Source organism: Nonomuraea insulae, assembly GCF_042656245.1.
Genome location: NZ_JBHSPA010000011.1, coordinates 48191 through 104216 on the forward strand (window position 1 = coordinate 48191; position 56026 = coordinate 104216).

Here is a 56026-nt window from a genome sequence, read left to right on the forward strand (position 1 = left end):
CGAGCGGCCCGTTCTCGTTTCATCATCTTTTACGGCAAAGCCACACAAGCGCCACCCGCCGCCCCGCCCCGACGACCTTCCAGGAAGACGCTCCTCCGCCTCACCGCCACCCCGCCGTGACGCGCGCACGCGTGACCCTCCGCGTGGTTCCACGGTGCCCCGTTCGCGAGTCCATACGGATCCAGATGTTGTCCGGCTCACAATGATTGAACTTTGACCGGATGTGGCCGTCGTGATTGACAAGCCCCCGGCATGCGCGGACATTGCGGGCATCCTTAGCGGCATTCGGGGGCTGATCGTCTCGGAGGCGGGATGAAGCGCACGTTATTCATGTTCGTCGGCATGCTCCTGTTACTTGGTTCTTTCACGATCCCGGCCGCCTCGGCGGCGCCGAAGCCCGAGGCCGGGCCCGACGGGGTCTTCGTCTATACCGGCGAGCTCACCGCCGGCCAGTTCGCCAAGCTGGTCGCCACGGGTGTGGACCGGGAGGAGATGCGGATCGTCAAGAGGGCCGGCGGCAAGGTCACCGTCGAGGTGATCCTGGCCTCCGCGCTGGCCGGCACCCTCGCCGCGCAGGGCGTCACCCTGCGGGCCCAGCGGACCAGCGCCCGCCTGGCGCAGCAGGCCGACGGGGTGTTCAAGCGGTACGCGGGCGCGGGAGGCATCCGCGAGGAGATCATCGCCGCGGCCAACGCCAAGCCCGGCCTCGCCAAGGTCGTCAACCTGGGCAACACCGTCAACGGCACGCCGATCACCGCGATCAAGGTGACCAAGGACGCCCGCAAGTTGTCCGACGGCAAGCGCCCGGCCATGATGTACATGGCCGCCCAGCACGCCCGCGAGTGGATCACGCCCGAGATGATCCGGCGGCTGCTGCACCACTTCCTCGACGGCTACGGGAGCAACGCGGAGCTGACCCAGCTCGTCAACACGACCGAGCTGTGGTTCCTGCCGGTCGCCAACCCCGACGGCTACGACTACACCTTCACCCCCGACAACCGCCTGTGGCGCAAGAACCTGCGCGACAACGACGGCGACGGGCAGATCACCAGCGCCGACGGCGTGGACCCCAACCGTAACTTCGCCTACAAGTGGGGCTACGACAACGAGGGCTCATCGAACATCCCGTCGAGCGAGCTCTACCGCGGCACGGGGCCGCAGTCCGAGCCCGAGACCGTGGCGGTGGACAACCTGGCCAAGCGGGTGCGGTTCACGTACCTGCTGAACTACCACTCCGCCGCCATGCTGCTCCTGTACGGGGTCGGCTGGCAGCAGGCCACGCCGACACCCGACGACCTGATCTTCGAGGCGCTGCTGGGCGACGACGCCCACCCCGCGGTGCAGGGCTACGACCCCGACATCGGCGCCGAGCTCTACACCACCAACGGCGACACCGACGGGCAGATGACGAACGCGCGCGGCGTCATGTCCATCACACCCGAGATGTCCACCTGCGAGGACGCCGTAGCGCGTGACGCGAACGACGAGTGGACGCTGGAGGACTGCGCAGGAGGGCTCGGCTTCACCTTCCCCGACAGCGAGGCGCTCATCCAGGACGAGTTCCAGCGCAACATCCCGCTGGCGCTGGCCGCCGCCAAGACCGTGCACACGCCGGACAGGCCGGTCTCTGTGGTCGGGCGCACGGTGCCCGACTTCCGGCCCGACTCCTTCAGCGTCTCCTACGGCGACCCGCAGCCGGTGGCCGTCACCGCCCGCAGGTCGCTCCTGGCCAAGGCGCTGCGCTTCCGCATCAACGGCGGCCCGGTGCAGACCAGGTCGCTGAGCGAGTGGCAGGGCGGCGAGCGGTACGGCGACGAGAACGACCTCTACTTCGCCGAATACCGGGCCACGGTGAGCGGCGCCAGACCCGGCGACAAGGTCGAAGTCTGGTTCCAGGGTGTGAAACCCGGTGCCGGCCTGGTCTCCAGTGAGCACTTCACCTACAAGCTGGCCAAGAACTCCAAGGCCACGGTGCTGGTGGTCGCCAACGAGGACTACACCGGCTTCAACCCGGACTACCCACCCTCGGTGACCGCGCCCAAGTACACGGCCACGTACCAGCAGGCGTTGAAGAGCGCCGGGTACGCCTCCGAGACGTGGGACGTGGACGCCCAGGGCGTGCCGCACCACCTCGGCGTGTTGTCGCACTTCAAGGGCATCGTGTGGGAGCTGGGCGACAACCGGCTGTCCATGGACCAGCAGGACGTGGTCACGGTGACCCCGCTCGGCGGCCTGCCCGACGCCGACGTCAAACGCTCGCAGCAGGACCTGACCCTCTCCGTACGCGACTACCTCAACGAAGGAGGCAAGCTCCTCTACACCGGCGAGACCGCCGCGTACTACGGCATTCTCGACACCATCGTCGGCGGCATCTACTACGGCCTCGACGGCAACCCGGACGGCGACTGCGTGGTCACCACCATCCAGGGGTTGTTCGACGAGTGCCTGCTGCTGGCCGACGACTTCACCCAGTACTACCTGGGCGTCGGCGGGCGCTTCCCGCTCGACAGCCCCGCCGGGTTCACCGGCACGGGTCCGCTGGCCGGGATCAGCGGCACGTTCGGCGGCCCGGCCACGGCGGACAACCCGCTGGACGAGGCCGGGGTCCTGTTCCCCATGGGCACGGACCTGCCGAGGTTCACCGGCACCCGGGCCGCCGACTACCCGATCGGCAACCGGGGACCGTTCGACCCCATCGAGGGCCAGTGGTTCGTCAAGGGCTCGCACGCCGACGACTCCTACATGCGGCTGACCAGGACGATCGACCTGGCCTCCGTGCCGGCGGCGCAACAACCGCGACTGGCGTTCCAGCTGTCCTTCGACACCGAGCCCGGCTACGACAACGTCATCGTCGAGGCCCACACGGCCGGCCAGGACAACTGGACCACGCTGCCGGACCTCAACGGCGGCACCGACACCGGTGTGCCGACCGAGTGCGAGGCCGGGTTCCTCCTGGACGAGCACCCGTGGCTGCTGCACTATCTGACCCCGGGCAACCCCTGCGCGCCGACCGGCACGACGGGCTCCTGGAACCGGTTCACCGAGAACTCGGGCGGCTGGCGGCAGGTGGCCTTCGACCTGTCCGCCTACGCGGGCCAGCAGGTCGAGGTGTCGATCAGTTACGTGACCGACCCGAGCACCGGCGGGGCCGGCGCGTTCGTGGACGACACCCGGGTCACCACGACCGGCGGCACACTGAACGCCGAGGGCTTCGAGACCGGCCTCGGACCGTGGGCGATCCCCGGTCCTCCGGCGGGCAGCCCGTCCGGCGGCGACTTCGTCCGCGCTCAGGCCGACCGCACGGCGGCCGTGTCCACCAAGGACACGGTGCTGCTGGGGTTCGGGCTGGAACAACTCGGTAGCGGCGCCGAACGCAACGCTTCGTTGCGCAAGATCCTCCGCTATCTGATCGGCTGACCCACCGACCGCGACGGCCACCCCCGCACGGGGTGGCCGTCCTTCTGGGCGGGGTACGGGGTCAGGACAGGTGTTCCCCGAACCAGGCCAGGACCCGTTCGTACGCCTGCCCCGCCACCTCGCCGTTGTACCGCTGCCCGGTGTCGTTGAAGAACGCGTGCCCCACTCCGGGGAACGTCACCAGTTCGTGCGTCAGCCCCGCCTTCTCCAGGGCGGCCTGGGCGGCGGCGCGGGTGGCGTTGACCCGGTCGTCCTGTTCCGCGTACACCCCGAGCACGGCCGCCTTGGTCCCGGCCATGTCGGCGTTGTCGGGCAGCGGCCCGTAGAAGGGTACGGCGGCCGACAGGCGGGGCTCGGCGGACGACAGCAGCAGCCAGGTCATCCCGCCGCCGAAGCAGAACCCCATCATGCCCAGCTTGGCCCCATCGGCACGCTTGCCCAGCTCGCCCACCGCCGCCTTCATGTCGGCCACGAACCGCTCGTCCGTGATCTCCCCGAGCTTGGCCGTGGCCGTCGCCGTGTCGGTGAAGGTCGCGGTGCCGCCCTCGCGGGAGAGCAGGTCGAGGGCCAGGGCGGAGTACCCGCTGGCGGCCAGGCGGCCGGCGACGGAGCGGATGTGGTCGGTGAGGCCGCGGTTCTCGTGGATCACCAGGACGGCGCCCTTGGGTTCCTGGGCGGCCGCCCAGGCGGCCTGCAGCGTCGCCCCCTCTGGCCCGGCGAACGTGATCGCCTCCGTGGGCAACGGCGAGGGCCCCGCCGGGCTGGCAGGGGGCGAGGTGGCGGACTCCGGCGAAGGCGAAGGCGAGGGTGCGGGCGAGGGCGAAGACGTAGGGGAGGCGCCGCAGGCCGTGAGGAGGGCGGTGGCGGCGGGGAGGCCCAGGCCGAGCAGGGCGAGCCGCCGCAGCGCCTCGCGACGGGGGATCAGGCCGTCCACGTGGTCGTGGGCGACCTCTTCTGCGAGATAGCGCTGGATGGGCGTCATGTCCGAGGTCTAATGCCACCCACCGAAAAATCGTGTAAAGGCGGCGGTTACGCGGGCTTTCGCGGTCACTTGATGACATACGGCTAAGCCAATACGAGGGACGAGGAATCCATGCGTACATCACGTTTCGCTCTTGTGTTGCTCGCCGCCGGCGCGCTGCTCATGACTGCGAGCGCCGCGTTCGCGGATCCGGAACCGACGGCTCTGGAGCTGCGGGTGGTCGTGGACGACTGCCACCACGGAAGCGTTCAGCCATGACGGACCCGGCACTGCTCGAAAGGGCGCTGTTCGAGGTCAAGCGGGTGATCGTCGGGCAGGACCACATGGTCGAGCGGCTGCTCGTGGCGGTGCTCGCGAAGGGGCACTGCCTGCTCGAAGGCGTGCCCGGCATCGCCAAGACGCTGGCCGCCGAGACGCTGGCCACGGTGGTCGGGGGGACGTTCGCCCGCATCCAGTTCACGCCCGACCTGGTGCCGTCCGACATCGTCGGCACCAGGATCTACCGGCCCTCCACCGAGACGTTCGACGTGGAACTCGGGCCCGTCATGGTCAACCTGCTGCTCGCCGACGAGATCAACAGAGCGCCCGCGAAGGTGCAGTCCGCCCTGCTGGAGATCATGGCCGAGCACCAGGTCAGCATCGGCGGCGTCACCCATCAGGTGCCGACGCCGTTCCTGGTGCTGGCCACCCAGAACCCGATCGAGTCGGAGGGCGTCTACCACCTGCCCGAGGCGCAGCGGGACCGCTTCCTCATGAAGATCGACGTGGACTATCCCAGCGAATCGGAGGAGCTGGCGATCGTCTACCGCATGAGCGTGGACCCGCCCGCCGCCCAGAGCATCCTCGACCCGGCGCGGGTGGTCGCCCTGCAGCGCCGGGTCGAGGAGGTCTTCGTGCACCACGCGGTCGCCGAGTACGCCGTCCGCCTCGTCTACGCCACCCGCGACCCCGACAGGTACGGGGTGCGGGACGTGCGCCGGCTGCTGGCGTTCGGGGCCAGCCCCAGGGCCACGCTCGGCCTGCTGGCGGCCGGGCGGGCGCTGGCGGTCATGCGGGGGCGCGACTACGTGCTGCCCGAGGACGTACGGGACCTGGCCCACGACGTCATGGCGCACCGGCTGGTGCTCTCCTTCGACGCGCTGGCCGACGGGATCATGCCCCGGGAGATCGTGAACCGGGTGCTGGAAGCGGTGCCGCTGCCGGTCATCGCCCCGCAGCAGGAAGCCGTGGCATGAGGCCGTACCTGATGGCAGAGCCCGCGCTGCGCAGGCTCGAGCTGACGATCACCAGGAGGCTGGATGGACTGCTCCAGGGCGAACACCTCGGCCTGGTACCGGGTCCCGGCAGCGAACCGGCGGAGTCCCGGCCGTACCAGCCGGGCGACGACGTACGGCGGATGGACTGGAACGTCACGGCCCGCACGAACGAGCCGCACGTCCGTGACCTGGTCGCGGACCGGGAGCTGGAGATCTGGGCGCTGCTCGACGCCACCGCCAGCATGGACTTCGGGACCGTGGCGATGGAGAAGCGGGAGCTGGCCCTGTCGGCCCTGGCCGCCGTCGGCTTCCTCACCCAGCGGACCGGCAACAGGATCGGCACCCACCTGCTGCACGGCGGCGGCGTCAGGACGTTGCCCGCCAGGACGGGCCGGCCGCACCTGATGGCGCTGCTGCAGGCCGCGTTCGCGCTGCCGCGCACCCCGCCGGGCGTGACCGAGCCGCTGATCGGCGTCGCGGCCGAGCAACTCGGCAGACTGGTACGGCGCCGCGGCCTGGTCGTCGTCGTGTCGGACTTCCTCGACGCGCCGGAGACCTGGGAGCAGCCGCTGCGCCATCTCACCGTCCGCCACCAGGTCCTGGCCGTGGAGGTGCTCGACCCGCGCGAGCTGTCGCTGCCCGACGTCGGGATTCTGACGCTGATCGACCCGGAGACGGGACGGCGGCGCGAGGTCGCCACGGGCAACGCGCGCCTGCGCCGCAGGTACGCCGAGGCGGCGGCCGGGCAACGCGACGCGATCGCGCAGGGGCTGCGCCGGGCGGGGGCGAGCCACCTGCGGCTGCGTACGGACCGGGACTGGGTGCGCGACCTGGTCCAACACGTCATGCGCCAGCGCCGCCTGGCCATGCTGGCCTGCCCGCCGGAAGGGGGAGGTGACGTGGCGTGACGCTCATCGCGCCCCTCTGGTTGCTGCTGCTCGTCCCCGTGGCGCTGCTCGCCGTGACGTACGTGATCATGGCGCTGCGCAACAGGACCGCGTACGCGGTGCGCTTCACCAACCTCGACCTGCTCGACAAGGTGGCGCCGCGGCGGCCGGGATGGCGCAGGCACGTGCCCGCGGCGGCGCTGCTGCTGATGTTCGCGCTGCTCGTGGTGGGCTTCGCCCGGCCGACGGCCGAGGTGCGGGTGCCGAGGGAACGCGCGACGATCATGGTGGCGTTCGACGTGTCGGCGTCCATGGGCGCCACCGACGTCACGCCGAACCGGTTCGAGGCGGCCAAGCAGGCGGCCAGGCAGTTCGTCCAGGGGCTGCCGGAGCGGTTCAACCTGGGCCTGGTGTCGTTCTCGGGGTCGGCCTCGGTCGCGGTGCCGCCCACCACCGACCGGCGGACGGTGCTGGAGGCGCTGGAGCGGCTCCGTACGGACTCGGGCACGGCCATCGGCGAGGCCGTCTACTCCTCGCTGGAGGCCATCGCGGCCCTCGACTCCGAGGAGGAGGCGCCGCCCGCGCACATCGTGCTGCTGTCGGACGGCTCCAGCACCACCGGCCGCACGGTGGGCGAGGCGGCGGCGGAGGCGTCCGGCAGGGGAGTGCCGGTCACCACCATCGCCTACGGCACCCCGGACGGCGTCATCAGCCTGTCGGGCCGGGACGTCCCGGTGCCGGTGGACGGGCCCGCCCTGCGCGGCCTGGCCGAGACGGCGGGCGGCGGCTTCTACGAGGCGGCCAGCGGCGGCGAGCTGCAGGCGGTCTACGAGGACATCGGCACGTCGGTCGGGTACCGCGTCGAGCGTCAGGAGGTCTGGCAGTGGTTCGTGGCGGCGGGGCTGGTGTTCGCGCTGATCGCGGCGGTGACGTCGATGTTGTGGTTCTCGAGGCTGCCATGAGGGGCATGGGGCGGCCTCGGGGGCCGGAGTTCCTCACGCTCCCGCTCAGCGCCCGCCAGGCGCCGCCCCCGCACACCGGCACGCCACCGCGACCCGCGGACACCCCCAAGGCGCCCCCAGACAAGCCCAAGGCTCCGCCGCCGCACGCGTATCCTCCGGGCAACCCCAAGCCGTCGCCGCACGCGTACCCCCCAGACCGCCCCAAGCCGCCCAGGACAGGGCGCGTCCTGGTGACCGCCGCGCTCGTCGCGGCGCTCACCGGCGCGGCGGCGGGTGTGGCGGGGGCCCGGCTGTCCGAAGGGTCCGAGCCGTCCCCCGCCGCGGCTCTGCCGAGGGTGGCCGCCGCGCCGTCCGCGGCCCTGACCGGCCTGAGCGCGACGGCGGACCGGGTGCTGCCCAGCGTGGTCTCCGTGGAGACGGGCAGCACGGGCGGCTCCGGTTTCGTGGTGGACGACCGCGGCCACATCCTCACCAACGCCCACGTGGTCAGCGGCAGCGGCACGGTGACCGTCGTGCTGCACAACGGCAGCAGGCTGTCGGCCCGAGTGGCCGGCGCGGACGACGACGAGGACCTGGCCGTGCTGGAGGTGGACTACCCGGGCGAGCTCGCCCCGGCCACGCTCGGCAGGTCCTCGGACCTGTCCGTGGGCGACCAGGTGCTCGCCATCGGCTCGCCGCTGGGCCTGTCGGGCACGGTCACCGCGGGCATCGTCAGCGCGCTGGACAGGGAGGTACGGCTGGGCGGCTCGCGCCGTACGGCCGTGCAGACCGACGCCTCCATCAACCCCGGCAATTCAGGCGGCCCGCTGGTGAACGCCCGCGGCGAGGTGGTGGGCGTGAACACCGCGATCGCGGCGAGCCGGGGCGGCGGGAACATCGGCATCGGTTTCGCCATCCCGATCGACAGGGCGGCGCCCATCGCGGAACGAATCATCCGAAATTAGGGTTCGAGGCATGCGGTTGCTGGTGGTCGAGGACGAGGAGGACCTGGTGGACGCGCTGCGCGTCGGCCTCGTCCGGGCCGGGTACGCGGTGGACGTCTCCTACGACGCGCCGTCCGCGCACGAGAAGCTGCTGGTCAACACCTACGACCTGGTCCTGCTCGACCTGAACCTGCCGGGCGGCGACGGCTTCCAGCTCTGCCGTACGGTACGCGCGGCCGGCCAGGGCGTGCGGATCATCATGGTCACCGCCCGCGACCGGCTGGACGATCGTGTCCGCGGCCTCGACGAGGGCGCCGACGACTACCTGGTCAAGCCGTTCGCCTTCCCCGAACTGCTGGCCAGGGTGCGGGCGCTGCTGCGCAGGGACGCCGGAGGCGGCACCTCCGTCCTGGAGGTGGGCGGTCTGCGCATCGACACGGCCAGGCTGGAGGTGTCGCTGGACGGCCGGTCGCTGGCGCTGACCCCCAAGGAGTACGGGGTGCTGCACTACCTCATGACCAGGCCGGGCCACGTGGTGTCCACGGAGGAGCTGCTCGAACACGTCTGGGACGAGCACGCGGACCCGTTCACCAGCACCGTCCGCGTCACCGTCGGCAACCTGCGCCGCAAGCTGCAGGAGGACGGCCTGATCGAGACCGTGATCAGCCGGGGCTACCGGCTCAAGGAGCCGTCATGATCCACACCATCCGCTTCCGGATCACCGTGCTCTACTCGGGCCTGCTGTTCGTGCTGGCCACGCTCGTGCTCGGCGGCATCTACTTCGCCGTGTCCAAGACCACCGAGGAGCGGCCGGTCTCGACCGAGTTCGCGAAGACCTACAGCGGCGACCAGTACCTGGGCAAGCGCGAGGTGGTCTTCGTGGAGGAGGTGGAGAACGCGGTCAACGTCGAGACGATGGCCACACTGCGCAACTACTCGCTGCTCACCCTGGCCGGCCTGTACATCGCCAGCCTGGGCATCGGCTGGGTGTTGTCCGGCCGGGTGTTGCGGCCGGTCAGGTCGATCACCCGTACGACGGAGGAGATCCAGGTCACCGACCTGAAGCGGCGCATCAACCTGGACGGCCCGCGCGACGAGCTGAAGGACCTGGCCGACACCATCGACACCATGCTCGGCCGCCTGGATGAGGCGTTCAGCGCGCAGCGTCAGCTCATCGACGACGCCTCGCACGAGCTGCGCAGCCCGCTGACCATCATCAGGGCCAACGTGGACGCCGTGCTGGCCGCCCCCGACGCCAGCGAGGAGGAGCGGACCAGGGCCGTGGCCATCGTGGACCGCGCGACCACCCGCATGACCAGGCTGGTCGAGGACCTGCTGGCCACCGCCAGACGGCAGGGCACCGCGTTCGCCGACGCCGACCTCGACCTGGCCAGGGTCGCGGGGGAGGCGTGCGAGGAGTACGCCACCCCGGCCGCCGAGCGCCACGTGACGATCACCCGTGACCTGGGCGCCGGGCTGGAGACGACCGGCGACGCCGACGCGCTGCGCCGCTCGGTGGCCAACCTGCTGTCCAACGCCGTCCGCCTCTCGCCGCAGGGCGGCACGGTCAGGGTCGCGGCGGGCAGGACGGACGGCTGGCTCTGGGCGGCGGTCCGCGACGACGGCCCCGGCCTGCGGGAGGACGACCAGCCGCGGGTGTTCGACCGCTTCTGGCGCGGCGACTCCAGCCGCAGGGACCGCCACACGGGCCTGGGCCTGGCGATCGTCCGGCAGATCGTGGAGTCGCACGGGGGCCGCGTGGCGGTGTATTCGCGGCTGGGCGAGGGAGCCACGTTCGTGCTCTGGCTGCCACCGCGCGACGGCGTGCCCGGCATCCCGCCGGAGGACAACCCCCTACGCTGACCGCCTCCGGCAGATGGCGCGGGTCAGGAGGAAGGCCACCACCGGCAACACGAACACCGCGACCCGCAGCCCGACCACGACCATCTCGTACGTGCCGGAAGGCACCGTCAGCAGCGCGGGCGGAGCGGGAGGAGGCGGCGGCAACCCGGGCGAGGAGTGCATCACGGGCGGGACCTCCGAGACCCACATCCCGGCCCACAACACCGTGAAGAACGTGATCACCGCGACGCCCAGCGCCGTGCGCACCGGAACCCGCGCCGGCCGGTCCAGCAGGTGGTGGACGTCGCCGTCGCCGGTGTGGCGGCGCTCGATGAACGGATACAGGAACAACACGCAGAAGAAGGCCAGCAGGATCAGCGGCGGTATCCAGAGCCCGATCTGCAACACGTAGCCGCCGACCGGGATCTCCCATGACGGTATGAGCCGCTGCGCGCCGTCGAGCACCCCCGCGTACCAGAACGGCTGCGCCGACACCGGATGCGCGTCCATCCGGTACGCGCCGTGCTCCCACACCGGGTTGACCCGCACGAACGTGGCCAGCAGCGCGATGAACCCGATCGTGAACAGCGCCGTGGCCCCGTTCTTGACCGCGAAGTAGGGGAAGAACGGCCCGCCGGTGACCCGGTGCTCGTCGGCCGCCGTGGCGCGGCGCTCGGTGTGCTTCTGCCGCCACGTGAGGATGAGCGCGTGGATCGGCACCACCGCCAGCAGGATGCCGGGCACCAGCAGCACGTGCGTGACGAACAGGCGCGGGATGACCTGCCCGGGGAACCCGCCGTCGAACACGAACGCCGACAGGTACGTCCCCACCAGCGGGATCGACAGCAGCAACCCCTGCGCCTGCCGCAGCCCCGTCATCGCGAGCTGGTCGGCGGGCAGCGAGACCCCCAGGAACGACTCGAACAACGCCAGCCCGAACAGCAGGACTCCCAGCATCCACGTCAGCTCGCGCGGCCTCCTGAAGGCCCCGGTGAAGAAGACGCGGCACATGTGGGCCACGATCGCCAGCACGAACACCGTCGCCGACCAGTGGTGGAGCTGGCGCATCAGCAGCCCGCCGCGCACCCGCAGGCTGATCTCCACGACCGACGCGTAGGCCACGTCGGGATTCGGCTTGTAGAACAACGTCAGGAACGTCCCCGTGAGTATCAGCAGCACGAAGGAGTAGAGCGCCAGCTCACCCAGCAGGAAGGACCAGTGGCTGGGGAACAGCTTGCGGAGCTGTGGCCGCAACCAGCGCCCGAACGGCAGCCGGTCGTCGAGGTAGATCGCCGAATCGACGGCGGCCTTGGCCGAACCGGCGACGAATCGAGGGCGCCGCTTGGGCTTGGTAGGAGTGGCCATGGGGGCCTCCTGGTGGGGGTGTGATCCAATTCTGCACCTGTCGCCCGTCTTTCTCAAGAATTGGTTTATACCAATTGGTCTAATCCAATTTCTCGGCAAACGGTCGTATAATTGGATTAGACCTGTTGTATGCCGTTTACCAGCACAAACGATGACTTAGCCGAGGAGTGCAGTTTCATCATCAATTTCGCCGGTAGAGTCCGGAACAGAGGCGCGTTGGATTGGAGCAGTGGTGGCCAAGTACGTTTACGACTTCACCGAGGGCAACAAGAATCTCAAGGATCTTCTCGGCGGTAAGGGAGCCAACCTCGCCGAAATGACCAACCTCGGGCTGCCCGTTCCCCCCGGATTCACGATCAGTGCCGAGGCGTGCCGCCATTACCTGGCGGAGGGCTCCGTGCCGGAGGGGCTGGACCGGGAGGTCGCCGGGCATCTGGAGGCGCTGGAGTCCCAGATGGGCAGGAAGCTCGGCCAGGCCGACGACCCGCTGTTGGTGAGCGTACGTTCAGGGGCGAAGTTCTCCATGCCGGGCATGATGGAGACCGTCCTCAACATCGGGCTCAACGACGAGTCGGTCCACGGCCTCGCCAAACAGGCCGGCGGCAACGACCGCTTCGCCTGGGACTCCTACCGCAGGCTCATCCAGATGTTCGGCAAGACCGTCCTCGACATCGACGGCGACCTGTTCGAGCACGCGCTCGACGGGCTGAAGGGCAGGCGCCAGGACACCGACCTGGACGCGGGCGAGCTGCAGCAGCTCGTGGAGACGTACAAGGCGATCGTCCGCGAGCAGACCGGCCACGACTTCCCCGCCGACCCGCGCGAGCAGATGCGCCTGGCCGTCATGGCCGTCTTCGGCTCATGGAACGCCCCGCGCGCCATCCTCTACCGCCGCCAGGAGCGCATCCCCGCCGACCTCGGCACCGCCGTGAACATCATGGCCATGGTCTTCGGCAACTACGGCGACGACTCCGGCACCGGCGTCGCCTTCACCCGCGACCCCGGCTCCGGCCGGCAGGGCATCTACGGCGACTACCTGCAGAACGCCCAGGGCGAGGACGTAGTGGCCGGAATCCGGAACACGATCCCCCTGGAAGACCTCGAACACCTCGACCGGCGCTCCTACGACGAGCTCACCGGCATCATGGAGACCCTGGAGAACCACTACAGGGACCTGTGCGACATCGAGTTCACGATCGAGCGCGGCAAGTTGTGGATGTTGCAGACGCGGGTCGGCAAGCGTACGGCGGCGGCGGCGTTCCGCATCGCCACCCAGCTCGTGGACCAGGGCCTGATCACCATGGACGAGGCCGTCACGCGCATCACCGGCGACCAGCTCGCCCAGCTCATGTTCCCCCGCTTCGACGGCGGCGCCGAGAAGAAGAAGATCGCCAAGGGCATGAACGCCTCACCGGGCGCCGCCGTCGGCAAGGTCGTCTTCTCCTCCGAGCGCGCCGTGAAGCTGTCGGAGCAGGGCCAGGACGTCATTCTCGTCCGCCGCGAGACCAACCCCGACGACCTGGCCGGAATGATCGCCGCCAAGGGCATCCTGACCAGCCGCGGCGGCAAGACCTCCCACGCCGCCGTGGTCGCCCGCGGGATGGGCAAGACCTGCGTGTGCGGCGCCGAGGAACTCGAGGTCCTGACGACCGAGCACCGCTTCATCGCCCCCGGCGACCTGGTGGTGTCCGAAGGAGACGTCATCTCCATCGACGGTACGACGGGCGAGATCTTCCTCGGGGAGGTCCCGGTCGTGGACTCGGCCGTGGTCGAGTACTTCGAGGGCGTGTCGGAGCCTTCGGACGACCTGGTGCGCGCGGTGGACCGGATCATGCGGCACGCGGACGGGGCACGCCGGCTCGGCGTACGGGCCAACGCCGACACCCCGGAGGACGCGGCCCGAGCCCGCCGCTTCGGCGCGCAGGGCATCGGGCTGTGCCGTACGGAGCACATGTTCCTGGGTGAACGCCGCCAGCTGGTGGAGGACCTGGTGCTGGCATCGACGGACGAGGCCCGCCAAGCAGCCCTGGACGCCCTGGAACCCCTCCAGAAAGCCGACTTCCTCGGGATATTTCAGGAAATGGACGGCGATCCCGTCACCATCCGCCTGATCGACCCGCCCCTGCACGAGTTCCTCCCCGACATCATCGAGCTGTCGATCAAGGCCGCCAAGGACGAGGCCACGAAGAAGGACCGCAAGCTCCTGACCGCGGTCAAGCGCCTGCACGAGCAGAACCCGATGCTCGGCCTGCGCGGCGTCCGCCTCGGCCTGGTCATCCCCGGCCTGTTCGCCATGCAGGTGAGGGCGATCGCCCAGGCCGCCAAGGAAGTGCCGGGCGCGCGCCCGGAGATCATGATCCCGCTGGTGGCGGCCGTACAGGAACTGGAGTCGGTACGCGAGGAGTCCCTGAAGATCCTCGCCGAGGTAGGCGTGGAGGCCATGATCGGCACCATGATCGAGGTGCCCAGAGCAGCCCTCACGGCGGCCCAGATCGCGGAGGCGGCCGAGTTCTTCTCCTTCGGCACCAACGACCTGACCCAGATGGCGTGGGGCTTCTCCAGGGACGACGTGGAGTCGGCCTTCTTCTCCCGCTACCTGGACCTGGGCATCTTCGGCGTCTCCCCGTTCGAGACCCTGGACAGGGAGGGCGTAGGCCGCCTGATGGAGATCGCGGTGGCAGAAGGCAGATCAGCCAGACCAGACCTCCACCTCGGCATCTGCGGGGAGCACGGAGGCGACCCGGACTCGGTGCACTTCTGCCACGAGGTGGGCCTGGACTACGTCTCCTGCTCACCCTTCCGCATCCCGGTAGCCCGCCTGGAAGCAGGCCGAGCCGCCTTGGCGGAGTCAGACTCCGACACCCGCTAGCCACCACCAGGGCTCGGGGCCGCACTGCAAGGACCTCACATAGGGGGCGCTTTCGCGCCATGCGATAACTCGGACCCTGCCTCCCAGGGGCTGCGCCCCTTCGACCCCCTAAGGGGCATGGTCCTCGCATCCCTCGGACGCGCTTTTAGGGGATCGGGGCGTCGCCTCGATCCCCGGAGTTTCGTTCGTTGCCCGATTACCAGGTGGGCCGGCGGGAACCCGTCGCGAATGGGCCACGCTAACCTCGTTGCCGCCGCTGCGACGTCCAACCAGATCTCAGGCCCTCTCAGCAAGAGCATCCGGGCTGGTAGAGCGGTTGTCGTAGGTGTCGCGGGCGGCGACGACCTGTTCGATATGCGTCTCGGACCAGTTCTTGATGGCCTGCATCACGGGCAGCAGGCTGACGCCCAGCGGGGTGAGGGCGTAATCAACTCGTACCGGGACAGACGGCGTGACGGAGCGCGAGACCAGGCCATCGCGTTCCAGGGTGCGCAGGGTCTGGGTGAGCATCTTCTGACTGACGCCGGCGACGGTACGGGACAGACCGCTGTAGCGCTGCGGGCCGTCGGCGAGCGCGGTGAGCAGGAGACTCACCCATTTGTCGCTGATCCGGTCGAGAAGTTGACGTGCCGGGCAGGTTGCGAGGTAGGCGTCGTAGGCGATGCGCTCCTGCTCACGCTGCTGAGCGGTGGTGCGGGTGGTCATCACTCTCCTGTTCGTACGATAGGCACTTTGAGGTGCGTACTTCCCGCTAGAGAGTAGCTCTCCATAAGGTTGTTCTCAAGTCCTGAAACCTTGTGGAACGACGAGGAGATCTCATGCGCGCAGTTGTCGTTCGTGCGTTCGGCGGGCCTGAAGTTCTGCAGATCGCGGACGTGCCGATCCCGGTTGTGGCAGAAGGGCAGGTCCGGATTCGGGTCGAGGCCGCGACGGTCAACCCGGTCGATCTGGCCACTCGCTCCGGTGCGCTCACCGGCGCGGGCCTGCTGCCGGTGCGGGATGTGATCGGCATCGGGTGGGATGTCGCAGGAACCGTCGAGCAGACGGGCCCAGGGGTCACCGGGATCGTGCCCGGAGATCAGGTGATCGGCCTGTCCGACCGGCTGGACGTGCCGCTCGGCACACAGGCAGAACATGTCGTGCTCGACGCGGACGCGGTCACAGCCGCCCCTGCGGGCGTCTCGCCCACGCAAGCCGCCACGCTGCCCCTCAACGGTCTCACCGCCGCGCAAGCGCTCGACGGCCTCGACCTGAACCACGGGCAGACGTTGCTGGTGACCGGGGCGGCCGGTGCCGTCGGCGGCTTCGCCGTCCAACTGGCCGTCGCACGCGGGCTCCGGGTGGTCGCGGTCGCCGGAGCCGATGACGAACCGCTCGTCCGGGGGCTCGGAGCCGAACTGTTCGTGCCACGCACGGCACGACTCGGTGAGGCGGTCCGTTCCCTCGTTCCCGGCGGTGTGCACGCGGCCCTGGACGCCGCCGTGACCGGAGCGGCCGCCCTCGACGCGGTCCGGTCGGGGGGAGCCTTCGCCGCGCTGGTGGCGGGAGGAGCGCAGGTTCCGCTGCGTGGCATCCGGGTCTTCAACCACTGGATCCGTGCTGACGGCACCCTCCTGTCGAGGCTCGCCGCCCTGGTCGAAGCAGGCTCCCTCGCTCTCCGCGTAGCCGGGACCATGCCCATCGACCAAGTCGCCGCCGCTCACCGGCGCCTCGCCGAAGGCGGCCTCCGCGGTCGCCTCGTCCTCACCATCTAAGATCATTCTGCTTTGGGTGAGGCAGATGATCGAGCACACTTGACGACCATGAGTCACTCGGAAACCGAACGCCTCATCCTGCGCCCTCTCACGGGAGACGACTTCGACGACTACGCCGCCATGTTGTCCGACCCGGAGGTGGCCGGAGCGCTGGCGGAGTCAGTGGGCACCTCGCCCGCGGACGCCTGGCGGAGCCTGGCCATGTTCATCGGCCACCGGGAGATCCGCGGCTACTCACACTGGGCGCTGGTGGAGAAGGCAACGGGTGAGTTCGTGGGCCGGGCAGGACCTTGGCGGCCGCACGGTTTCCCTGGGCTGGGCGTCGGCTGGTGCCTGGCCAGAAAGCACTGGGGCAAGGGCTACGCCACGGAGGCCGGCCGGGCCGCACTTCGGTACTGCTTCGACGAACTCGGAGCCGGCGAGGTGGTCTCCGTCATTCTGCCCGGGAACCAGCCTTCCATCGCGGTCGCCGAACGCATCGGTCACCGGCATCTGCGCGATATCACCTACCGAGGCCAACTCGTCCACCTCTACGGGCAGTCCGCGTGACGTGCACGACTGCAGCGAGGCCGGGGTGGGGGCGCGTAGTGCATGCGTCTCTGGGCACATACTCCGGATCGGCCTCACGATCGCCAGAGCCGGGTTGATCCCCTGGCTGGGGCGATCGACGGGTCAGGACTTCGTTCCTCAGCCTTGGCCACTGGGCTACTCGGGTAGCTCGGTGAGGTCGTCCCAGTGCATCATCCAACGCCGTATCCCCTGTGGCAGATCGCACCGCGGTCCATCGAGTTGGACGAAGGCGAGGCGACCGTCCCGCATGACGGAGACGACCCGGCCGGTGCAACCAGTGATGAATTGTCCGAGCGCTCGTGTTGTCATCGGGCTGTGCTCCATGCTGGAGATCACAATGCGGCATCCCTGCTGCTGCCATGACTTCCTAGCACTCATGCCCATTCCGCCTGTGCTTCGACGATCAGCGTCGAAAACGGGTGGGACGTTCGCAGTCGCGAGTAGCGGAGGGCGATCCGGTAGGCGGCCCGAGCAGGACTGACCGGTCCTACGTGGATGTTGTCATTTGCACGCGCCGCGCCAGCGACCGCAACGGCTCTGGGATGCGAGTGTGCGCCCTCAGAAGCCCGGTGACTGTTTCGCGAGCCATGGGGTGGTATGCCGTGTGCTGCGGCGATAGCCGGTTGGCGCGCTTGAGAGAATCAAGGGCGCGGTCGTGCTTTCCGGCCATGAGTTGCACACGAGCGAGATCAATATAATGATGGGAAGACCGTTCTGGTGAAAGGGTGCGAGACGGGGCGAAACCTTCGTTTCGCCGCAATGCCTCGTCCGGGTCTTCCAGCTCGATAGCCGCTGCTATCTCATGAATCCGCACGTTGCTCGGGCCGAAGGAAAGACCGTAATGGTTCGTGTCGCGTCCAATGCGTGAGGCGTACTCGCGCGCCACGCTCAGATGTTCCCAGGCAGTCGCCCGGCTGGGATGCATGCGGGCGGCCATGATGGCGGATCGCAGGTGCATAGAGCCCGCTATGGCCAGGCCCGGTTCGCTGTCTGAGATCAGCGAGTCGAACCTCTGGTGCGCCTCGTTGAGAAAGGTGAGCCCGGCGCGGTAGGCCGCCGAGGCGAAGAATACTTGGGAACGCTCTTCGGCGGAGTAGGCGAGTAGTTCCGGACGATCGGTCTCGCGGGCCGCTTGTGTTGCCCGATCCACGGCGACCGAGGTCAGATCGACGTAGCCCAGCCGGTAAGCGACGGATTTGGCCGCCACGAATGCGTGCATCAGCATCTCGGCAACGGTCCTGCGTTTCGCGCCCTCACTGCTGTGCAGGACGGCGGACAGTTCCTCGATCAGCCCTGGCAGTCTCTTGCCGAGTTCGACGTAGTCAATACGGTCCAGTAGAGCGGAGACCTTGCGTACGTCGTCACGTAGCAGGTCCAGTTCTCTCGGCTCTGCTTCCAGCTCAGGCGATACGTCCCAGTAGTTGAGGGCGACACGGATGGCCGGGACGCTGGCATGCACCCGGTCGGCCCGCCCGGTGGACCCTCGGTAGGGCTGCCCGGTCAGTTCCGTGACGTCGACGTGCAACGCCCTGGCCACCGCCGCGATAAGCCAGGGGGTTGCGGGCTTGCTGCCCCGTTCTACTTGCGACACCAGGCTCTTGGAACAGGGGACCAGCAGGGCAAGGCCGTCCTGCGTGAGTCCGGCGAGCTTGCGGGCGTCGGCGATGCGAGGGCCTATGCCGGCCTGGTCCATGATCAGAATGTTCGTGCCGCCAGGGGGCATGGGTGTCACCCTTTCCGAGATCCGGCTACCACCTCCTTGCCAGCGTAGGCGGTGACCGTCTCTCTGGCAGATGGATCCTGCAGGCCACGAAGGAGGCAGGCACGCCGCCGAACGCTCGACCGAAGTGATCACCGCTGTTCGCGCTTGCCTCAGGGGGCGGTCAGTACGAGAAACGGGATGGTCACCCTGATAGGGAGTTCCAGTTCGAGGTCTGCCTGGTGCACCCGATGAAGCCTGTATTCGCAAGCCACGGCATCGAGATGAAACTCCTTCATCTCGATGATTTCGTACTTCTCGTCAAGCAGGACGAGCAGGTAAAGCGGGATCCCGGCGGCGGCATACTGCGTGCGTTTGTCGGTGAGGTCTTCGCGGACGGTCCCAGGCGAGGAGACCTCGACGACGGCCAGGGTCTGAGACGCGTCCGGCTTCTGCCCAGGATCGTCCAAACACCTGTAGACCACCACGTCCGGACGCCGGAAGGTGAACTTGGGAACCCGCCAGAGCACCACGTCGATGTCAGTCTCAACGCTAAGGCACGGCCCGCTCATCGAACGAGCGGCTTCCAGCGAACCGGCGAGACGACGGGCTATGCGGTTGCGCCGTGGAGCAGGCGACTCGCACTTGATCACATGCCCGTGGACGACCTCGATGCTTCTGGCGATGTCTTCCGGCAACGCTCGATACTCGGCTTCGCTCATGACCTCGGGAAGCGACTCGTACCAAGAAGGGGTTGCCATGCCGGTCTTCCTCGCTTGAGGGCTGACATCGAAGATCGGCTCACAGGAAGACGTGAGGCAGGTGGAGGAATGGCCCGCGCTGTCAGCCGGAAACCGCACCGATCACGGCGACCGTACCATCGGCGGCCTGGCCGGCGGTGACGTCGGCCGGAGCGTGGGAACCCTGGCTTGGGCATGGCCACACCCGCAGTTCCGTCGGTGAGTCAGGCGGGAAGCAACGCTTACAGTGCGCTGAGCCGGTGGTCGAGGGTGGCGCCGACGGCGGGGCAGTTGTTGCGGATGGTGTCGAGGAAGGCGATCAGCACAGGGGACTGGTCGCGGCCGGTGAAGGACAGGATCAGGTCGGGCAGGGGTGTGCGGGGGGTCACTTCGCAGAACCAGGTGCCCGGGCGCGGGGCCGACAACATGCGGGACGGTCCCAGGCCGACGCCCACGCCCGAGGCGGCGAGGCCGATGATCGTGTGGACGTCCCTCGCGACGGTCGCCCCGTCGAGAGCCGTGGAGTCCTTGCCCAGCAGCGTGCGCAGCCCGGCGGTCACCGTGGGCTCGTCCTCGCCCGGGGCCACGATGAGCCGCTGCCGCCGCAACTGCGACACGCTCACCGACGGCTGGCCCGCGTAGGGGTGGGTGGTGCTGACGACGGCGATCAGGTGGTCGTGCCCGATCGGCACGGACACGAGGTGCTCGGTTCCTGGGCCCCGTGGCGGGCCGAGGGTGATGGCCACGTCCAGTTCGCCGGCGACGAGGGCGGCGGTGCTGCGGCTGGTCGCCATTTCGTGGAGTTCCAGCCGTACGTCAGGTCGTTCGTGGCCGAATCGGCGCAGCACGAGCGGCAGGGGGTCGAGGAGTGCCGAGGCGATGAAGCCCAGGCGTAGCCGGCCCGTTTCGCCGCGCCCCGCCCGGCCCGCGTCCACCGCCGCCGCGGTGATCTCGTCGAGCGCCCGGCGGGCCCGGGTGAGGAAGGCCTCGCCGGCCGCCGTCGGGAACACGCCCTGGCGCGTACGGTCGAACAACCGGGCTCCGACCTCGCGTTCGAGATCGGCGATCTGCTTGGACAGCGGAGGTTGGGCGATCCCCAGCGCTTCGGCCGCGCGGCCGAAGTGTTCGTGTTCGGCGAGGGTGAGCGCGTACCGCAAATGTCGTGCTTCCATGAGCTGACCTCATCCCCCGCGATATCTCTGAGGTATCGTCACCCAGCTTGCCAGATATTTCACTGCATATCGCAGCTGCGGTCGGCTGGGATGGGGACATGACAGATTCCTCCCTGACCAGCACTGTTTTCGTCTTCGTGCACGGCGCCTGGCACAGCTCCGCGCAGTGGGCGGAGACCCAGCGCGTGCTCGCCGGGCTCGGTGCCGCCGGTGTGGCCGTCGATCTGCCGGGGCACGGCTTCGACGCGCCGCTGCCCACCGGATACCTCCTGCCCGGCCAGCCCGGCCTGCTGACCGAGAAGTCGCAGCTCGCCGCCGTGACCATGGACGACTGCGCCGAGACGATCGTGGACACGCTGCGCCGGGTACGCCGGTACCGCACGGTCGTGCTCGTCGCGCACAGCGCGGGCGGTGGGCCCGCCTCGCTGGCCGCCGAGCGGGCGCCCGAGCTCGTGGACAGGATCGTGTACGTGTCCGCGTTCGTGCCCGGTGGACGGCCGCGCTTCTTCGACTATCTCGGCTCGCCCGAGAACGCCGCCGCGCTTGGGCAGGGCCTCAACCTCGGCGATGCCGAGGCTCTGGGTGTTGTACGGATCAATCCGCTCTCGACCGATCCCGACTACGTCGAGGAGCTGCGGCAGGCCCATTACCACGACACGCCCCTCGACCGGTTCGATCGCTGGCGCTCTCTGCTGAGCCCCGATCTGCCCCTGGCGATCCCGGCGACCCCGGTCACCCTGACGGCGGCGAAATGGGGACGGATCCCGCGGACGTTCCTGCGCTGCGCCCATGACCAGGGGCTGCCACCGGCCGTACAGGATCTGATGATCGCCGAAGCCGACGAGGCGTTCGACGGCAACCCGTTCACCGTCCGCACGCTCCCGGCCAGCCACAGCCCGTTCGCCGCTCACCCACGCGAGCTGGCGGCGGCCCTTGTCGCATGAGCGGTCGCCGGTTCGTGCTGCCGGTGGTGCTGAGCGCGACCTTCGTGCAGCTGCTCAGCGTCACCATCGCGCAGATCGCCGCCCCGGCGATACAGGCCGATCTGAACGCCGGTCCCGGTGCGGCGCAGCTCATCCTGGCCGGCTACACCCTGACCTACGCCTGCCTGCTCATCACGGCCGCACGGCTGGGCGACCGGTACGGCTACCGCCGGCTGTTCGTCCTGGGCACCGCGGTCTTCACCATCGGTTCGGTGGCCTGCGCCTGCGCCCCTGACGCCGTGTCGCTGATCGTGGCCAGGCTGGTCCAGGGCGCGGGCAGCGGCCTGGTCGCGCCGCAGGTCCTGTCGATCATCCAGGTCGCCATCCCCATCGACCGGCGACCGCGTGCCGTCGGCCTGTTCGGCGCCACGATGGGGGTGGCGTCGCTGGCCGGGCCGCTGATCGGCGGCCTCCTCCTCGGCGCCGACCTCTTCGGCCTGGGCTGGCGCCTGGTGTTCCTGGTCACGGTGCCGGTGGCGCTCGCCTCGCTGACGGGGGCGACCATGCTGCCACGTTCGCGGGGTGCGGAAGGGCAGCGCGTCGACGGTGTGGGCGCGGTGCTGGCCACTGTGGGATTCGGCGCGCTGGTGCTCCCGCTCACCCTGGGACGGGAGGCCGGCTGGCCCTGGTGGACGTGGGCCGGCCTCGTCGTGGCGGCATTCGCGCTCGGCTGCTTCGCCTGGACGATTCCGCGGCGGCCGGATCCGCTGATCCATCCATCGGTGTTCGGTGACAGGACCGCGCGGTGGGGGGTGCTGCTGGTGTTCGTGTTCAACGCGGGAGTGCCGTCGTTCACGTACCTGCTGTTCCTGCACCTGCAGTCCGCCCTCGGGTACCCGGCCGTCGCCGCCGCGCTGACGTCGGCGCCGTTCGCGGCTGCCGCCGTCCTGGGCAGCCGCGCCGCGCCCGCCCTTTCTGGTCGCCACGGGCCGAAGGTGCTCACGGTCGGGGCGCTGGTGCTGGCGGGCATGGCCCTGGCGCTCGCCCCGCTCATCGGGACCGCGGCCTGGGCGGTGCCGCCGGTCCTGGCCGTCGGCGGGGCGGCGTTCGGCTCGTTCACGGCCTCGGTGTTCGCGCTGGTGCTGGCCAGGGTCAGCGGTACGGCGGCCGGCTCGGTCTCCGGGCTGCTGCCCACGGCGCAACAACTCGGCGGGTCGATCGGGGTGACGGCGGCCGGGCTGGCCTACTTCGCGCGTGCGCCCAGCACCGGCGCCGCGTTCTGGCACGCCATGCTCTACGAAGCCGCCGTCTTCGCCATCACCGCCCTGATCAGCCTGCGGCTACGCGAAACGAACCGCGCCAACGCCCCATCAGCGCACCAGAGCCTCTCCCAACGAGGCGTGACCACGCGCCAGAGCGCGGGCGACCACGGCTGAACCGCCACGGCGGACCCCGCAATCGGATCGGCTCTTACCCCTGATAGGCGCGCAGGTCGCGGCGTGCCTGGCGACGGCTGCGGCGGCGCTCTTCACGCCGGAACTCCTGCCACTCCCGACCCCCGTCGCCATAACCGAACAGGTGGTAGGCGTAGGCGGTGGCGGTCCAGTAACAGCCGCTCGTGCGGTGGCTCAGTGACGCGCTGTCGGCGGTGACCTCGTCAGGCAGCGTGCAGCGCCCAAAGCGATGATCATGTACCGGCAGACAGGTCGCCATCGGCACGTCCGCCATCCGCACCCACCAGGGCCGGGTCTTGTCGGTCTTGCTCATACGGTCACCTTTCGGCTCCGTGACACCCCTGGCTGGGGCCGTCACTAGACCGGATGCACCGTGATCACCTCCGACTCCGCGCACGATTCACCGGGACCGACATCGACGCTACCGCAAGCCGCGGGAGCGCGTTGAGCGTCAGGCCTCATCATCCCAATCGGGAAGAGTCACCGTCCCCGACACCCAGTCCCGCCGCAGAATCGCGTACCCGACCGAGTCGTAAAGGACCCCCTCCGGGCTCGGCCAGGCGTCCCGGTAATGCGACTCCTTCGCATACCCGCACTTCAGGAAGATCGCCCGCATGGCCCGGTTGTCCTGCCGCGTGGTTCCCTCGATCCTCATGACCTCGGGAAACTCCGTGAACAGGTAGCCGGTCAGCCAGTCGACCGCCGCCTTCCCGAGCCCACGACCCCGCCAGGAAGCGCGTACGCGCAGGTCGAACATGGGTGTGTCCTCGGTGAGGTCCTGCAGACGCACCAGCCCGGCGCGTTCTCCGTCGGCGAGCAGCCAGAACGTGCGGCTGTCGTCGTCGTCATAGAGCCCGTCGGCGGCCCGCCGCCTGATCGCGGCCTCCTCCTGGACTCCGGCGTGGAAGGGCCAGGTCTCGCCGGTCAGGAACGCGACCAGCGCGCCGGTGTCGTCGCCGGGTGAGAATCTCGAGAACTCGATGTGCACGTACGCGATGGTGCTGACAGCCCGCACCCGCCGTCAAACCATTAACGCAGGGTGCGGGCCACAGACGTCAGCTCACGGTCACGGTGTGGAGGAGTTTGTTGAGGCCGGTGGCGGCCTCCCAGGTGCCCTCGTTGGCGAGGCGGATCGAGTATTCGGGCCTGGACGAGAGTTGCGGGTCGGGCAGGTTGAGCAGGAGCGCGTAGCTGCCGGCGGGGATGGACGCGGGCAGGGTGAGCGTCTGGGTGACGGTGGTCGTCGCTCCCGGCTGCCACTTGCGCGGGTCGGCGGTGAGGGGCAGGCGGTAGACGGCCGAGGTGGAGGTGTTGCGCAGGACCAGTTCCAGGCCGCGCGGGTTGAACGGGGAGGCGTAGCCGTCGTTCTGGAGGTTGACGGTGACCGGCAGAGAGCCTCCTCGCGTGGCCGTGCCGGGGTACGTTCCGCTGGTCAGGGCGAAGCGGTAGCCGAGGCGGCGGGTGATCTCCGCCAGGCAGCCGCCGGTGTTCCATGAGCCGAGCACGCCGGTGTGGTAGTCGGTGTTCAGGTAGGAGTAGTGGAAGCGGGACAACTCGTCCTTGGCGGTCGGGCAGTCCGAGCGCGGCGGGTTGGGGTTACAGGTCTCGCCGCCCATGGGGACGTAGGCCGTGTCGGAGGCCAGGTACGGGTACTCGACGGCCGTGTTCTCGTACGTGCCGTAGTCGTCGGGACTGGCCAGGAAGCAGTCGTTGTGGTGTCCCAGCCGCGCCACGGCCGAGCCGCCGTAGGCCTGCCCGGAGGTGACGGGGCTGGTGGTGTACAGGGTGCGCTTGAACTTCGGGGTGCGCAGCTGCACCATCCGGGTCGAGGGCAGGACGTTGAGGATCTTGTCGACCACGGCCTTCCTGTTGGCCCAGTCGGCGGCGGTCACGGTGCCCGCGTTGCCGAAGTTCTGGGTGTAGTACCACTCGCCCCACGCCCCGATGAACCCGGCCTGCATGAGGTAGATGACGTCCTTGTTGGCGCTCAGGTAGGGGGCGAGCTGGTCCAGGTGGGCGAGCACCCGGTCCTTGGCCGCGTCGGCGCCGTCTTCTGAGGTGGTGTAGGCGAAGCGCAGGACCATCTTCAGGCCCGCCGCGCGTACGGTGTCGAGTTGCTGCTGCAACTGGTCCAGCGCGGCCTGGCTGATCGCGGTGGTCTTGAACTCGGCCAGGTAGAAGACGCACATCACCAGCGAGATGTTCTGGGTGGTGCGGTAGCTCTGGAGGGTCGCGAGGGAGAAGTCGTTCTTGTCGCAGTCTCCGGTGTGGTGGTAGAGGCCGCGCTCTGGGTTGGCGAAGTCGGCGCTGGTGGGGGTGTAGGTGACGGAGCCGCCGCCACCGCCGCCACCGGAGTAGACATGCGTGTACTTGGCGGAGGTCTCCAGCGGGGACTCGACCTGGAAGACGAGGTCGGCGTCGTTCGGCGTGGCGCTCTCGCCGAGGCTCGACCGTGACACCGTCCACTTGGCCGTGCCGCCGGTGGCGGAGTAGGTGACCGCTCCCACGAGAGTCCAGCTCCAGCCGCCGCCGTTGTGGCGGTAGAGGGAGGCGTTCTCCAGTAAGAAGTCGGCGCCCACCCCGTCCTGGGCGAAGCCGGTCGCGGGGTTGCGGTCGGTGTCGACGTACGCGCGCGCGTAGGCGGGGCTGCCGGTGTAGGCGAACTGGTAGGTCACCGTCGTGGCGGTGTTGGTGGCCGACTGGCCGGTGATGGCGGCCAGGGCGGCCGTCGGCGCGACGAGGACGGACGCGCACAGGAAGAGCAGGAGGGTGAGGCCGCGTGTGAGCTTGGGCATGGGGCTCCTAGGCAAGCCGGGCTGAATGACTTGCGACTAATCATGGAGTCCATGGGAATTAAGTCAAGACCTCACAAAGTGTTCCCATGCCAGCTAGTGTGTCGCTCGCCGATAATCAGGGACTCCTCGGTAAGTGGGGTTGAGCTGGTAGCAACGCCAGCACCGCCCACTCTGCTCCGGGCCTGTCCCGCGGCACCGTCGGGCAGCACCGCGAACCCTTCACCACTCAGCTTCCGCACCGGGACTCCACCTACTTGACGTGACTGTTCATATCGCCTGCTGCCACCACGATCCGAGATCCCCCGCCGTCCCCTCCGACGATCACCGCTCCGGGGGCGGCCTGCGCGACCCAGGAGTCCGGCGCGGTGGACAGCGCCAGCACCCGGTCGTACGGCCCCCGCTCCGGACATCCGCGCGCACTGTCCCCGACGACCAGCCGTGGCCGGACCCCGGCGGCGGCCAGATTCCGCCCGGCCACCTCCGCCACCCCCGCGTCGCCCTCGATCGACGTCACGCTCCCCGACTCGCCCGTCAGCCGGCACAGCAGCGCGGTCACCCAGCCGCTGCCCGTCCCCACCTCCAGCACCCGCTGCCCCGGGTGGGGGTCGAGGAGTTCGAGCAGGTCGACGACGGAGCTGGGGGCGGGGTTCACGCAGGTGTAGGTGATGCCGTCGCCGAGCGGGGTGGCGATCGGCATCCCGGAGTAGACGGCGTCCCACCAGGCGGGAGGATCGGTCTCACGGTCGATCGGCACGGCGCCGCCGTCGTCGTCGAGCGCCAGTCCAAGGGAGGGGACGAACCAGTGGCGGGGGACTTTCCGCAACGCCTGCTCGATCGCGCCGGTCGCGGGGGCCCGGCGGTCCGCGATCGCCGCGATCATCGCCTCCAGCCGCCAGGCAATGTGCGGCAGCATCGCTGAGCCTCGCCGAGTTCCGCCGTCTTGCCTGCTCACAGCGCCTCCCTTGTACTGGGCGAATGCTAAGGGTGACCGTACGACCACGGATCGCAGCCTGGCAAGGCCGTCAGGAAAACCAGCCGCGGGACCTCACTCCACGGACCCGCGTCAAAGGACACCAGGAACGGCTAGTGCAGCGCGGCCGGGCTGGGCTCCTCAATGGGGACGTAGTCGTGGCGCATGCCGTGATCGCCCAGCCACTGCCGCAGCCCGCCCACGGCCGCGGAGTCGGCGGCCACCTGGGCCGCGTACTCCGACAGCGCCACCTCCTCCCCGTCGTCGAACAGCAGCCGCGCGGGCCCCGCCCACGACAGCGTCCACTTGGCCTCGCCGAGCTGGATCAGCACCGCCTCCAGCGCCTGCCCCAGCACCCCGGACAGCAACGTGGGGGAGGGGGTCCAGCCCTGTTCGAGCAGCTTGGCCTCCAGTTCCCCCTGCCGGCCCCGCGCGATGGCCTCGAACGCCGCGTCCAGGTACGGCCGCGAGGCGCCCATCACCTGCTGCCCGGCCACCGCCAGGTCGTGGAGGGCGTCGGCGTTGCGGCCGGCGTACATGCCGTGGGCGATCAGCTCCTCCCACGGCACCGGCCGCAGCGTCGTCAGCGCGTCGCTGGTCCACATCGACTGCTCCACCGCCTGCACCGCCACGTTCGCGTCGACCAGCAGCGTCAGGGCCGAGCGCGGGTCCGGCACGTGCTGCGGCTCCTGCAGATGCTCGATCGCGGTCAGGCGCTCGGCCAGGCTCGGGTGGGAGTCGTACGGGGAGACCTCCTCCGGCTGTTCGCCCAGCTTGGCGATCTCGGCCTGGCGCTCGGGGTCGCTCATGAGCGCGTGGAAGCCCCCGAACACCATCGCCGGCCTGGTGCCGCCCGCGCCCGTCAGGCTCAGGTAGTTGTTGACGTACAGGTCCCAGCCGGTCGCGGTGGTGTGGATCTTGCGCAGGGCGCCCGCCATCGCCTGCCGGCCGCCGATCGCGACGGCGAACCGGTCGGCCTCCAGCTCCTGCTTGCGTGAGACGGCCTGCGAGACGCGGAGGTAGAGCTTGGCGTACCAGGTGAACAGGCGCTGGATGAACGGATGGTTGCGCAGGCCCTGGACGGTGGCGATGAGCGAGACCCGGCCCCGGTAGACCGGCGCGCCCAGTCGGGTGTGGGCGCCGCTGTAGTGGCCGAGCTCGTGCCCGAGCACCGAGCGCATCTCGTCCACGGTGAGCGTCTGCAGCAGCGGCAGCCCGATGAACATGCGCCGCCGCGTCGCCCGCAGCCCAAGCAGGCGCGTGTCCTCCGACACGGCCGCGTTCACCTCCGCGACCAGGCGGATCTCGTCCGGTGGCGCGGTGCGTACGCGCTGGGCGAGGTCCTCGACCGTCTGCCACAACACCGGCTCGTGCTCGCGTCCGACCGGCACGCCCGGCTGGTCGCCGTCGCGGCGGCGGCTGACCATGAGCAGGGCGCGGACGAGCGCGCCGGCCGCCAGGGTCAGGACGATCGCGAACTTGACGGTGTTGGCGTGGAACTCGACGAGGAGCATCACGTCGACGAAGATGGCGGTCGCCAGGATGAGGGCGACCAGCACGTAGAAGCCGGCGAGCAGGGTAAAGGCCAGCACTGCTCGGAACGCTGTCGTCATGGGGGAGGGCTCCCGGGGAATGGGTTCTCGCGAGGCTTGACACTAGCGGAGACGGGAAACTGGATAAAATCACATCACTGATGCCGTATTACGACGAGCACGACCAAGAGCGTTGGGTGCCGGAACTTCCCGGCAATCCGGAACGGTCCGCGTTCGAACGCGACCGCGCCCGGGTCCTGCACAGCTCCGCACTACGCAGACTGGCCGCGAAGACGCAGGTCGTGGGCCCGGGAGAGACGCTCGGCGGCGGCCAGCACATCCCGCGCACGCGCCTTACCCACTCCCTCGAATGCGCCCAGGTGGGCCGGGAGATGGGCGCCACCCTGGGCGTCGACCCCGACCTGGTGGAGACCGCCTGCCTGGCCCACGACCTGGGGCATCCGCCGTTCGGGCACAACGGGGAGGTGGCGCTCAACGCGCTGTCGTCCTCCTGCGGCGGCTTCGAGGGCAACGCGCAGAGCCTGCGCCTGCTCACCAGGCTGGAGGCCAAGGTGCTCACCGAGGACGGCCGCAGCGCCGGGCTCAACCTGACGCGCGCCGCCCTGGACGCCTCCATCAAATATCCGTGGACGTGCGACAAGGCGCCCAAGTTCGGCGTGTACGACGACGACCTGCCGGTGTTCGAGTGGATCAGGGACGGCGCCCCCGACGGGCGGGTGAGCTTCGAGGCGCAGATCATGGACTGGGCCGACGACGTGGCCTACTCCGTACATGACCTCGAGGACGCCCTGCACTCCGGCCACGTGACCCCCGAGGAGCTCCAGGCGCCCTCCGAGCGCACCCAGGTGTGCGAGATCACCCGCACCTGGTACGCCCCCGGCACCGACCTCAACGAGCTGGAGGACGTCTTCGCCAAGCTGATCGCCGACCCCCTCTGGCCGCGCCGCTTCGAGGCCACCCTCGCCGACCTGGCCGGGCTCAAGGCCCTCACGAGCGGGCTCATCGGCCGCTTCTGCCAGTCCGCGCAGGCCGCCACCAAGGAGGTGTACGGCTCCCGCCACCGCGCCGACCTCGTCGTGCCCCGCTCCACCAGGCTGGAGTGCGCGCTGCTCAAGGGCGTGACCGCGCACTACGTGATGACCACGGAGGACCACCACGCCAACCAGGCCAGGCAGCGCGACCTCATCACTGAGCTGGCCTCCCTGATCACGCTGGGCGCGCCGGGCACGCTGGAGCCCGCCTTCAGGCCCGCCTACCTGGAGGCTCGGGACGACGCCGGCCGCGTACGCGTGGTCATCGACCAGATCGCCTCGCTCACCGACACCTCGGCCATGGCCTGGCATCGCAGCCTCTCCCACTGACCGCCGGGGGACCAAAGGTTCGTCAACGAGCCAGGTCTGCGGTGCAACCGGCTTTCCCGATGACCCCGCTGGGCGGATACTGCGCCCATGGCCACATTTGTGATCGTCGGCGCCGGACTGGCCGGAGCCAAGGCAGCGCAGACGCTGCGCGAGGAGGGCTTCGACGGCGAGATAGTGCTGATCGGTGCGGAAACCGAGCGGCCCTATGAGAGACCGCCCCTGTCCAAGGACTACCTCCACGGCAGGAGCGCACGAGACGACATCTTCGTTCACGCCCCCGAGTGGTACGCGGACAACGGCGTGGATCTCCGGCTCGGCATGCGGGTCACCCGCATCGAACCCGATCATCACCTGGTGAGACTTGGGGACGGGTCGCGCCAGCCGTATGACAAGCTCCTCATCGCGACCGGTGCCGTCCCCAGGCGCCTGCCGGGGCCCGCGTACTATCTGCGTACCGTCGAGGACAGCGAGGCGCTCAGGGCCCGTTTCACGCGCGGCGCCAGGGTGATCATCGTCGGCGCGTCCTGGATCGGCCTGGAGACGGCCGCGGCAGCCCGGACGGCGGGTTGTGAGGTCACCGTCGTCGAGCCCGAGCCCACCGGGCTCAACCGGGCGCTCGGCCAGGAACTGGGGCAGCTGTTCGCCGGCCTGCACGCGCGCAAGGGCGTGGATCTGCGCTTCGGCACGGCCGCGGCGGAGATCACCGACACCGGCGTGCGCCTCAGCTCCGGCGAGCGGCTCACCGCCGACCTCGTCGTGGTCGGCATCGGCGCCGCGCCCGAGGTCTGGCTCGCCCGCGACGCCGGACTCGACGTCGGCCAGGGCATCCTCACCGACGCCGCCCTGCGCACCTCCCACCCGGACGTGTTCGCGGCGGGCGACGTGGCCGAGTTCTTCCACCCCTTGTACGGCCGCCGCATCCGCGTCGAGCACTGGGCCAACGCCCTGCACGGAGGCCCGGCCGCCGCCAGGTCCATGCTCGGCCAGGAGGTCGCCTACGACCGGCTCCCGTACTTCTACACCGACCAGTACGAGCTGGGCATGGAGTTCTCCGGCGACATCGAGGGCCACGACGAGATCGTCTATCGCGGTGACCCCGAGGGCCTGGAGTTCATCGCGTACTGGTTGCGCGGGGGCCGGGTGATCGCCGGGATGAACGTCAACGTCTGGGACGTCGTGGACGACATCCAGGAGCTGATCAGGTCGGGCGTCACTGTGGACGCAAAGGAGCTATCGTCGGGTTGAGCGTGATGATCTGCTGCTCTTCTGTCTTGGTCTTGCGGGGCTTCGGCGTCTTGGCGGCCTGCGGCACCCTCTTCGAGGCGCACTGCACGGCGCAGCCCGGCGTCTCGCCCAGCTTGCCGCGCAGCTTCAGCGTCTCCTCCCTGGGGGAGAACGTGCGGTTGCCGGACTTCCACGCGTCGAGATAGTTCCACGGCTTGACCATGCCCCTGCGCACCCACCAGAAGGCCGGGCCGGTCTTCCACGAGATCGCGAAGTAGAGGTTCGGCCCGGTGTCGCGGGCGTTGCCCGTGCGGCCCACCCGCCCGAGGAGCTGGCCGGCCTTGACGCGCACGCCCTGCCGCACGCCCTCGGCGACCGAGTCGAGGTGGCCGCCGAGGTAGCGCACGCCGTCGTCGCCGATGATCGTGACGAACCTGCCCTCGCGGTCGGGCCCCGCGTCGGTGGCCGGATTCCACCTGTTCTGGATGTTCACCTCGTCCACGACGCCGCCGATGGGCGCCACGAACGAGCACCCCTGCCCGGCCCAGATCGTCGTCTTGGGCAGCACGAGCAGCTTGCGCTGGTAGGTGGTCTTACACCCCTTCACAGGGAAGGTGTAGGTGTACTTCGACATCTTCGGCGGCGGCACCTTGACCGGGTCGTCGCCCTTGGGCGGCTGCTCGGCCGCCTGCTGCTCGGGGGTCGGGGCGGGGATCGTGGCGGTGACCTCCGGGGTGCCGGTCGAGCTCGTGGAGGGCGAGCCCGCGCTGACGCCGGCCAGCCCGGTGGCCTGGGTGCAGGCACCGGTCAGCAGCACAGCGCCCATGACGGCCGCCCAACGTCCGATAAGCCCCGATCGCATGATCTCCACCCGTGTCACCGTTTCCACCGACAACCTTTACCTTTGTAGCCGACCGGGAGCCCTCACATTGCCGCTTTCCCCCTTTCGCAGCCGAGAGGTAACCCTGGCCTTCCTCCCCGCTCACCATGCCGGGGACACCCGGTGAGGCGCCGAACCGTCGGCGGGGCGGAATAGACTCACCGGCGTGGCTGGCCGGATCCGTGATGTCGACATCGCACTCGTACGCGAGCGTTCCCCCATCGCCGATGTGATCGGCGAACACATCCAGTTGCGCAACGCGGGAGGCGGCAACCTCAAGGGGTTGTGCCCGTTCCACGACGAGAAGAGCCCGTCGTTCAACGTCACCCCCGAGCGCGGGATGTTCTACTGTTTCGGCTGCTCGGAGGGCGGCGACGTGATCACGTTCGTCGAGAAGACCGAGCATCTGTCCTTCGGCGAGGCCGTGGAGCGGCTGGCGCAGCGGGCCGGGATCCACCTCCAGTATGAGCAGGGCGGTTACGTTCCCCGGCGTGACCACGGCGAGCGGGCCAGGCTGATCGAGGCGCACAAGGCGGCGGCGGAGTTCTACGCCGAGAAGCTGATGACGCCCGACGCGGCGGTGGGGCGGCGTTTCCTGTCGGAGCGGGGCTTCGAGCGCGCCGACGCCGAGACGTTCGGGGTCGGATACGCGCCGGCCGAGTGGGAGGCGCTCAGCCGCCATCTCATGGGGCGCGGGTTCAGCGCTGACGAGCTGGTCAAGGGCGGGCTGGCCAAGGAGGGGCGGCGGGGTCCGATGGACCGCTTCCGCGGGCGGCTCATCTGGCCCATCAGGGACGCCACGGGCGACGTGATCGGATTTGGCGCGCGGAAGTTGCTCGATTCCGACGAGGGCCCGAAATATCTGAATACGCCTGACTCGCCGCTTTACAAGAAGAGCCAGGTTCTTTATGGGATTGATCTTGCCAAACGAGAGATCTCCAAGCGCGCGCAGGCCGTGATCGTCGAGGGATACACCGATGTGATGGCCTGCTATCTGGCCGGGGTGCCCACCGCCGTGGCCACCTGCGGCACCTCCTTCGGCGAGGAGCACATCAAGATCCTTCGCCGCTTCCTGCTCGACCAGGCCGAGTTCCGTGGCGAGGTCATCTTCACCTTCGACGGCGACGCGGCGGGGCAGAAGGCCGCGCTGCGGGCGTTCGCCGACGAGCAGAAGTTCGTCACGCAGACCTACGTCGCGGTGCAGGGCGACGGGCTCGACCCGTGCGACCTGCGCATCAAGCAGGGCGACGCGGCCGTGCGCGACCTGATCGCGAGCAGGGAGCCGCTGTTCCAGTTCGCCATCAGGAGCACGATCTCCCGCTTCGACCTGCGCAGCAACGAGGGCAAGATCGCGGCGCTCGATGCCGCCGCGCCGATCGTGGCCGGGATCAAGGACGTGGGGCTGCGCAAGCGCTACGCCATCGACCTCGACCGGTGGCTCGGGTTCATGGACGAGCGGTTCGTCATGCAGCGCATCTCCGAGGTCTCCGGCGCCCAGCAGGGCCGCCGCCAGCGGGCGCCCAAGGCGGCGCCGGTCGATCCGAGCGCGCGCGTCGAGGGCGAGCTGCTCAAACTGGCCGTGCAGCGCCCGGCTCTGCTCGGGCCGCGCTTCGACGCGCTCGACCCGCAGGCGTTCACCGCCCCCGACCACGTGCTGCTGCACAAGGTCATCGTCGATGCCGGAGGCGTCGCCTCGGCCGGGGCGGGCGGACGCGAGTGGGTGGAGCGGCTGCTGCGGCACGCTCACGAGGAGGGCGCGCGGGAGCTGGTGACCCGCTTCGCGGTCGAGGCGATCCACGCGGACGCGCACGCCGAGGAGCGCTACGCCGGCGACATCCTCACCGGCGTCGAGGCCATGCCGCTCGATCGTGCCATCGCGCAGGTCAAGTCCCGCATCCAGCGGCTCAATCCGGTGGAGCAGCAGCAGGAGTACAACAGGTTGTTCGGGGAGCTGGTGGCGCTGGAGCAGCAGCGCAGGGTCCTGCGCAACCGCGTCTCCGGGACCTGAAGATCGTTCTCGCCAGGTAACAGTTTGGCGGCGATCGCAAGCGGCAAACCAGGGTGGTTGAGCAGGGAACTTGGCGCGGTCCAACATGCGACAAAGAGGAGCGGACAACACCGTCTGGGCAGCGAAAGTGTTGCGACCGACCGGACGGCGTCGTCGGGCGCGTGAATCCAGACCGCGTAATTGACTTTACTTTCCTGATCAATCTACGGCTAAACCTTATAGCGATCTCAATTCGGTAAGGACGATCGTCTTACCTTCCGTGACAAAAATGGGTCTGCCATTTGATGGAACCAATACTGCAGACTGTCTCCCGTGGGTGCATCGGTGCTGCCAAGCAGGCCGCCATCGGTAGATCAGGTGGCGGACCTCGTCGCGAAGGGAAGGGAGCGCGGAAGCGTAACCGTCGATGACGTCGCAGCCGCGCTTGACCGATCCGAGTTGCCGTCCGACGCGCTGGAACGCGTCGTGCGGATGCTCGCTGAGAATGGTGTGGAGGTCCTCGAGCCACAGGGCGACGAGGAGACCACCCGCGCAGATGAGGAAGACGTAGGCAAGCGGGCGCCGACCAGTGATCTAGTCCGTATTTACCTGCGGGAGATCGGCCGTGTGCCACTGCTGACCGCTGAGGAGGAGGTAGAGCTCGCCAAGTCGATCGAAGCCGGCCTGTTCGCCGAGGACAAGCTGGCCAACGGAGTCTCGCGTCTGGCCTTCCCGGAGTTCAGGGAGCTCGTCTGGCAGGGCACCAGGGCCAAACAGCGGCTCATCGAAGCCAACCTCAGGCTCGTGGTGTCGATCGCCAAGCGATACGTGGGCCGCGGCATGTTGTTCCTGGACCTGATCCAGGAGGGCAATCTCGGGCTCATCCGGGCCGTCGAGAAGTTCGACTACACCAAGGGCTACAAGTTCTCCACCTACGCCACCTGGTGGATCAGACAGGCGATCACCCGGGCCATCGCCGACCAGGCGCGGACCATCCGCATCCCGGTGCACATGGTGGAGACCATCAACAAGCTCGTCAGAGTGCAGCGCCAGCTCCACCAGGACCTCGGCCGCGAGCCGATTCCCGAGGAGATCGCCAAGGAGATGGACCTCCCTGTCGATCGCGTGGTGGAGATCCAGCGCATCGCCCAGGAGCCCGTGTCGTTGCAGTCGCCGATCGGTGAGGAGGACTCCGACCTCGGAGACTTCATCGAGGACGCCGACGCTGTCGTGCCCATGGAGGCCGCGGCCTTCATCATGCTGCAGGATCAGCTCGACGACATCCTGGCCACGCTGTCCGACCGCGAGCAGCGCATCATCCAGCTCCGATTCGGCCTGGCCGACGGGCATCCGCGCACGCTGGAGGAGGTGGGCAGGGAGTTCGGCGTCACGCGGGAGCGCATCCGCCAGATCGAGTCGAAGACGCTGGCCAAGCTCCGCCACCCGACGCGGGCGCAGATGTTGCGCGACTATCTGGACTGACGGAGTGTGAGAGGGGACGGCCCTGAGCCGTCCCCTTTCACATGACTACGAACAGCCCTCGAACTGGGGCACCGCGATCGTGCGGAGGCTCAGCCCCGACTTCTCGAACCACTTGTGCAGGAGCGTGCTCGCGGTCCCGTCCTGGTACATGTCGGTGATCGCCCGGTTCACCGCCTCGCATCCGGGCACGTCGCCCTTGGCCAGGCCGATCCCGCTGCGCTGCTCGTTGAACTGCGCGTTGGCCAGCCGCAGCCCCGACCCGTCCTGGGCGGCGAGCCCCGCGAGGATGACGTCGTTGGTGGTGACCGCGTCCACCTGACTGCTCTTCAGCGCGGCCAGGCACGCCTTGTAGTCGGGGAACGGCACGACCCGCGCCGCCACCCCGCGCTCCTCCACGACCCGCTGGGCCGCGTTCGAGCCCTGGACCTCGCAGATCGTGCGCCCCTTGAGGTCGCGCACGTTCGCGATCGTCTCGCCGGGCCGGGTCAGGATGTCCTGGTAGGAGATGTGGTACGGCCCCGCGAACAACACCCGCTTCTTACGGTCCTGATCGATCGTGAACGTGGCCACCACCAGGTCGGCCCGCCCGTCCATGAGCACCTTCTCCCGGTCGGCGGCCAGCACGCCCAGGAAGGAGAAGTCCTTGCCCAGCTTCGTGGCGACGTAGCGGGCCACGTCCACGTCGAAGCCCTCGTAGGTGCCCTTGGACGTGCGGAACCCGACCGAGGGCAGGTCGGAGCGGACCCCGATGACGAGCCGGTCCTTGTCCAGGATCGACTCCTCGCCGCCCATCCCGCAGCCCGCGACCGCCACCGCGGCCAGGACCAGCACCACCGCCAGCATGCGCTTCACCGGTACTCCTTGAGTCGTGGCCACACCCCGGCGATCACCAGCAGCCCGATCGCGCCGATGACGTACGGGAGCAGCCGCCACAGGGTGTCCAGCGCGCCCTCGCCGGTGTCGATCGCGCGCTTGAACACGTCCTGATGCGTTTTCGCCAGCGCCATCAGCGCCCGGTCGTACGAGCCGAACGCCGTCATGACCGGATCGAGCCGCTCGGCGACCGCCTCGTTGGTCTGGCCGTCCGCGACGAGCCGGCGGAAGGCGGCGTCGGCGGCCTGGAAGGACCGGTACTCCTTGAGCACCTCCTCGCCCTTCTTGCCGACGAGCTCCGGCCCCAGCATGCCGAGGAAGTCCTTCGAGCCTCCGGCCACCGCGCTGTGATAGGTGCTCAGATTGCCCGCGTCGTAGTAGAGGACCGACAGCGACTTGTCCAGGTAGGTGTGCTCGTAGGTGTCGGCCCGCTCCTTGTCCAGCAGATAGCGGCTCTGGTCGCCCTGGAGGCTGTTGCTGATCGCCCGCGTCTTGGCCAGCGTCAGCACCGAGTCGAACCCGGCCGCCTTGGCCGTGCGCAGGGCGTCCTCGTCCTGGGCGAGCACGCTCGCCCCGAAGGCCAGCGCCACCGCGGTAGTCGCCGTGGCGACCAGCAGCGCGGGGCCGAACACCCGGCGGAAGCGCCGCGCCAGGAACACCTGCAACCAGATGAGGCAGCCCAGCGCGATCAGCCCGGCCAATACCACCGCGATCCGCAGCAGCGGCACGATGACGGCCTTGTCGTCGTAGGTGCGGCGCACGATCGTGCCGCTCTCCAGGGTGAGGTTGTACGCCTGCGGCAGCAGCACGAGCCGCATCAGGTCGGTCGCCTGGCGGTAGGTCCGCACCACCTCGTCCGGCGGCGGCCCGGCGGCGTGCTTGGACCGCTCGTCCAGCAGCAGCGCCTGCCCGGTCAGCCGCTCGTACTTGCCGAGCCCGTCGAGCACCGACTGCACGGTCCTGCGCTCGGCCGCGTTGTCACCCGACAGCTCGAACGCCTGCAGCAACGTCCTGTTGGCCCCGGCCCGCTGCTCCTCGTAGCGGGCGAGCGCCTCCTGACGCTGCTGGGGATAGCCCTGGCCCATCACGAGCACGTTGGCCACCTGCGCGTCCATGTCGCTCAGCGCCAGGTAGAGCCCGGCGGTGGCGACGACCTGCGGGCCGGCGTCGCGGCCGATGATCCGCAGCCCGTCGCGGGCACTCGCACTGCCGACCGCGAGTGCCACGAAGAGCAGAGCCAGCGAGGCGACCGTGATGCCGGAGATGACCCGGATCCTGCCGGGCACGCTCCGGCGTACCGGCAGGGGGGCGCTCGGGACCGGCAAGGGGGCGCCTCGCGTCCGCACCGCGGTCACGGCGTGCCTTCCCTGAGGGTGATCACGGTCCACGCGCCCAGGTGGATGCGGTCGCCGGGGCCGACACCGACCGGCACGTTGATCTTGACGGTCTTGCCGTTCACCTGGGTGCCGTTGGCCGAGCCCGGGTCCACCAGCATCCAGGTGCCGTCCGGCTGGGCCAGCAGCACGGCGTGCAGGTGCGAGACGCCCGGGTCCTCCGGCGGGCCCGTCAGGTCGATCTCGGGGTCGAGGTTCCTGGCGCGGCTGCGGCGGCCGATGCGTACCTGCTCGCCGTGCAGGGCGAAGGAGCGCTCGGGGCAGTACGGCGGGAACGCCATCGTGGCGGCGTCGGGACCGCCCTCGGCGATGACCTTCTCGTAGTACGTGCGGTCGGCCGCGGTGACCGCCTCCCAGCGAGCCCCCGTCACCGGGTACTGGACGGGGCCGCCGCTGCCGGTGTAGTCGTGGCCGCACACCTCGCAGAACTGCCCGGCCCGCGGCGTCTGGCAGACCGGGCACGGCTCGGCGGCCGACGCAGCGGGCGGCTGAGGCTGGGACTGGGAGGCCGGAGGCTGGGGCGCCCCGGCGATCTGGGTGCCGCAGATGTCGCAGTAGTCGTCGGCGCCCGACGGGTGCCCCTGTGGGCAGGTCGCCATCAGCTTCCTTCCTTGCGCAACCGGCTCGTACGCACGGAGCCGGTGTCGAGCTCGATCTCGTCGGCCTTCTCCACGTTCCTGCGCAGCCGGGCCGTGCCGGTGGCCGGATCCACCTCCACCACCTTCTCCAGGAGCCGCGCGGTGTCCTCCCTGCCGGACTCGGTGGCGATCCGCGCGGCCTTGGCCAGGCGGGCCGTGGCGGTGTCGATGTCGCCCATGGCGCGGGCGCTGAGCCCGTCCTGGATCAGTTCGTGCAACTCGGCCTGGCCGGTGTAGTGGGCGACCTTGCGGTTGATGCGGGTGGACTGCGCCAGGTCGTCGGTCCACTGCGCCAGCACGTTGCCGCTGGCCACGGTCTCCTGCGTGTCGGGGCGGACGAGCTTGACCCAGCCGGCCCTGATCTCCTGCCCGATCTGGCCCGGCGGCACCTCGACGCAGATGTGGTACTCGCGATCCTCCGTGCCCCACGACCCGGTCGGGTAGTCGCCGGTCAGCGGGTTGACGTCGGTGCGCTTGCCGGTCAGGTCGAGCAGCGTGGGGGAGACCTGCTTGACGAACTTCAGCCGCGCCGTCTGCGGCACCCACACCCGCAACGACAGCTCCGCCACGGTCTTGCTCATCGACGTCTGCGTGAGCCTGCGGAAGAACTCCGGCAGATCGCCCTGGTTGCGCACGAAGTCGAACGTGCCCAGCATCGCCTCGGCCACCTTGCGCAGCTCGGCGGGCACCCAGTCGTCGCCGACGCCCAGGCAGTCGGCCACGAACTTGCCGCTCCAGCCCGCCAGCACGGAGGCGAACACCTCGGGCCGCTCGTTGTTCTGCCCGTCGGTCATCAGCAGCGCGTGCCTGATCGCCGAGGGGTGCGCGGTCAGCAGGTGGCCCGCCAGCTTGAGCCACTCGCCCATCGCGGTGCCGCCGTGCGCGCTCAACCGGCTGATCGCCCGCTCCGCCTCGGCCCTGGTGGCCGGGCTCGCCTTGACCAGGGTGGCGTTGCCGCCGGGAAAGATGACCCTGGCCGACTCCGTACCGGAGATCACCGCGAAGTAGACGCCGTCGCGCAGGGTCCGCACGGCGGTCGCCGCCGCCTGCCTGGCCTCACGGATCTTGCTGCCGCTCATCGACCCCGACGTGTCAATGATGATCACCTCGGCCGCCTCCGCCGGAGCGGCCCGCACGGTCTCGCCGCCGGTCGAGCCGATGGTGAGGATGGCGTGCACGTCGCGGCCGTCAAGGGGGAGGTACTTGTTCTGGTCGATGTTCAGCGTGAAAGCGGGCTGGTCACCCATGTGCTTCTCCTAGGGGGATCAAGGCGATCGTCACGTTGTCCTGGCCGCCGGAGTCCAGCGCGTGGCGCAACATCTCGCGGGCCATCTCGATGGGGGTCCCCGCGGTGGGGAAGGCGTAGCCGTCCAGGTAGCGCCACAGGCCGTCACTGCAGACGAGCAGCATGTCGCGGTCGCCAGGAGGCCTGCCGGGGGTGAGGGTGCGTACGTGGAGGTCCACGTCGCCGGCGTCGGCGCCGAGCCACGCGGTGATCTCGCCGGTCTCCACCGCGTCGTCCTCGGTCAGCAGCGTGCCGCCGGGGAGCAGGTACGCCCGCGTGTCGCCGGCCCAGCCGAGCGTGATCTCGCCCCCTGGCGCGACGACGGCGGAGACGTAGGTGCTGGCGGGCGCGTCGTTCACCGAGGTCGCCAGCTTGGCCACGGCCCTGGCCGCCAGCTCGAACGCCTCCACCTGCGGCAGGCCCCTGGCCAGCGCGGCCGCCGCGGTCTCCACGGCCACCGCGGACGCCTCGTCGGCCCTGGGCGAGCTGCCCACGCCGTCGCACACCACGGTCACGATCGACCCGCCCGCCTCGACCAGCGCCATGGCGTCCTCGTTGCGGCTGCGCCGCAGGCCCCTGTCGGTCACCGCCGCGGCGCCCGCTCGATGGGGGCCGCCGTCGAGCACGATCTCGGCGTGGTCCCTGCCGGTGGGCTGGCGCAGGCCGCAGCGCTCGCAGTAACCGGCGGCGTCGACGGCCGCCGCGCCGCAGGAGGCGCAGGCCGGGGCGCCCAGAGTGTGGCCGCACGCCTCGCAGTAGGTGTCGCCGGCCACCACCGGCGACTCACACACGGGACAGATCCCTGTGCTCGGAGGGGCGGCAGGCGTGTCCTCGCTCCGCTGGGGATCCATCACAGCCACGTCCTCGGTCTTACGGCGTTCGCCTGGTCGATCAGGGCATGGCGTTCCTGGCGCGACTCCGCCGCGACCGCCAGCCTGCGGTAGATGGACTCCAGCCGTTTACGCAGCCCGGGCTCGGTGAACGGCGCGTCGGCCAGTCGCAGGTTCGCCTTCGGCGACGGGTTGCTCTCCAGCCAGGTCAGCGCCCCGTCCAGCACCTCGGCGGTGAGCAGGTCGCGGCGGCGCGGGTCGAGGTCGGTCTGGTCGGCCACCCGCTCGGCCGCGCCCACCAGCTCGGCCGGCTGCAACGTGGTCAGGTCGGGGCGCCGCACCACCGAGGCGGCCAGCGCCACCTGCGCCGCCACCCGGTAGACCGATGTGGCGGGCACCTCGTCCAGCACGCCCATCCGGCCCTGCCTGGCCAGGCCGAACGCCGCGCTGACGTAGGTGTGGTCGGTGCGCCAGACCACGTCGTACCAGGAGATCGCCGGTTTGCCCGCGCACTCCAGCGCGAACGCCAGCGCCAGCTTGGGCGCCGGCTCGCCGGGCAGCAGCGACAGGCACGCGTCGAACCGCGCCACCGCCTGGTCCGCCTGGCCGGTGGTCAGCGCGAGCACCCCGCGGTACCAGGTGACCCGCCAGTCGCGCGGCAGCTCCCTGTCGAGCTCGTTCAGCGCGATCGTGGTCTCGGCCGCGCTCGACTCGGCCAGCAGCCTGGCCCGCATGAGCTTCGTCTCGGGGGTCTGCTGCGGCAGCGCGGCGAGCTGGTCGATGAGCTGCCTGCCGTCGCGCCCGACCAGCCCCGCCAGCGCGCCCGCCGCCGGGTCGGCCGGGTCCACCAGCGGCACCGGCAGCGCGGCCGCGACCGCGACCGGGTCGAGCGGCTCGAACACCCGGCCGCCCTCCCGCGACAGCGCCGTCCCGACCGCCGTGCGCTCCGGCCCGAACAAGGTCGAGATCGCCGGGTAGGGAACCCCGTCCTCCAGCGCGCTGACCTCCCGGAGCACGCCGACGAGCTGCTCCTCCATCTCCCACGCGCTCTGGAACCTGTCGGCGGGATCGGGCGCGGTCGCCTTGCGCAGCAGCCGGGTGAACGACGGGTGCCCGCAGTCCTCCGGCAGCGGGTTGGGCACCCCGCCTGAGGCCGGGCTGAACCCGCGGATCGCCAGCACCGCCAGCGTCCTGGCCACGGTGTAGAGGTCGGAGGCCACCGAGGACGACCGGGTGTTCAGCTCGGGGGCGTGGTAGCCGACCGTGACCCACGACGAGCCCACCGGCGAGCCGAACGGCTGCACCGCGCCCAGGTCGATGAGCTTGAGCCGCTTGCCGACCCTGATCACGTTGGCCGGCTTGAGGTCGCAGTAGACCATGCCGTTCTCGTGCAGGTAGCCGAACGCCTGGAGGATCTCCCTGCCGTAGACGAGGGCCTCGCGCAGCGGCAGCGGGCCCTGGCGGCGCAGCTCGTGCAGCGACTGGCCGCCCACGTACTCCATGACGATGTAGCCGTGGCCGGCCGAGCGCTGGAAGTTGAAGATCTTGACGATGCTCGGATGGTCGACCGTGGTCAGGAACTTCCGCTCGGCCTCCGCCGACTCCAGCGCCTCGGGGTCCATGGAGTTGAGCAGGCCCTTGAGCACCACCCAGCGGCCGTCGAGGTTCTCGTCGGAGGCCAGGTAGATCCAGCCGAGGCCGCCGTGCGCCAGGCAGCCCAGCACCCGGTACTGGCCGGCGACCAGGTCGTCCTTGTCCAGCTTGGGGGTGAAGGAGAACTGGCCGCGGCAGTGCGGGCAGAACCCGTCCGTCAGCCCGGGCCGCCCGTCGCGGGAGCGCCCCACGGGTTTGCCGCACGCCGAGTTGGTGCAGTACCTCTTCTCCTCGGGCACTTCGGGGTTCGCCATCACCGCGGTGGCCGGGTCGCGGTAGGGCACCGACGGCAGGTCGGCGATCGTGGCCAGCACCCCGGCCCGCGACCTGCCGCTGCTCAACGGGGAGCTCATCGACCGGCTCACCGGCTGAGTCTCCAGGGGCTGCGAGGCGGGGACCGGGGGAGAGACCTCCGCGTGGCCGCAGAAGTCGCAGTAGCCGTCCTCGATCGTGCCCGTGCAGCCGGGCTGCGCGCATCGGGTCATCGCGTACCTCCGTGGATCGCGCGCTGGTAGTCCTCGACGGCCGTGGCCGCCCTCGTCAGGTCGCAGGGGGCGCTCCACAACAACGCGCGCGCCCGTTCGTACAGCTCGGTGACAGGCGGGTGCTCGGCCAGGCCCTTGCGCACCGCCATCACCTGGCAGGCGCCGAGCCGGCCGCGCAGCTCGTCACGCCTGCCGACCAGGCCGTAAAGAGCCTTGGCGGTGGTCCGCGCCTGCTCGGCGGCCTTGCGTACGTCGCCTTCCAGGGCCGACAGGCGCTTGGCCCGCAGCACCCAGGGGTCGGCGGAGGCGTCGAGGGCGTCCAGGCCGGCGCTCAGCGCGTCGACCCGGCTGCGCGGCTGGGCCTGGGGCGGCAGGGCGATCTTGACGACGACCGCGCCGTGGGCCAGCCTGGCCTCGCTCTCTGCCCCGCGTACCAGGTCCAGCGCGGCCACCAGGTCCTCGCGGCGCCTGCCGTAGTCGGCCTTGACCGTGACCGCCAGCTCGGCCTCCGCGCGGGAGCCCGCCAGCAGGCGGGCCAGCCGGTCGAGGTCCTGCTCGACGGACGGCCCGAGCGGGTCCTCGACCGTCGTCGCGCGCAGCCGCTTCAGCTCCGCCTCCTGAGCGCCCAGGTCGGCGGCCTCGCCCAGCTCGCGCTCCACCTCCCTGATCTTGCGCAGGTCGGCGTCGGCGTCGTCGAGACGGGGCAGTACGGAGTTCCAGACCGCGTCGATGTCGTTGAGCGTCCCCGTGACCTCGCGGAAGGCGGCGTCCATGCGCGTCATGGTCTCGTCGAGCGTCAGCCGTTCGTCGGCCTGCGCGAACAGCGAGCGCTGCTCGACCGGCTTGGCGGCGGCGCGCAGCACCACGGACGGGCCCGACAGCAGGTCGGTGAGCTGGGCGAGCTGGTCGGCGCCCAGCCTCGGCCGGGCGGCCCTGATCTGCTCGGCGTCGCGCAGCACGGCGCGATAGGCGTCGTTCAGCGCCCACAGCCCGGCCAGCGACTCCTGCGCCGCGGCCCAGCGCCGCTCGGTCGCGCCGCGTAAGGAGGCGCCTTTCAGCAGCTGGTAGGTGGTGTGGGATTCGAGATCGAGCAGGTCGCCGGAGATACGGTCGCGCTCGTCGGCGCGAGCGCGAAGTGCGTGCTCCGCGCCTTCCCTGCTCATTGGTGGTCCCAGGCTCATCACGCTCCCCGTGAAGAGGCCCCCCGATGCCCCGTTTATACCGCCTCAACGGCGGTTTCGACGGGTTAAGTTCCTTTGGCTCGGGGTCACCCCTGACTTGTCCCTGATTCAACCCTCTCTCGCCTGCAAATGGCTTAACGATCTCTTAGCGTTGCATACATGGGACGCATACTTCTGATCGTCGCGGCCGTCATCGCCGCGCTCGTGCTGCTCGGCCCCCTCGTGGGCATCGCCCTCTCGCTGCTCAAGTGGGGCCTCATCATCGGCGCCGTGGTGCTCGGCGTCATGTTCCTGTCGAAGGTGCTCAAGAGGACATAGCTTCCTGGCCCATCCGCAGTCATAGTTGGGTGATGGAAGCGCGGCCCGCTGTAGACGATGCCGCGCTCGGGCGCGAGGCACTGGCCGTGCTCGAGGCGAACTGGACGGGCACCGGCACCGTGCCCGCGCCAGGTCTCTACCCGCACCAATGGAGCTGGGACTCCGCGTTCGTCGTGATCGGTCTGGCCAGGCACCGGCCGGACCGGGCCCGCGACGAGCTGCTCAGCCTGCTGCGCGGGCAGTGGGCGACCGGGATGGTGCCGCACATCGTCTTCCACACGCGGGAGGCGTACTTCCCGGGTCCCTCCGTGTGGCGATCACAGGAGAACGCCGCCGCGCCGCACGTGCTCACCTCCGGTCTCACCTCGCCGCCGTTACACGCGCTGGCGCTGTGGTGGCTCTACCGGCACACCGGTGACGCCGCGTTCGTCAGGAAGGCGTACCCGGCGCTGGCCGCCCAGCACGACTACCTCGCCACGGCCCGCGACCTCGGCGGCGCCGGGCTGGCCGCGATCGTGCATCCATGGGAGTCGGGCATGGACGACAGCCCCGCCTGGGACGAGGCGCTCGACGCGCTCCCCACGATCAGGTACGGCTACCGCAACGTCGAGATGGAAGAACGCCACCCCGACAGCGACCACGACCGCTACGTCTGGCTCGCCATGCGCTACCGCGACTCCGGCTACAGCCCCGAATACCTGCGTGACGAGCACCCGTTCGCCATCGAGGACCCCATGTTCAACGGGATCTGGCTGGCCTCCTGCCAGGCCATGGCCGAGCTGGCCCCGCTGGCGGGCGTCGATCCCGTGCCCCACGCCGAGCAGGCAGAACGCCTCAGGCAGGCCATGCTCGACCGCCTGTGGGACGGCTGCTTCTACGCCAGGGACCTGCGCAAGGACCGGCTGATCAGGGTGTGCACGGTCGGCTCCTTCGGGCCGCTGCTGGACCCCGGGCTGCCCACCGACCGGCTGCGGGCCGCCATCGAGGTGCTGGAGTCGGCCAGGTTCATGGGGGCCACCGGCTATCCCGTGCCGAGCTGCGAGATCCGCGCCGCCCAGTTCGACCGTACGCGTTACTGGCGCGGCCCCTCCTGGGTGAACACCAACTGGCTGCTGCGCAGGGCCGCCGCCGTGCACTCGCTCGACCAGCTCGGCCAGCAGCTGACCAACGGCACCCTGCGCCTGGTACGGCAGGCCGGTTTCCGCGAGTGCTTCGACCCGTTCGACGGCAGCGGGCGCGGCTGCAGGGACTTCTCCTGGAGCGCGGCGCTCACCCTCGATCTGCTCGCCGATACTGTGGTCGAATGAGCCTTTTCCACCGCCTTCCCGCCGACGTGCGCGCGTCGCTGACCTTCGAGCGGGGGGAGCGGGTGCTGACCTACGCCCGCGTGGACGACCGGTATGTGGTGGCCACGAACCTCGCTCTGCACCTGTCGGACGGGACACGGGTGCCGTACGAGAACGTCGACCGGGCCTCGTGGGACGAGGACGGGCTGCGCGTGCTCACCATTGACGGCGCGTGGCACGCCGAGCGGATCACCGAGCCGCGCACCTTGCCCGAGACCGTGCGGGAGCGCGTCAACTCCACGATCGTGGTGAACAAGCACGTCGGCCTGCCCGGGAGGGGCGGGGTGCGGCTGGTGGCCCGGCGGCCGCCCGGTGGTGAGGTGCTCGGCTGGACGTTCGTGTTCGACGAGGGGCTCGACCCGGAGGACCCGGGCCTGCGCGCGCAGGCCGAACAGGCCCTTGAGGGCGTGCGGCGCAGCATGGGGGTGTGAGCCCGCGGCGCCCTGAGGACGGCGTCCTTGGAGCGGTGCGCGGTGCGGCATGGGCGTGCGGGGGGTGCGGCCGGCCACGCCCATGCCGCTCGCTGTCAGTAGGGGATGCCGCTCTCGCGGGCCTTCTGGTCGGCGGTGTCCTCCTCCGGCCAGCCTGTGCCCGTGTCGGGCTTGTGATCGTGGCCGTTGAGGAACGGGATCCGCTGCTGCAGCGTGTCACCCACCCTCGTTCTGGCCATCCCCGCGAACCTCGACGCCTGCGCCCCGATCACCCCGGCCGCTTCCTGCACCCGGGGGCTGTCGGCGACGCGCTGCGCCGTTCGCTTGATCTGCTCGTACCGCTCGCGTCCGGCCCGGCTGCCCAGCACATAGCCGACAGCCAGACCAGCGGCGAATGTCATCCGATAACGCATTTTGCACCTCCGCTGTCTCCGGGCCTACCCCGCTCGCGATGCGACACGCACTCCCGGAGTGCGCTAATCTATTCATGCGCGCGACGAAGGGGCCAGGCGGCCCCGGCGAAGTGGGCAGACAGTTCGATCCCGCGTAGCTCAATGGCAGAGCAGCCGGCTGTTAACCGGCAGGTTAGAGGTTCGAATCCCCTCGCGGGAGCTTGGGAGCATCACTCAGGCCCCCTTCCTTGATCAAGGAAGGGGGCTGAGTCGTTCCAGGAGCCACCACCCGGGCTGGTCACCCTTCCAGAACAGGCGGAAGCTCCTGGATTTCACGTGGCGTGACCGCTGCCGCCACGGCGGTCGCGGTCGCGGTCGCGCTTGCCCCGCATCATGCCCGTGAACGCCCAGCCGAGGCCGAGCAGGATCCCGCCGATGGTGGCGGCGAGGCCGATGCCCTCGCCCCCGAGGATGGAGAGCACCGCCATCACCACGCCGAAGAGCATCGTCAGGCCGAGCATCACGCGTACGTAGGGCTTCTGATTCATGTCTTGACGATCTCGTGACGGGGAGTGGCCGGGTATCCACTGATCGGTGGACATGTCCCCCGTAGGATGCTGGGCCATGGGCGGCGCAAGCCCCGTCGATGCTCGGGCGGAGAACGTGTGGTCGCGTTCCTATCCGTTCTGGGACGCGTACTTCGCGATCGTGCTCGTCGCGACCGTGGCCGTCATCGTCGTGGACCGGAGCTCGCCCGTCTCCGTCGTGCCGCTGCTCCTGATCGCCGTCTCCTACGTGGTGTGGGGCCGTGCGGCGGTGCGCGTCCCGGTCGGGCCCGTCAGGCAGGGCTGGTGGCACGTCGCCGTCATGATCGTGCTGTTCACCCCGGCCGACCTGCTGGCGCCGGAGTCGGGAATCGCGCTGTCGGCGCTGGTCCCGATGGCGTTCATGGCGATGCGCACGGCCCGGGGCGTGGCCGCGATGGTGGCGTTGTTCATCGGGCCGACGATCCAGCTCATGACCACGCTCGGGTCGGATCCGGCGGTGATCGCGGTGGCGATCGTGCTGGGGTTGTCGGCCAGTTCGCTGCTCGGGGTGTTCATCGGGCGGCTCGAGCAGCAGAACTCCGGGCGGGCCCGGCTGATCGAGGAGCTCGACCGCACGCGGGAGGAGCTGGCCGAGGTCAGCAAGGAGGCCGGGATGCTCGCCGAGCGGGAGCGGCTGGCCGGTGACATCCACGACACGCTGGCGCAGGGGTTCACCGGCATCATCATGTTGTTGCGCGCCGCCGACGCCACGGGCGACCGGTACGTGGAGCGGGCGGTGCGCACCGCCGAGGAGAACCTGGCCGAGACCCGCGCGCTCATCGCGGCGCTCGCCCCGCCCGCGCTCGACGGCGCCTCGCTGGAGGAGGCGCTGCGGCGGCTGGCCAGGGGGTTCGCGCTGCCGGTCGAGGTGGTCGCGGCGGGGCCGCCGAGCTGTGCGCCCGCCGCCGAGGAGGTGCTGGTGCGGGCCGCCCAGGAGGGGCTGGCCAACGTGCGCAAGCACGCCGGGGCCGGTTCGGCGCGGCTGGCGCTCGAGCACGTGCCCGGCTCGGCCGTGCGGCTGTCGATCAGCGACGACGGGCGCGGGTTCGACCCCGCGACCGCTCCCGAGGGGTACGGCCTGCGCGCGATGCGGAACCGGGTCTCCCGGCTCGGCGGCACCGTCCGCGTCACCGGGGCGCCTGGGCGGGGCGCCACGGTCGCGGTGGAGGTGCCGTGCTCAGGGTGCTGATCGTGGACGACCACCCGGTGGTGCGCGAGGGGCTGCGCGGGATGCTGGAGCACGAGCCGGACATCGAGGTGGCCGGCGAGGCGGGGTCCGGTGACGAGGCGGTGGCGGTCGTGCCCCGGCTGCGGCCCGACGTGGTGCTCATGGACCTGCGGATGCCGGGCGGCGACGGAGTGGAGGCCATCGCGCGGCTGGGGGCGGGGGAGCGGGTGATCGTGCTGACCACGTACGAGGACGACGGGGAGATCCTGCGGGCCCTGGCGGCGGGGGCGGCCGGATACCTGCTGAAGGACGTCTCACGCGCGGCCCTGGCCGACGCCGTGCGGGCGGCGGCCAGGGGCGAGACCGTGCTGGCGCCCTCGGTCGCCGAGCGGCTGAGGGGGCGGCGGGCGGCGCCCGCGCTGTCGGGGCGTGAGCGGGAGGTCCTGGAGCTGGTCGCCGGGGGGCTGACGAACGCGGAGATCGGGCGGCGGTTGTTCATCGGGGAGGCGACGGTGAAGACGTACCTGCTGCGGGTGTACGGGAAGCTGGGCGTCTCCGACCGCACCTCCGCCGTGCTGGCGGCGATGGACCTGGGGCTGGTGCGGCGGCGTACCTGATTCGCGGGACAAAGCGGGGCACGGCGGGGAAGATGAGTGAGCCGCGGGAAGTCGTGACGGAGGCGAGGAGAGGGCGCCGCCACCAGGACGTGCCGCCGACCCGGAATCGGCGGGGCGCTCCGATGACGGAGAAGTGCTGATTGCCGCGTGCCTACCTGGATCAAGAATCCCTTTGACGTGCTCGCCGCCCACCCGGTGGGCGAACGCACCACCGACCTCCGCGAGGCGGAGCGTTTCATCAGGCTCTTCCACGCCGAGAACCCGTCGGCCGGAGGCCTGTACGCCCGCCTGCGCGACGTTTCGAGGGACGTGGCCCGCCACGGGACCTACACGCACACCTACGAGGAGCTCGAGTTCGGCGCCAGGGTGGCCTGGCGCAACAGCAACCGGTGCATCGGGCGGCTCTACTGGCGCTCGCTGAAGGTCCGCGACCGCAGGCGGGTGGGCACGGCCGAGGGGGTCGCTCTCGAATGCGTGGCCCACCTGCGCGACGCCACGAACAACGGGAAGATCAGGCCCACCGTCACCGTCCTGCCCCCCGACACGCCCGCCCGGCGCGGCCACCGCGTGCTGAACGACCAGCTCATCCGGTACGCCGGATACCGCACCCCCGACGGCGTCGTGGGCGACCCGCGCAACCTCGCGCTCACCGAGACCGCCAGGGCCTTGGGGTGGCGCGGCCGGGGCGGGCGGTTCGACGTGCTGCCCGTCGTGATCCAGCCGGGGTCCGGCGACCCGCTCCTGTGCAACCTGCCGGGCGACGCCGTGCTGGAGGTGCCGCTGGCGCACCCCGACTATCCCTGGTTCGAGGAGCTGGGGCTGCGCTGGCACGCCGTACCGGCCATCTCGGACATGTGCCTGGAGATCGGCGGGGTCTGCTACCCCTGCGCGCCCTTCAACGGCTGGTACATGGGCACCGAGATCGGCGCCCGCAACCTGGCGGACGGCGACAGGTACGACCAGCTCGCGCCGGTGGCCGAGCGGCTCGGCCTGGACACCTCCACAGAGCGCTCCCTGTGGCGCGACCACGCGCTGGTGGAGCTGAACGTGGCGGTGCTGCACTCGTTCGAGCTGGCCGGGGTCACCATGACCGACCACCACACGGAGTCGCGCCGCTTCCTCACCCACCTGTCGCGGGAGGAGAAGGCGGGGCGGGTCTGCCCGGCGGACTGGTCGTGGATCGTGCCGCCGTTATCGGGCAGCGCCACTCCCGTCTTCCATCGCTACTACGACTCCCGCGTCCTGACTCCCGCCTTCGTCCACCACCGTTAGCCGCTCGCGGAGGGCGGCCAGCTCGGACGGGGACAGGCCGCCCGCCGTCAGACGGGCCTCGGCGTCGAGGTCCGCCAGCAGCGCCAGGACGACCTCGGAGGCGGTGGTGCCGGCCGCCTCCAGCCGGGCGCGTACGCGCAGGGCGTCGTCGGGCTGGCCCAGCAGGGCGTAGAGGGGGCTCAGGCGGGTCTCCGAGCGCTCGTAGTCCTCCAGGGCGTGCACTGGGGCGACCCCGGCCAGGGAGAGCAGCAGGAGCGCGATCAGCCCCGTACGGTCGCGGCCCGCCACGCAGTGCACGAGCACCCCGCCGGGCGGCGCCTGGGCGATGACGCGCAGGGCGCGGGCGCAGCGGTCGGGGTGCCGCTCCAGGTAGGAGCGCAGGTAGAGAGGTGTTCCGCGTGCCCCGCCGTCGCGGTCGTTCAACGGGACGTTGACGACGGTCATGCCCGGCGGGCGCAGGCCGGGCTCGGCGCGGTGCTCGCCGGGGGCGCGCAGGTCCAGGACCGTGCGTACGCCGTGGGCCGCCGCCGACTCCCAGCCCGCCGGGGTGAGCCGGTCGGGCGTGTCGGCGCGCACCACCGCCCCCCAGCGGGTGCGCCGCCCGTTCGCGGCCGGCAGACCACCCAGGTCGCGTACGTTGTGGCAGCCTTCCCACGCCAGATCCCGTTCCATGAGGCCACCGTATCCTTGCCTTCCCGGGCTAGAACATGGTTCTGTTGGAGGCATGGCGGAACTCGTGATCTCGACCCTCGGCGACCAGGGTGTGCTCACCCTGACCTTCAACCGGCCCGACACGCTCAATGCCTGGACCGACGCGATGGGACGGCGCTACTTCGACCTGCTGGTGGAGGCCGAGAGCGATCCCGGGGTGCGGGCGGTGGTGGTCACGGGCGCGGGCAAGGGGTTCTGCTCGGGGGCGGACTTCAAGACCCTCAACGCCATCCAGAACGGCTCCTACGACCGGGCGCCCGACCCCCGGCCCAACACCTTCCCCACGACCATCGCCAAGCCGATCATCGCCGCCGTCAACGGGGCCTGCGCGGGGCTCGGCATGGTGCACGCGCTCGTCTGCGACCTCGTGTTCACCGCCGAGGAGGCCAAGTGGACGACGGCCTTCCCGCGGCGGGGGCTGATCGCCGAGTACGGGCTGTCCTGGGTGCTGCCGCGTGTCATGGGGCAGCAGCGGGCGATGGACGTCCTGCTGTCGGGGCGGGTGTTCACGGGGCGGGAGGCGTACGAGCTGGGGCTGGCCAACCGGGCGGTGCCCGGGGAGCGGCTGCTGGCGGAGGCGCAGGCGTACGCCGCGGAGCTGGCCGCCTACAGTTCGCCCGCCTCGATGGCGGTGATCAAGCGGCAGGTGTGGCACGACTGGGACGCCACGCTGGAGGAGTCGGCCAAGACGGCCACCCAGGAGATGATCGCCTCGTTCGGGCGGCCGGACTTCGCTGAGGGCGTCGCCAGCTTCCTGGAGCGGCGTCCGCCGGACTTCCCGGCTCTCTAGCCTCTGGGGGGTGCGTGGCCGGGGGACGCCGTGCTGGGGGGTGCGTGGCCGGGGGACGCCGTACTCGAACCCTCGTACGGCGCCCGGCCGGCTCACTCACGCGGCGGGGTCCGCCTCATCACCGGCGTCGTCGTCCCGGTCCAGCGCCCGCTGGGCACTCCTGAACCGGGCGCAGCGCGCCTCGAGTTCGCGTTCGTCTTCGAGAATCCACTGTTCGATCATGGTCATCAGAGTGATCACACGCCGGTCACGCGGACGGCCGACTTGGCGCAGACTTTTCACTCCAGCAACTCGACCGTGCCCCGCTCGCCGTCCACCCTGATCCGGTCCCCGTCGTGCAGCCGCATGGTGGCGTTGCCGGTGCCGACCACGGCGGGGATGCCCAGCTCGCGGGCCACGATCGAGGCGTGTGACAGCGGCGCCCCCATGTCGGTCACCACGGCGGCGGCGCGCGGGAACATCGGCGTCCAGCCCACGTTCGTCAGCGTCGTCACCAGGATCTCGCCGGGCTTGAGCCGCTCGCCGTCCTCGGGTCCCGAGATCACCCGGGCGATGCCCTCCACCACGCCCGGCGCGCCGGGGAAGCCGGTCACGGTGTCGCTCACCGGCGCGGCGGCGCCGTGCGCGTCGTAGACGTCGGCCCGCCGATCGGGGTCGGCGGCCCAGCGCACGGGGTCGAAGTGGCCCACGATCAGGGCGGGATAGGGCGGCAGGGCGGCGTAGCCCTCGTAGGTGGCGCGCCTGGACGGGACCTTGTCCAGCACGGAACGGTCGCCGCGCAGCAGCGCCAGCAGCTCGGGCAGGTACAGGGAGTAGACGTCGTCGCCGGTCCCGGTCAGCTCCCCGGCGCGTACGACGAAAGCCCGCAACACCCAGAACGCCCGCATGTTCTCCGAGCGCGCGGTCTCCCGGTCGCGCACGACCGCGTTCCAGCGGCGCACCCGGGCGCGCATCTTGGCCTCCTTGCCGGGATAGCGCTGGGCGAAGCGGGCCCACGCCTGTTCCCTGGCCGCGCGCTGGCGCTCCAGCAGCGCCTCGGTGTCGGCCCGCATGTCGCGCAGGCCCGCGAGCTGGGCGTCGATCCACGCCGCGTCCTCACCGGGCCGTGGCTTGGAGACCTCGAACTCGTGGGGGCCGCGATGCCCGTACGTGCGGGCGAACTCCTCCCTGGTGATCTCCCCGCGGGACAGCCTGGACAGGCCCAGCACCGGGCCCATGCTGGCCAGCTCGCCCCCGGCGTTGACGCCGGTGAGCATGGCCTCGGCGTCCACCTCGTCCATCATCTTGCGCAGCCGGTCGCGGGTCCAGACGAGCGTGGCGCCGCCCTGGCGGCCGGCGGCCTCCAGCATGCGGGAGGAGGTGACCATGTGCGGCCGGATCTCGCGCTCCCACAGGTCGGCCAGCTCGGCGCCCGCTCCGGTGCGGGCGACGCGTTCGCGCAGCTCCTCGCACCGGGCAGGGGAGGCGGCCAGGAACGGGCGCATGGCCTTGAGGTTCTCGCGCACGCGGAGCTGGATGCGCACGCCCATGGGCACCACGCGCTTGATGACCTCCCAGCGCCGCACGCTCAGCAGCGGCACGTCCAGGCCCGGCGGCAGCTTGCCGAAGACCTGCTCGACCGCGCCCAGCCTGGACTTCATGCCCAGGGCCTTGGCCATCGAGTAGACGACGCTAAGGTTCATGTAGAACCGGCCGCCGATGTTGCCCACCAGGTCGAAGCCCGGCAGCGCCGTGGCGGACATGGCCTCGTTGATGAACAGGCGCACGAACGACCACGTGATCGGCGTCATCACGTCGGGGATGGCCTCGCCCAGATTGCCGCCGGTCCACAGGTAGTCGCCCTTGAGACTGTCGTTCCACTCTTCCAGGCGCGGCTTGACGCCGGTGATCGGCCGGGCCTGCACGATCGCGAACGCGCCGTCGCGCCTGGCCCACTCGACGTCCATGGGGGTGCCGTACAGGTCCTGGATGCGGGCGCCGAGCCCGGCCAGCGCCTCGGCCTGGGCGTCGTCCAGCACGGCCGCGCCGCGCAGCTCCTCCGGGACCGGCCGCTCCTCCGTGCCCGCTTCTGTGCGTACGGTCATGACCTGCTTGTCGCCGAGGCGGGAGGAGGTGACCGCGCCGCCGGAGACGACGATCGTGTCGGGGGTGACCTGGCCGCCGACGATCGCCTCGCCGAGCCCCCAGGAGGCGTTGATCACGGTGTCGTCGCGGTCGCCGGTGATGGGGTCGGCGGTGAACATGATCCCCGCCGCGTCGGCGTCGACCAGCTCCTGCACCACCACGGCCAGCGCCACGTCGTCGTGCGGGACGCCGTTCTGGTCGCGGTAGGCGATCGCGCGCGCGTTCCACAACGAGGCCCAGCAGCGCCTGACCGCGTCGAGCAGGGCGTCGCCCCTGATGTTGAGGTAAGTGTCCTGCTGGCCGGCGAAGGACATGTCGGGCAGGTCCTCGGCGGTGGCGGAGGAGCGCACGGCCACCGGCACGTCGTCGCCGAGCGTCTTGTACGCCCGCAGGATCTCCTCGGCCAGCTCGCCGGGCAGGTCATGGGCCTCGAACAACGACGGGATCAAGCCGGGGTCGGCGGCGGCCGCGCGCAGGATCTCGTCCTGGAACCCGGCCACGAACGCCCGATAGGCCCCGGTCGTGATGTGGAACCCGCCGGGGACGGGCAGCCCCGCCCTGGTCAGCCTGGCCAGGGAGGCGCCCTTGCCGCCTGCGGTCGCGAGGTCGGCCGTGGTGTCGTCGAGCGGGAGAACGGCCTTCACTTCAAACCTCCAAGAGACGTCGCCAGCCTGCGCTCGGCGACCTCGGCGATGGCGCCGAGAAAGTCGTGGGTGGCCCGCTCGACGGCCTTCGCCTTGGCGTCGGTCAGCGTGCGGCCGGTCCCCATGGTCCGCTCGATCGTGACGGCGACCAGGTCCGCGAGGCGGTCGTCGGACGGTCTTGACGCGTGCGGCAGGCACAGGAACCCGTAGACGATCGAGGTGGCCACCAGCACGTGCTCGCGGGGCTCCGCGCGGAGCGCGCCGTGCTCGACCAGCTCCGCCAGGTAGGCGTCGAAGGGCTCGTCGAGCTGGAACCCGGTCGTGCTGTGCCGCTTCTGGCGGGTGAGCTTGCCGAGCACCTCGGAGTCGCCGGTCAGCACCGCCTGGAGCAGCGGGCGGCGCAGAAGCGCCCGGGAGATCTCCCCGAACAGCTCGCTGAGCGTGGCGGGGCCGCGCTCGCGCACCTCGGCCAGCATGAGGACCCGCTCGCGCCGCAGGAGCGCGGCGAAGATGTCGTCGCGGGTCTTCCAGTGCAGGTAGATGGTGCCCTTGGCGACTCCGGCGCGCTTGGCCAGGTCGTCGATCGTGGTCTTGTCGTAGCCCCAGCGCAGGACCAGCTCGGCCACGGCGTCGAGGATCCGGTGCGCTCGTTCGAGCTGGCGCGCCGGATCCTGCGGCGGTCGTCCCGGTCTGGTCATGCGTCTCACCCCATTTGTTTGACTGGATGAGACTAATCGTTCATTTAATTGATGGCAAGCTTGGCCAGGAGCGCCTCGGCCTCGGGGGCGAACGAGGGGTCGGCGGTCTCGGCGGCCGTGGCCAGCAGGCGGCGGGCCAGGTCGAGGTCGCCGCGCTCGTACCGGATCTCGCCGAGCCGGTAGGCGGCCTCGGCGACCAGCTCGGTCTGCTCGCTCAGCCCCAGCGTCAGCTCGTAGTAACGCAGCGCCCCGTCGCGGTCGCCCAGCCAGTAGCACAGCTCGCCGAGGTGCGCGGCGGCCATGCCCGACTCGGAGTCGCCCGAGTCGATGACCCGCTGGTACCAGGTGAGCGCCTCGGGGAAGTCCCGGCTCCGCTTGGCCAGCGCGCCCAGGTACATCGCGCCGATCGCGCTGGTGTGCCCCTCGCCCTCCTCGACGCCCCTGCGGTACCAGGCGCGGGCGCTTTCCTCGTCCTCCTCGTGGTAGGTCTGCCCGAGCGCGACCATGGCCCGCGTCGCGAGGTCGTGGTCACCGGCGTCCAGCACCCGCAGGTACACCTGCCGCGCCTCCTCCACCTCCCCGGCCGCCGTCAGGGACTGGGCGAAGATGCTCAGCGTGGTCGGCTCGCCGCTCTCGGCCGCCGCGCGCAGCGTGCGCAGCGACGTCTCGGTGTCGCCCTGGCGGCCCTGCAACATGCCGAGCAGGCTGCCGAACACACTCTGGACGGGACTGTCGGCGTCGCCGGCCTGACGCTCGGCCAGGTCGTAGAAGGCCGCGTCGTCGCCCTCGGCGTCGAGCAGCGAGAGCAGCCTGCCTCCCGCCACGAAACGCACGTCGGGCTCGTCGTGGTCGTTCAGGCTCTCGTAGATCGCGCGGGCCCCCGCGATCTCGCCCAGGCCCTCCAGCCGCTCGGCCACCCGCAGCTCGGTGAACGGCCCGGTCCCGGCCACCTCGTAGTAGCCCCGCACCGCCGCCGGGTCCTCGCACACGTCCCCCAGCTCCCTGGCCTGTTCGGCGGCGTGCTCGCCCATCAGCGACAACACCTCGACGGCCAGTGCGTGCTCGCCGCGACGGCACGCCTGGTAGGCGAGGGCGTCGAGGTTGTTCAGCGCGGTCTGGGCCAGGTCGGTCCCGCTGCCCGCCGCGGCGGCGAACGCACGTGCCGCGCCCAGGTGGTCGTCCTCCTCGTGCAGCCAGACGCCGAGTTGCACGCCGCCCCTGGCCACCGCGTCGTCGTCGCCGGACTCGACCGCCAGCCGTATCTCACGGTCGGCTCCCGCCCTGTCGCCCAGCTCCCTCAGGGCCCTGGCGAGGTCCACGCGCATGCTGGGCGTGGTGCCGGGGAAGGCGGTCTCCACGCCCTTGGCGTACATGCGGGCCGCGTTCTCCTGGTCGCCTCTGGCCTTGCAGGCGTCGCCCCAGGTCCAGTAGGCCATCGCCACCGTCTCGGGGTCGCCCGTGCTGATCGCCAGCTCGGCCTCCGACTCCAGGGCCTCGTGGGCCTGCTCCTGGAGGAGGTGGA

50 protein-coding genes and 1 tRNA gene (1 of these 51 only partly in view) are annotated in these 56026 nt (G+C 70.3%); 25 read left to right on the plus strand and 26 right to left on the minus strand.

The window, feature by feature from the left end; genetic code table 11:
• The first annotated feature begins 312 nt into the window (after nt 1–312).
• Nucleotides 313–3417, plus strand: coding sequence for a M14 family metallopeptidase (locus ACFPZ3_RS07695; protein ID WP_379513260.1), 3105 nt, complete (start codon nt 313–315; stop codon nt 3415–3417).
• Nucleotides 3418–3478: 61 nt separating this feature from the next.
• On the opposite strand, the gene ACFPZ3_RS07700 is transcribed toward ACFPZ3_RS07695, so the two are convergent.
• Entirely contained in the window at nt 3479–4399 is a 921-nt protein-coding gene (locus ACFPZ3_RS07700; protein ID WP_379513261.1) for a dienelactone hydrolase family protein, read from the minus strand.
• Between the two features lie 111 nt (nt 4400–4510).
• Here ACFPZ3_RS07700 and ACFPZ3_RS07705 point away from each other — a divergent pair, with 111 nt between their 5' ends.
• Genes ACFPZ3_RS07705 through ACFPZ3_RS07735 form a run of 7 tightly spaced genes read left to right on the plus strand, consistent with a single transcriptional unit; the run spans nt 4511 to nt 10290 of the window.
• Nucleotides 4511–4657 (plus strand): hypothetical protein, encoded by a 147-nt coding sequence (locus ACFPZ3_RS07705; RefSeq protein ID WP_379513262.1) that lies wholly within the window; start codon nt 4511–4513, stop codon nt 4655–4657.
• Entirely contained in the window at nt 4654–5634 is a 981-nt protein-coding gene (locus ACFPZ3_RS07710; protein WP_379513263.1) for an AAA family ATPase, read from the plus strand. Before ACFPZ3_RS07705 ends, ACFPZ3_RS07710 begins: the two co-directional genes overlap by 4 nt.
• Nucleotides 5631–6563, plus strand: a complete 933-nt coding sequence (locus tag ACFPZ3_RS07715) for a DUF58 domain-containing protein (RefSeq protein ID WP_379513264.1) — start codon at nt 5631–5633, stop codon at nt 6561–6563. Before ACFPZ3_RS07710 ends, ACFPZ3_RS07715 begins: the two co-directional genes overlap by 4 nt.
• Nucleotides 6560–7504 (plus strand): VWA domain-containing protein, encoded by a 945-nt coding sequence (locus ACFPZ3_RS07720; protein ID WP_379513265.1) that lies wholly within the window; start codon nt 6560–6562, stop codon nt 7502–7504. The genes ACFPZ3_RS07715 and ACFPZ3_RS07720 overlap by 4 nt, the downstream gene beginning before the upstream one ends.
• A 5-nt stretch (nt 7505–7509) precedes the next feature.
• Nucleotides 7510–8448, plus strand: a complete 939-nt coding sequence (locus tag ACFPZ3_RS07725; RefSeq protein ID WP_379513266.1) for a S1C family serine protease — start codon at nt 7510–7512, stop codon at nt 8446–8448.
• A gap of 10 nt (nt 8449–8458) precedes the next feature.
• On the plus strand, nt 8459–9124 hold the full coding sequence (locus ACFPZ3_RS07730; RefSeq protein ID WP_379513267.1) for a response regulator transcription factor: 666 nt from the start codon (nt 8459–8461) through the stop codon (nt 9122–9124).
• Nucleotides 9121–10290: a sensor histidine kinase gene (locus tag ACFPZ3_RS07735; RefSeq protein WP_379513268.1), complete on the plus strand. Its 1170-nt coding sequence runs from the start codon at nt 9121–9123 to the stop codon at nt 10288–10290. Before ACFPZ3_RS07730 ends, ACFPZ3_RS07735 begins: the two co-directional genes overlap by 4 nt.
• On the opposite strand, the gene ACFPZ3_RS07740 is transcribed toward ACFPZ3_RS07735, so the two are convergent.
• A complete protein-coding gene (locus ACFPZ3_RS07740) occupies nt 10282–11634 on the minus strand; it encodes a cytochrome b (protein ID WP_379513269.1) in 1353 nt (450 codons plus the stop codon). The two genes, ACFPZ3_RS07735 and ACFPZ3_RS07740, sit on opposite strands and share 9 nt — an antisense overlap.
• A 232-nt stretch (nt 11635–11866) precedes the next feature.
• Between ACFPZ3_RS07740 and ppdK the strand changes: the two genes are divergently transcribed.
• Entirely contained in the window at nt 11867–14503 is a 2637-nt protein-coding gene (ppdK, locus tag ACFPZ3_RS07745; RefSeq protein WP_379513270.1) for a pyruvate, phosphate dikinase, read from the plus strand.
• Between the two features lie 276 nt (nt 14504–14779).
• Here the strand turns inward: ppdK and ACFPZ3_RS07750 are convergent, their stop codons facing one another.
• Nucleotides 14780–15208, minus strand: coding sequence for a winged helix-turn-helix transcriptional regulator (locus ACFPZ3_RS07750; protein WP_379513271.1), 429 nt, complete (start codon nt 15206–15208; stop codon nt 14780–14782).
• 113 nt (nt 15209–15321) lie between these two features.
• Here ACFPZ3_RS07750 and ACFPZ3_RS07755 point away from each other — a divergent pair, with 113 nt between their 5' ends.
• Both ACFPZ3_RS07755 and ACFPZ3_RS07760 read left to right on the plus strand, forming a co-directional pair.
• Nucleotides 15322–16257: an NADP-dependent oxidoreductase gene (locus tag ACFPZ3_RS07755; RefSeq protein WP_379513272.1), complete on the plus strand. Its 936-nt coding sequence runs from the start codon at nt 15322–15324 to the stop codon at nt 16255–16257.
• A 48-nt stretch (nt 16258–16305) separates the two neighbouring features.
• Complete coding sequence (locus ACFPZ3_RS07760) at nt 16306–16806, plus strand: GNAT family N-acetyltransferase (RefSeq protein WP_379513273.1); 501 nt, start codon at nt 16306–16308, stop codon at nt 16804–16806.
• Nucleotides 16807–17314: 508 nt separating this feature from the next.
• On the opposite strand, the gene ACFPZ3_RS07765 is transcribed toward ACFPZ3_RS07760, so the two are convergent.
• From ACFPZ3_RS07765 to ACFPZ3_RS07775, 3 genes are all read right to left on the minus strand, one after another.
• Entirely contained in the window at nt 17315–18520 is a 1206-nt protein-coding gene (locus ACFPZ3_RS07765; RefSeq protein WP_379513274.1) for a helix-turn-helix domain-containing protein, read from the minus strand.
• Nucleotides 18521–18699: 179 nt separating this feature from the next.
• Nucleotides 18700–19287 carry a Uma2 family endonuclease gene (locus ACFPZ3_RS07770; RefSeq protein WP_379513275.1) on the minus strand — a complete coding sequence of 196 codons (588 nt, stop codon included), beginning with the start codon at nt 19285–19287 and terminating at the stop codon, nt 18700–18702.
• A 221-nt stretch (nt 19288–19508) separates the two neighbouring features.
• Nucleotides 19509–20438: a LysR family transcriptional regulator gene (locus ACFPZ3_RS07775; RefSeq protein ID WP_379513276.1), complete on the minus strand. Its 930-nt coding sequence runs from the start codon at nt 20436–20438 to the stop codon at nt 19509–19511.
• A gap of 98 nt (nt 20439–20536) precedes the next feature.
• Between ACFPZ3_RS07775 and ACFPZ3_RS07780 the strand changes: the two genes are divergently transcribed.
• Both ACFPZ3_RS07780 and ACFPZ3_RS07785 read left to right on the plus strand, forming a co-directional pair.
• Nucleotides 20537–21382: an alpha/beta fold hydrolase gene (locus tag ACFPZ3_RS07780; RefSeq protein ID WP_379513277.1), complete on the plus strand. Its 846-nt coding sequence runs from the start codon at nt 20537–20539 to the stop codon at nt 21380–21382.
• Nucleotides 21379–22797, plus strand: a complete 1419-nt coding sequence (locus tag ACFPZ3_RS07785; protein ID WP_379513278.1) for an MFS transporter — start codon at nt 21379–21381, stop codon at nt 22795–22797. Before ACFPZ3_RS07780 ends, ACFPZ3_RS07785 begins: the two co-directional genes overlap by 4 nt.
• A 34-nt stretch (nt 22798–22831) precedes the next feature.
• On the opposite strand, the gene ACFPZ3_RS07790 is transcribed toward ACFPZ3_RS07785, so the two are convergent.
• The 5 genes from ACFPZ3_RS07790 to ACFPZ3_RS07810 all read right to left on the minus strand — a co-directional run bounded on the left by ACFPZ3_RS07790 (nt 22832) and on the right by ACFPZ3_RS07810 (nt 28193).
• Nucleotides 22832–23128 carry a hypothetical protein gene (locus tag ACFPZ3_RS07790; protein WP_379513279.1) on the minus strand — a complete coding sequence of 99 codons (297 nt, stop codon included), beginning with the start codon at nt 23126–23128 and terminating at the stop codon, nt 22832–22834.
• 138 nt (nt 23129–23266) lie between these two features.
• Entirely contained in the window at nt 23267–23803 is a 537-nt protein-coding gene (locus ACFPZ3_RS07795) for a GNAT family N-acetyltransferase (RefSeq protein ID WP_379513280.1), read from the minus strand.
• 67 nt (nt 23804–23870) lie between these two features.
• Nucleotides 23871–25610: a DUF4832 domain-containing protein gene (locus ACFPZ3_RS07800; protein ID WP_379513281.1), complete on the minus strand. Its 1740-nt coding sequence runs from the start codon at nt 25608–25610 to the stop codon at nt 23871–23873.
• Between the two features lie 250 nt (nt 25611–25860).
• Nucleotides 25861–26523: a protein-L-isoaspartate O-methyltransferase family protein gene (locus ACFPZ3_RS07805; RefSeq protein WP_379513282.1), complete on the minus strand. Its 663-nt coding sequence runs from the start codon at nt 26521–26523 to the stop codon at nt 25861–25863.
• Nucleotides 26524–26693: 170 nt separating this feature from the next.
• Nucleotides 26694–28193 (minus strand): M48 family metallopeptidase, encoded by a 1500-nt coding sequence (locus tag ACFPZ3_RS07810; RefSeq protein WP_379513283.1) that lies wholly within the window; start codon nt 28191–28193, stop codon nt 26694–26696.
• Between the two features lie 80 nt (nt 28194–28273).
• Here ACFPZ3_RS07810 and ACFPZ3_RS07815 point away from each other — a divergent pair, with 80 nt between their 5' ends.
• A complete protein-coding gene (locus tag ACFPZ3_RS07815) occupies nt 28274–29494 on the plus strand; it encodes a deoxyguanosinetriphosphate triphosphohydrolase (protein WP_379513284.1) in 1221 nt (406 codons plus the stop codon).
• Between the two features lie 87 nt (nt 29495–29581).
• Nucleotides 29582–30739, plus strand: a complete 1158-nt coding sequence (locus tag ACFPZ3_RS07820) for an NAD(P)/FAD-dependent oxidoreductase (RefSeq protein ID WP_379513285.1) — start codon at nt 29582–29584, stop codon at nt 30737–30739.
• Here the strand turns inward: ACFPZ3_RS07820 and ACFPZ3_RS07825 are convergent.
• The gene (locus tag ACFPZ3_RS07825) at nt 30705–31544 is read right to left on the minus strand and encodes a M23 family metallopeptidase (protein ID WP_379513286.1); all 840 of its coding nucleotides are present in this window, start codon (nt 31542–31544) and stop codon (nt 30705–30707) included. The two genes, ACFPZ3_RS07820 and ACFPZ3_RS07825, sit on opposite strands and share 35 nt — an antisense overlap.
• Before the next feature lie 220 nt (nt 31545–31764).
• Here ACFPZ3_RS07825 and dnaG point away from each other — a divergent pair, with 220 nt between their 5' ends.
• A complete protein-coding gene (gene dnaG, locus ACFPZ3_RS07830; RefSeq protein WP_379513287.1) occupies nt 31765–33606 on the plus strand; it encodes a DNA primase in 1842 nt (613 codons plus the stop codon).
• A 357-nt stretch (nt 33607–33963) separates the two neighbouring features.
• Entirely contained in the window at nt 33964–35067 is a 1104-nt protein-coding gene (rpoD, locus tag ACFPZ3_RS07835) for an RNA polymerase sigma factor RpoD (protein WP_240779826.1), read from the plus strand.
• Nucleotides 35068–35112: 45 nt separating this feature from the next.
• Here the strand turns inward: rpoD and ACFPZ3_RS07840 are convergent, their stop codons facing one another.
• Genes ACFPZ3_RS07840 through ACFPZ3_RS07870 form a run of 7 tightly spaced genes read right to left on the minus strand, consistent with a single transcriptional unit; the run spans nt 35113 to nt 43388 of the window.
• Entirely contained in the window at nt 35113–35910 is a 798-nt protein-coding gene (locus ACFPZ3_RS07840) for a transporter substrate-binding domain-containing protein (protein ID WP_379513536.1), read from the minus strand.
• Between the two features lie 5 nt (nt 35911–35915).
• A complete protein-coding gene (locus tag ACFPZ3_RS07845; protein WP_379513288.1) occupies nt 35916–37265 on the minus strand; it encodes a hypothetical protein in 1350 nt (449 codons plus the stop codon).
• Between the two features lie 26 nt (nt 37266–37291).
• Nucleotides 37292–37933 carry an FHA domain-containing protein gene (locus tag ACFPZ3_RS07850; RefSeq protein WP_379513289.1) on the minus strand — a complete coding sequence of 214 codons (642 nt, stop codon included), beginning with the start codon at nt 37931–37933 and terminating at the stop codon, nt 37292–37294.
• On the minus strand, nt 37933–39219 hold the full coding sequence (locus ACFPZ3_RS07855) for a vWA domain-containing protein (RefSeq protein ID WP_379513290.1): 1287 nt from the start codon (nt 39217–39219) through the stop codon (nt 37933–37935). Before ACFPZ3_RS07855 ends, ACFPZ3_RS07850 begins: the two co-directional genes overlap by 1 nt.
• Nucleotides 39212–40048, minus strand: coding sequence for a PP2C family serine/threonine-protein phosphatase (locus ACFPZ3_RS07860; RefSeq protein WP_379513291.1), 837 nt, complete (start codon nt 40046–40048; stop codon nt 39212–39214). The genes ACFPZ3_RS07855 and ACFPZ3_RS07860 overlap by 8 nt, the downstream gene beginning before the upstream one ends.
• Nucleotides 40049–40107: 59 nt before the next feature.
• Nucleotides 40108–42225, minus strand: a complete 2118-nt coding sequence (locus ACFPZ3_RS07865; RefSeq protein WP_379513292.1) for a tetratricopeptide repeat protein — start codon at nt 42223–42225, stop codon at nt 40108–40110.
• Nucleotides 42222–43388, minus strand: coding sequence for a coiled-coil domain-containing protein (locus ACFPZ3_RS07870; RefSeq protein WP_379513293.1), 1167 nt, complete (start codon nt 43386–43388; stop codon nt 42222–42224). Before ACFPZ3_RS07870 ends, ACFPZ3_RS07865 begins: the two co-directional genes overlap by 4 nt.
• Nucleotides 43389–43565: 177 nt before the next feature.
• Here ACFPZ3_RS07870 and ACFPZ3_RS07875 point away from each other — a divergent pair, with 177 nt between their 5' ends.
• From ACFPZ3_RS07875 to ACFPZ3_RS07885, 3 genes are read left to right on the plus strand one after another with little or no spacing between them, the layout of a single operon-like run.
• Nucleotides 43566–43724: a hypothetical protein gene (locus tag ACFPZ3_RS07875; protein ID WP_379513294.1), complete on the plus strand. Its 159-nt coding sequence runs from the start codon at nt 43566–43568 to the stop codon at nt 43722–43724.
• Nucleotides 43725–43756: 32 nt separating this feature from the next.
• On the plus strand, nt 43757–45031 hold the full coding sequence (locus ACFPZ3_RS07880) for an amylo-alpha-1,6-glucosidase (RefSeq protein ID WP_379513295.1): 1275 nt from the start codon (nt 43757–43759) through the stop codon (nt 45029–45031).
• The gene (locus ACFPZ3_RS07885; protein WP_379513296.1) at nt 45028–45501 is read left to right on the plus strand and encodes a hypothetical protein; all 474 of its coding nucleotides are present in this window, start codon (nt 45028–45030) and stop codon (nt 45499–45501) included. Before ACFPZ3_RS07880 ends, ACFPZ3_RS07885 begins: the two co-directional genes overlap by 4 nt.
• Before the next feature lie 95 nt (nt 45502–45596).
• Here the strand turns inward: ACFPZ3_RS07885 and ACFPZ3_RS07890 are convergent, their stop codons facing one another.
• Nucleotides 45597–45914, minus strand: coding sequence for a YtxH domain-containing protein (locus ACFPZ3_RS07890; RefSeq protein ID WP_379513297.1), 318 nt, complete (start codon nt 45912–45914; stop codon nt 45597–45599).
• A 127-nt stretch (nt 45915–46041) separates the two neighbouring features.
• Between ACFPZ3_RS07890 and ACFPZ3_RS07895 the strand changes: the two genes are divergently transcribed.
• Nucleotides 46042–46113: transfer RNA gene (locus ACFPZ3_RS07895), tRNA-Asn, on the plus strand.
• 112 nt (nt 46114–46225) lie between these two features.
• Here ACFPZ3_RS07895 and ACFPZ3_RS07900 read toward each other — a convergent pair.
• Nucleotides 46226–46441: a hypothetical protein gene (locus tag ACFPZ3_RS07900; RefSeq protein ID WP_379513298.1), complete on the minus strand. Its 216-nt coding sequence runs from the start codon at nt 46439–46441 to the stop codon at nt 46226–46228.
• Between the two features lie 76 nt (nt 46442–46517).
• Here ACFPZ3_RS07900 and ACFPZ3_RS07905 point away from each other — a divergent pair, with 76 nt between their 5' ends.
• From ACFPZ3_RS07905 to ACFPZ3_RS07915, 3 genes are all read left to right on the plus strand, one after another.
• Entirely contained in the window at nt 46518–47669 is a 1152-nt protein-coding gene (locus ACFPZ3_RS07905; RefSeq protein WP_379513299.1) for a sensor histidine kinase, read from the plus strand.
• Nucleotides 47654–48265, plus strand: a complete 612-nt coding sequence (locus ACFPZ3_RS07910; protein WP_379513300.1) for a response regulator transcription factor — start codon at nt 47654–47656, stop codon at nt 48263–48265. Before ACFPZ3_RS07905 ends, ACFPZ3_RS07910 begins: the two co-directional genes overlap by 16 nt.
• A 147-nt stretch (nt 48266–48412) precedes the next feature.
• A complete protein-coding gene (locus tag ACFPZ3_RS07915) occupies nt 48413–49537 on the plus strand; it encodes a nitric oxide synthase oxygenase (RefSeq protein ID WP_379513301.1) in 1125 nt (374 codons plus the stop codon).
• Here ACFPZ3_RS07915 and ACFPZ3_RS07920 read toward each other — a convergent pair.
• Nucleotides 49457–50209, minus strand: coding sequence for a tyrosine-protein phosphatase (locus tag ACFPZ3_RS07920; RefSeq protein ID WP_379513302.1), 753 nt, complete (start codon nt 50207–50209; stop codon nt 49457–49459). The two genes, ACFPZ3_RS07915 and ACFPZ3_RS07920, sit on opposite strands and share 81 nt — an antisense overlap.
• Nucleotides 50210–50261: 52 nt before the next feature.
• On the opposite strand from ACFPZ3_RS07920, the gene ACFPZ3_RS07925 reads away from it, so the two are divergent.
• Nucleotides 50262–51038, plus strand: coding sequence for an enoyl-CoA hydratase-related protein (locus ACFPZ3_RS07925; RefSeq protein ID WP_379513303.1), 777 nt, complete (start codon nt 50262–50264; stop codon nt 51036–51038).
• A 96-nt stretch (nt 51039–51134) separates the two neighbouring features.
• Here the strand turns inward: ACFPZ3_RS07925 and ACFPZ3_RS07930 are convergent, their stop codons facing one another.
• The 4 genes in view from ACFPZ3_RS07930 to ACFPZ3_RS07945 are tightly spaced (at most 50 nt apart) and all read right to left on the minus strand, a layout consistent with a single transcriptional unit that may run on beyond the window.
• Nucleotides 51135–51266 carry a hypothetical protein gene (locus ACFPZ3_RS07930; protein ID WP_379513304.1) on the minus strand — a complete coding sequence of 44 codons (132 nt, stop codon included), beginning with the start codon at nt 51264–51266 and terminating at the stop codon, nt 51135–51137.
• Between the two features lie 50 nt (nt 51267–51316).
• The gene (locus ACFPZ3_RS07935; RefSeq protein WP_379513305.1) at nt 51317–53806 is read right to left on the minus strand and encodes a PEP/pyruvate-binding domain-containing protein; all 2490 of its coding nucleotides are present in this window, start codon (nt 53804–53806) and stop codon (nt 51317–51319) included.
• On the minus strand, nt 53803–54504 hold the full coding sequence (locus tag ACFPZ3_RS07940) for a TetR/AcrR family transcriptional regulator (RefSeq protein ID WP_379513306.1): 702 nt from the start codon (nt 54502–54504) through the stop codon (nt 53803–53805). Before ACFPZ3_RS07940 ends, ACFPZ3_RS07935 begins: the two co-directional genes overlap by 4 nt.
• Before the next feature lie 44 nt (nt 54505–54548).
• Nucleotides 54549–56026 carry the end of a tetratricopeptide repeat protein gene (locus tag ACFPZ3_RS07945; RefSeq protein ID WP_379513307.1) on the minus strand. 3586 nt of this gene lie beyond the right edge of the window, so only the last 1478 of its 5064 coding nucleotides appear in the window; its start codon lies off the right edge, out of view; its stop codon occupies nt 54549–54551.

Excerpts from the sequence above, each read along its gene's own strand:
- ACFPZ3_RS07920 (WP_379513302.1), bottom strand. The coding sequence starts at position 50,209 with ATGGAACGGGATCTGGCGTGGGAAGGCTGCCACAACGTACGCGACCTG.
- ACFPZ3_RS07815 (WP_379513284.1), top strand. The coding sequence starts at position 28,274 with ATGCCGTATTACGACGAGCACGACCAAGAGCGTTGGGTGCCGGAACTT.
- ACFPZ3_RS07825 (WP_379513286.1), bottom strand. The coding sequence starts at position 31,544 with ATGGGCGCTGTGCTGCTGACCGGTGCCTGCACCCAGGCCACCGGGCTG.
- ACFPZ3_RS07730 (WP_379513267.1), top strand. The coding sequence starts at position 8,459 with ATGCGGTTGCTGGTGGTCGAGGACGAGGAGGACCTGGTGGACGCGCTG.
- ACFPZ3_RS07940 (WP_379513306.1), bottom strand. The coding sequence starts at position 54,504 with ATGACCAGACCGGGACGACCGCCGCAGGATCCGGCGCGCCAGCTCGAA.
- ACFPZ3_RS07805 (WP_379513282.1), bottom strand. The coding sequence starts at position 26,523 with ATGCTGCCGCACATTGCCTGGCGGCTGGAGGCGATGATCGCGGCGATC.
- ACFPZ3_RS07840 (WP_379513536.1), bottom strand. The coding sequence starts at position 35,910 with ATGCTGGCGGTGGTGCTGGTCCTGGCCGCGGTGGCGGTCGCGGGCTGC.
- ACFPZ3_RS07790 (WP_379513279.1), bottom strand. The coding sequence starts at position 23,128 with ATGAGCAAGACCGACAAGACCCGGCCCTGGTGGGTGCGGATGGCGGAC.
- ACFPZ3_RS07885 (WP_379513296.1), top strand. The coding sequence starts at position 45,028 with ATGAGCCTTTTCCACCGCCTTCCCGCCGACGTGCGCGCGTCGCTGACC.
- ACFPZ3_RS07740 (WP_379513269.1), bottom strand. The coding sequence starts at position 11,634 with ATGGCCACTCCTACCAAGCCCAAGCGGCGCCCTCGATTCGTCGCCGGT.
- ACFPZ3_RS07775 (WP_379513276.1), bottom strand. The coding sequence starts at position 20,438 with ATGGAAGCACGACATTTGCGGTACGCGCTCACCCTCGCCGAACACGAA.
- ACFPZ3_RS07705 (WP_379513262.1), top strand. The coding sequence starts at position 4,511 with ATGCGTACATCACGTTTCGCTCTTGTGTTGCTCGCCGCCGGCGCGCTG.
- ACFPZ3_RS07715 (WP_379513264.1), top strand. The coding sequence starts at position 5,631 with ATGAGGCCGTACCTGATGGCAGAGCCCGCGCTGCGCAGGCTCGAGCTG.
- ACFPZ3_RS07710 (WP_379513263.1), top strand. The coding sequence starts at position 4,654 with ATGACGGACCCGGCACTGCTCGAAAGGGCGCTGTTCGAGGTCAAGCGG.
- ACFPZ3_RS07850 (WP_379513289.1), bottom strand. The coding sequence starts at position 37,933 with ATGGCGACCTGCCCACAGGGGCACCCGTCGGGCGCCGACGACTACTGC.
- ACFPZ3_RS07880 (WP_379513295.1), top strand. The coding sequence starts at position 43,757 with ATGGAAGCGCGGCCCGCTGTAGACGATGCCGCGCTCGGGCGCGAGGCA.
- ACFPZ3_RS07755 (WP_379513272.1), top strand. The coding sequence starts at position 15,322 with ATGCGCGCAGTTGTCGTTCGTGCGTTCGGCGGGCCTGAAGTTCTGCAG.
- ACFPZ3_RS07890 (WP_379513297.1), bottom strand. The coding sequence starts at position 45,914 with ATGCGTTATCGGATGACATTCGCCGCTGGTCTGGCTGTCGGCTATGTG.
- ACFPZ3_RS07865 (WP_379513292.1), bottom strand. The coding sequence starts at position 42,225 with ATGACCCGATGCGCGCAGCCCGGCTGCACGGGCACGATCGAGGACGGC.
- ACFPZ3_RS07930 (WP_379513304.1), bottom strand. The coding sequence starts at position 51,266 with ATGACCATGATCGAACAGTGGATTCTCGAAGACGAACGCGAACTCGAG.
- ACFPZ3_RS07760 (WP_379513273.1), top strand. The coding sequence starts at position 16,306 with ATGAGTCACTCGGAAACCGAACGCCTCATCCTGCGCCCTCTCACGGGA.
- ACFPZ3_RS07765 (WP_379513274.1), bottom strand. The coding sequence starts at position 18,520 with ATGGACCAGGCCGGCATAGGCCCTCGCATCGCCGACGCCCGCAAGCTC.
- ACFPZ3_RS07855 (WP_379513290.1), bottom strand. The coding sequence starts at position 39,219 with ATGGGTGACCAGCCCGCTTTCACGCTGAACATCGACCAGAACAAGTAC.
- ACFPZ3_RS07750 (WP_379513271.1), bottom strand. The coding sequence starts at position 15,208 with ATGACCACCCGCACCACCGCTCAGCAGCGTGAGCAGGAGCGCATCGCC.
- ACFPZ3_RS07780 (WP_379513277.1), top strand. The coding sequence starts at position 20,537 with ATGACAGATTCCTCCCTGACCAGCACTGTTTTCGTCTTCGTGCACGGC.
- ACFPZ3_RS07925 (WP_379513303.1), top strand. The coding sequence starts at position 50,262 with ATGGCGGAACTCGTGATCTCGACCCTCGGCGACCAGGGTGTGCTCACC.
- ACFPZ3_RS07700 (WP_379513261.1), bottom strand. The coding sequence starts at position 4,399 with ATGACGCCCATCCAGCGCTATCTCGCAGAAGAGGTCGCCCACGACCAC.
- ACFPZ3_RS07820 (WP_379513285.1), top strand. The coding sequence starts at position 29,582 with ATGGCCACATTTGTGATCGTCGGCGCCGGACTGGCCGGAGCCAAGGCA.
- ACFPZ3_RS07875 (WP_379513294.1), top strand. The coding sequence starts at position 43,566 with ATGGGACGCATACTTCTGATCGTCGCGGCCGTCATCGCCGCGCTCGTG.
- ACFPZ3_RS07785 (WP_379513278.1), top strand. The coding sequence starts at position 21,379 with ATGAGCGGTCGCCGGTTCGTGCTGCCGGTGGTGCTGAGCGCGACCTTC.
- ACFPZ3_RS07735 (WP_379513268.1), top strand. The coding sequence starts at position 9,121 with ATGATCCACACCATCCGCTTCCGGATCACCGTGCTCTACTCGGGCCTG.
- ACFPZ3_RS07725 (WP_379513266.1), top strand. The coding sequence starts at position 7,510 with ATGGGGCGGCCTCGGGGGCCGGAGTTCCTCACGCTCCCGCTCAGCGCC.
- ACFPZ3_RS07900 (WP_379513298.1), bottom strand. The coding sequence starts at position 46,441 with ATGAATCAGAAGCCCTACGTACGCGTGATGCTCGGCCTGACGATGCTC.
- ACFPZ3_RS07870 (WP_379513293.1), bottom strand. The coding sequence starts at position 43,388 with ATGAGCAGGGAAGGCGCGGAGCACGCACTTCGCGCTCGCGCCGACGAG.
- ACFPZ3_RS07905 (WP_379513299.1), top strand. The coding sequence starts at position 46,518 with ATGGGCGGCGCAAGCCCCGTCGATGCTCGGGCGGAGAACGTGTGGTCG.
- ACFPZ3_RS07695 (WP_379513260.1), top strand. The coding sequence starts at position 313 with ATGAAGCGCACGTTATTCATGTTCGTCGGCATGCTCCTGTTACTTGGT.
- ACFPZ3_RS07800 (WP_379513281.1), bottom strand. The coding sequence starts at position 25,610 with ATGCCCAAGCTCACACGCGGCCTCACCCTCCTGCTCTTCCTGTGCGCG.
- ACFPZ3_RS07810 (WP_379513283.1), bottom strand. The coding sequence starts at position 28,193 with ATGACGACAGCGTTCCGAGCAGTGCTGGCCTTTACCCTGCTCGCCGGC.
- ACFPZ3_RS07770 (WP_379513275.1), bottom strand. The coding sequence starts at position 19,287 with ATGGCAACCCCTTCTTGGTACGAGTCGCTTCCCGAGGTCATGAGCGAA.